The organism is Candidatus Poriferisocius sp. (genome assembly GCF_965204145.1).
Taxonomy (GTDB): domain Bacteria; phylum Actinomycetota; class Acidimicrobiia; order Acidimicrobiales; family Bin134; genus Poriferisocius.
Window position 1 is genome coordinate 862786 of sequence record NZ_OZ241977.1, and the last position, 57671, is coordinate 920456.

The following is a 57671-nucleotide window of genomic DNA, read 5'->3' on the forward strand; positions in this document are numbered from 1 at the left end:
CTTCAACCGGCCACGGTTCTGCTCCAGATCGCCGTCGGCGGGTTGGCATTTACCTGGATCACCACTCGACGGCGGGAGGCCGGGCTGGGCTACGGCTGGCTGATGCGGAGCACCTTTGGCCTCTTGGCCGCGGGTGGGGCTTGGCTGGGATTTGCCACCGACCCGGTGCCGGTACGGGACTGGACCGCGGCAGCCACGGCCGCGGCCGCCGCACTCGCCTTGATGGTGTCGGTCGCCCGGCGGCGGGCTGGCGTGAGCGGCCAGCGGGAACGGGTGGAGCGGCGCAGCGCGGAGATCGCCGAGATGACCGGGATCGACCGGGACGAACAGCGTTTCGACCGCAGCAGGCCGGAATTTCCCCCGATGCTGGATCTCATCGCTCCCGCGGTGGGATTGATCGGGGTCGTGGCCGGCGGGTTGGACGCGGGCGATCCGGCCGCGCTGGCCGTGGCCCGCACCGTGATCGGGGCGTTCTTCTTGGGCGCGGTGACCGATGCCATGCTGCTGGGCCACTGGTACCTGGTGCAGCCTGGGTTGGCTCGGGGTCCACTGCTGGAGCTGGTCCGCTGGACCGGGCTGTTGTGGCTGCCCGAGCTGATGGTGATGCTGTGGCCGACCGGCATGGCATCGGTGCTCAGCGGAACCATCGACGATGGCTACAACGGTCTGCTGGGCTGGTTCTGGGTGGCGTGCGTGGTGACCACGGCAGGACTCGTCGTGCTGGCTCGGGCGGCGCTGCGAGAGCGGTTCTACTCGGCGGTGATGGCCGCGACGGGGTTGTTGTATCTGGGGATACTGACGGGGTTTGGGATGGACTTAGTGGCCCGAGTGTTGCTGGACACATCCTGATTTTCGTCAGGAGGCTCCAGCCTTGGTGATGGCCACGGTGTGGACGTCGGGGGTGGCTGCTTGGAAGGTGATCGTGTAGCCGCGGACTGTGACGCTTTGGCCTGGGGTCAGGATAGGCAGGTCGTCAACCTGGCCGTCGCCGGGGTCGCCGGCCACCTTGGCCGGCAGATTCCCGGAACCGATGGCCGCGTTCACGGTATAGACGAGCACGCCTTCTATCGGCAGGGCGGGCAAGGTGGTGGTGACACCGTCGGGAGTTCGGTAGAAGCGCCCGGCGTCGTAGCCGGTCTTGCGCCTGCTTTCAACGACGATCACTTCGGTATCCGACAGCGGTATCGCAGCCATGGCTATTCCATCGCCGGGTTTGGTGGCAATGGGCCGGAGATCGACGATTACCTCGGGTGCGGTCACACAGCGGATATGAGAAGCGTTGAGCCAGCCGAGCTGCCAGCGGCTCCACGCCAGCATTTCACTCGCGGAAAAGAAGTATCTGTAGTCCGTAGAAGTGTGGCCGCTGGGAAAGTGCCAGACGTGGGCCAGGCGGCGATCGCGCGGGTTGGCCAGAAAGTAAGCCCTTAGGCCCATGATGCCGAGGGTGATTTGAGTCCAGGCCTTGCCGACCGGGGAATCGGGCAGCATGTGGCTGTCATCGTAGGGATACATGTCCAGCAGGCCCAGATTGTGAGCCAGTTCATGGGCCGCGGAACGGCCCCAGGGGGTCGGCTCTTGGGGACCATCGTCAACGTGGCTGATGTTGATGCGGGAAGTTGGCGAGACGGTTCCTTCCTGCGTGCCGACGCTGCCTCCGGCATCGGCGCTGACAAAGTGCGAGCTGGGCATGACGACCATCAACACGTCATAGCCGGTGAAGTCGAACTCGGGATCGGCCAGCCGGACAGCAACCTTGTCAACATCCCTGAGCGTTGGCTGCCCTAGGGCGGACTCACCGAGGTGGTTGGTATAGCTGTCTTCGGCTCGCAGCCATTTATGCAAGGGGACGAACTCGATGTTGAGCTGTCCGAAGCTGACCGTCTCCAGATATGTCTCAGCCCAGGGCAAGCCCAATGCGGCCTCGTCATGGGTGGAATGGGTCGCGGGGGCGTCGGGGAAGTCCAAGAACAGCACCGCTACTCGTATGGTTCCGGTAGCTGATGGGGCCCACGACGGCAATGGGAATCCCGCCGTTACTCCCCACGGCACACCGTGGGGTAGGCACATTGCCGGTTCGGCTTGGACTGCCTTTTGCGCGCCGCTTGGAAAGGGCACGACCGGAGCGAGGCTCCAGCAGGCGATGGTGGCGTCGGTTCGCAGCCCGCAGGAGTGGAAGTGGCTGGTGGCGATGGCGGTGAATTGCCTGTCGGGCGGGTTGGCCTGTCCGTGGTCGTTGTTGCCCCAGCAGGCGATGGCGGCGTCGTCGCGCAAACCGCAGGAACTCTTACCGCGGGCGGCGATGGCGGTGAATTGTCCGTTCGGTGGATTCGTTGGGTCGTTGTTGTTGCCCCAGCAGATGATGGTCTGGTCGGTTCTGAGCCCGCAGGATTGGTTGTCGTGGGCGGCGATGGCGGTGAATTGCCCAACGGGCGCTCTGGCCTGTCCGCTGTTGTTGTCACCCCAGCAGGTGATGGCGCCGTCTACTCGCAGCCCGCAAGAATGCTGGCGACCAACGGCAATTGCGGTGAAGAGTCTCGCTGGCGCATTGTTACGGTCGCTCACATCAAATCCCCAGCAAATGACTCGGGCGTCGGCACGTAGTCCGCAGGCATGCCAGACGCCGGCGGCGATGGCGGTGAATTGTCCGTCGGGCGCATCGGCTTGGCCATCTTCGTTGTTGCCCCAGCAGGTGATGCCGGCATCGGTGCGCAGTGCACACACGAACGCACTGCCGGCGGCCACGGCGGTGAATTGTCCGTCGGGCGCACGGCTCAGACTGCTGCTGTTGGTGCCCCAGCAGGTAATGGTGGCATCTGTTCGCAGCCCACAGGTTTGCCAGGGACCGGCGCTTATGGCGGTGAATTGCCCTGTGGGCGCGCTGGCTTGTTGAAAACTGTTGTCGCCCCAGCAGGTGATGGTCTGGTCGGCTCTGATCGCGCACACATGCTGTTCCCCGGCGGCGAGGGCCGTGAATTGTCCGTCCGGCGCGCTGGCTTGTCCGCTCTCGTTGTCGCCCCAGCAGGAGATGGTGCGGTCGGTGCGAATTGCGCACGCATGCTGCACTCCGGCGGCGACTGCGGTGTAGAGGCCTGATGGCGTCTGATTGGAGGGGCCGGTCGTAGCCGGTGTTCCGTCGGTGCAGCCGCCGGGGACGATGTGGGTGTCGATGTCGAATCGGCAGCGGTAGGTGTTGAGGAGTGACTCCTGTTGGGCGATGAGATCGTCCCGCACCGCGATCTCGGCTGGGGTGGGGACTCCCTCGAACGGGTCGGGTTCAGTCGGACCCTGGCTGGGTCTTGCGTCGGTGCAGCCGCCGGGGACGATGTGGGTGTCGATGTCGAATCGGCAGCGGTAGGTGTTGAGGAGTGACTCCTGTTGGGCGATGAGGTTGTCGCGCACCGCGATGTCGGCCTGGGTGGCGGGCTGCTGGGCGGCGACGGGATCGGCAATGACCGCTACCGCGGAGAAGGCCAGAACCGCGGCGATGAGAACAAGCCCGACCCGTCCTAGCACGAGAGAGCACGATAGTCCTGTGCCCGGCTCAGCGGGCGACGAAGTACTTGGCCTGGGGGTGGTGGCAGATGAGGGCGGAGGTGGTTTGCTCGGGCTGGTATTGGAAGCTGGTCTCCTCGCCCACTTGAATGCCGATGCGCTCGGCCTCGAGGAGCTCAGCCACGGTGAGGTTGTCCTCGAGGTCGGGGCAGGCGGGATAGCCCCAGGAGTAGCGGCCGCCCCGGTACTGCTGGCGGAACAGCCCGATGAGGGTGGGGCCGTCCTCGTCGACGAAGCCCCACTCGGTGCGGATGCGGTGGTGCCAGTGCTCGGCCAACGCCTCGGCCATCTCCACGCCGAGGCCGTGCAGCAGCAGGTAGTCCTGGTAGCGGTTGTCGGCGAACAGCTTGGCGGCGGCCTTGGACACCTCGGCCCCCATGGTCACGATGTGGAAGGCGGCGTAGTCCACCTCGTCGCCGTCGGCGGGCCGGAAGAAGTCGGCGATGCACAGGTACGGGTCTTTGGGCTGGCGGGGATACCGGAAGCGGCACACTTCGGCGGTTCGGTCGGGGCTGTCCCACACCACCAGGTCGTCCCCGCTCCCGTTCGCCGGGAAGTAGCCGTACACCACTTGGGGCACCAGCAGTCCCTGGGCCATGGCCGAGGTGAGCTGCTCGCGCATGGTGGGGCGGATGCGCTCTTTGAAGGCGGCGTCGTCCTCGCCGTCTATGGGGCGGAACTGCCACTGGTTGCGGAACAACGCCGTCTCGTTCACGTACTCAGCTATGTCGGCCACCGGGATGCCCTTGACCACCCGGGAGCCAACAAACGGGGGCTCGAACACAGGGTTGTCGGCGGCCACCGACGGAGCTCGTTCGGGCAGGTCGGCGGACACAGAGCCGGGCGCGTCGCGGCGGGGGCGGCGGGGCAGATCGCGGCCTCCGGGACGGCGACCGAACTCGGGGTCGTCAACTCCGGTACGGCGCAGCTCGCCCAGTCGGTCCATCACGGCGAGGCCCTCGAAGGCGTCCTTGCCGTAGAACACCCGACCCTGGTAGGTCTCCCGCATGTCCCGTTCCACGTAGGTGCGGGTCAGGGCCGCTCCCCCGAGCAACACCGGGAGGTGGTGGAGGTCGCGGGTGTTCAGCTCCTCCAGGTTGTCCCGCATGATCAGGGTGCTCTTCACCAGCAGCCCGCTCATGCCGATGGCGTGGGCGTCCACCTCCTGGGCCCGGTCGATCATCTCGGCGATGGACACCTTGATGCCCAGGTTGTGAACCTCGTAGCCGTTGTTGGTCAAGATGATGTCCACCAGGTTCTTGCCGATGTCGTGGACGTCGCCCTTCACGGTGGCCAGCACAATGCGGCCCTTGCCCCCGGTGTCGTCGGCCTTCTCCATGTGCGGCTCCAGATACGACACCGCGGTCTTCATGGTCTCGGCCGATTGGAGCACGAACGGCAGCTGCATCTCGCCAGAGGCGAACAGCTCGCCCACCACCTTCATCCCGGCCAGCAGCGTGTTGTTGACGATGTCCAGCGCCGGGGTGCCGGCCAGCGCCTCGTCCAGGTCGGCCTCCAGCCCGTCGCGTTCGCCGTCGATGATCCGCCGCTCTAGCCGCTGCTCCACCGGCCACCCGGAGCGGTCCTCTTTCACGGCCGCGGTGGCGGTCACGTTCTCGAACGCGGCCAGGAGCTCGGTCAGCGGGTCGTAGTCGCCGCGGGCCTCTGAGGCGAGGCCGTCGGGCCCCCGGCGGTCGTAGATCAGGTCGAGGCACACGTCCCGGTGGTGGGGATCGATGCGGTTCAGCGGGATGATGCGGCCGGCGTGGACGATGGCCGAGTCGAGCCCGGCTTCCAGGCACTCGTGCAGGAACATGGAGTTGAGCACGTGGCGGGCGGCGGGCTTCAGCCCGAACGACACGTTGGACACTCCCAGCGTGGTGTAGGCGCCGAGCAGCTCGGCCTTGATGCGCCGGATGGCCTCGATGGTGGCCAGGCCGTCTTTGCGCAGATCGTCGTCGCCGGTGGAAAGCGGGAACGTCAGGGCGTCGAAGATGAGATCGGAGGGGGCCAGCCCGTAGCGCTCTGTCGCCAAGCGGTAGAGGCGGTGGGCTACCCGCATCTTCCACTCCAGGTCGCGGGCCTGCCCCTCCTCGTCGATGAGCAGGCACACCACCGCGGCGCCGTACTCCCGGGCCAGCTTCAGCACCCGGTCGAGGCGGGAGCCCTCGGCCTCGCCGTCCTCCAGGTTGGCCGAGTTCAGCACCGCCCGCCCGCCGATCCACTCCAAACCGGCCTGCATCACGTCGGGCTCGGTGGAGTCGAGCACCAGCGGGGCGGTCACCCCGGTGGCGAACCGCTGGGCCAGCTCGTCCATGTCGGCGGTGCCGTCGCGCCCCACGTAGTCCACGCACAGATCCAGCAGGTGGGCGCCCTCGCCCACCTGGTCGCGGGCGATCTGGAGGCAGCCGTCCCAGTCGGCCTCCAGCATGGCGTCGCGGAACTTGCGGGATCCGTTGGCGTTGGTGCGCTCGCCCACGATCAAAAACGAGGTGTCCTGGGCGAAGGGCACCGGGCTGTAGATGGAGGTGGCCGACGGGGGCAGTGCGCCGGGCCGGGGTCCGGGCACCAGGTGGGCGCAGCGGTCGATAACCGCTTGGAGGTGCTCAGGCGTGGTGCCGCAGCACCCGCCGATCACGCTTACCCCCAGCTCGGTTACGTACCGGGCCAGGTAGTCGGCCAGTTCGTCGGGACCCATGTCGTAGTGCATCCGGCCGTCCACCACCTGGGGTAGCCCGGCGTTGGGGATGCAGGACACCGGCACCGGGCACTGCTCCGACAGCACCCGCAGGTGCTCGCCCATCTCGGCGGGGCCGGTGGCGCAATTCAGCCCGAAAACGGCGGGGTCCAGGGGAGCCAGCGCGGCCAGCGCGGCGCCGATCTCGGTGCCGGGCAGCATCCGGCCGGTCATCTCGATGGTGACCTGCACTTGCAGCGGCACCTCTCGGCCCACGGCAACCATGGCCCGGCGGCATCCGTTGATGGCCGCCTTGGCCCCCAGCAGGTCGTATTGGGTCTCGATTATCAGCAGATCGACGCCGCCGTCCAGCAGGCCCCGGGCCTGGACTTCGAAGGCGTCGCGCAGCTCGGCGTAGCGGATCTGGCCCAGCGACGCCAGCTTGGTGCCCGGTCCCACCGATCCGGCGACCCAGCGGGGCCGTCCGCCAGTTGCGTAACCGTGGGCGGCCTCTTTGGCGATGCGGGCCGCGGCAAGGTTGATCTCGTAGGCCTGATCGGCGATGCCGTATTCGGCCAAGGGCACGGCAAACGCCCCGAAAGTGGCGGTTTCCACTGCGTCCACCCCGATGCCCAGGTACCGGTCGTGCATCTCGGCGATGAGCTCGGGCCTGGTCAAGCACAAGAGCTCGTTGCAGCCCTCCAAGTCGGGGCCGCCGAAATCGTCGGCGCTCAGCGGCTGCTCTTGCACATAGGTTCCGAAAGCGCCGTCATATATGAGAACGCGCTCGCGTGCCGCCTCCGAATAAGAACCCACAACTGGTCAGGGTACCGGGCGCAGGGCCGAGGATTGGTGCCGGATATCATCGCAGGGGCTTGAACCAACCCGAGGAGATCTGGTGATCGCGTTCCGTACCGGCAGAAAAATCCCGGCCAGCGCCGAAGTACACGCCGTGGGGGTGTGCTCGGGCGGCGACGCCGAGCGGCCCGACGATCTGGATTGGGGAGTGCTCGACGGCCGGGGGTTCGAGGCCAAAGCCGGACAAGTGGAGATCGTGTCGGGGGGAGATCGGCCCATCGCGGCGGTCGGGCTAGGGCCGGCGGACAAGATCACCGCGGCGGTGATCCGCAAAGCGGCGGCCTCGTTGGCCCGGTCGGCCAAGCGAATGCGGCGCATCGCGGTGTCGGTGCTCGACGCCGTGCCCGACAGCATTGACCGTGCCGAGGCGCTGGGGGCACTGGCCGAGGGCATGACGCTGGGGGCCTATTCCTACGGCGACTTCAAGTCGCAGCCCAAGCCCAACAAGCTGGAGAACGTGCATGTCATCGGCCCGGGGGGCCGGGCGGTAACCGAGGCGCTGGAGCAAGGCCGGCGGGTGGCCGAGGCGGTGTGCTTCGTGCGCGATCTGGTGAACGAGCCCGGCGGTTCGCTTACCCCCACCCGGTTCGCTGAGCTGGCCGAGGAGATGGCCGAGCGGGAGGGCCTGGAGATCACCGTGCTCGATCTGGATGCCATCCGCGAGGCCGAGCTGGGTGGCCTCCTTGGGGTGAATCGGGGGTCGGAGCAGCCGCCCCGGTTTGTGGAGGTGTCGTATGAACCCGATCCCGAGGCCGAGTGCCGGGGGTCGGTGGCGCTGGTGGGCAAGGGCCTCACCTTCGACTCCGGTGGCCTGTCGATCAAGACCGGCACCGGGATGATGACCATGAAGTGCGACATGAGCGGGGGAGCGGCGGTGTTGGGCGTGATGGCCGCCATCGCCGCGGTGGCGCCACCGGTTAAGGTCACCGGCTATGTGCCGATGACCGACAACATGCTGGGGGGAGACGCCACTCGGCCCGGCGACGTGCTCACCATGGCCAACGGCAAGACGGTGGAGGTGCTCAACACCGACGCCGAGGGCCGCCTGGTGCTGGCCGACGCCCTGTCGCTGGCCTGCCGGGCCGAGCCCGACGCCATTGTCGATCTGGCCACCCTCACCGGGGCGTGCATGGTGGCGCTGGGCCCCAAGGTGGCCGGGCTCATGGGCAACAACGAGGTGTGGATCGACCAGCTGGCCGACGCCGCCGAGCGCACCGGCGAGCGGGTGTGGCGGCTCCCGCTGCCCGACGACTACAAGGCCCAGCTCGACTCGTCGGTGGCCGACATGAAGAACATCGGCGGCCCCCACGGCGGGGCGCTGACCGCCGGGCTGTTCTTGTCCAACTTCGTGGAAGAGGGCATCCCCTGGGCCCACCTCGACATCGCCGGCCCCGCCTTCACCGACGCCGAAGATGCCGAAACCTCCAAAGGCGGCACCGGCTTCGGCGTCCGAATGCTCCTCGACGCCCTGGTCAACTTCGAGCCGCCCTCGGCTTCGGACGACGACTGAGCCAGGCGAAAATCCCGAAGGCCCCGCCAGCCACTACTACGGCGAAGGGGGCGAGCAGCCATTGCTGGGTGTCGAACAGCTTGTCGATGGCTTCTACCGGCCAAGAGGCGGCGGTGAGTCCTACCAAGGCGGCCAGGATGTTCACCACCACATGGCGCCAGGTGGCGGGCATCTCGATGCGGCCGAAGCAGCCGCAGGGCTCTGCTGAGCCCGACCGGACCATGGCTGCGGCCACCACGGCGAATCCGGCGTAGAGCGCGGCGAGGGCAGTGGCGGGCACCACGCCGCCCAAGATGAAGGCGCTCACCGCCACCGCCAGCTCCACCAGGCCCAGCAGTCGCACCGCCCATCGGCGGTGATAGAGCTCGAGGCGGGCCAGCGCAGCCGACGCCGGTTCAGGGGTGACTGCTTTTGAGGCTCCTGCCGCGCCCAGCAGGACCGCGGCTATCAGATAGACCGCGGCTACGTACTCCATGGGCTATCTGATCTCCGTGGGCTGAGGGATCTCCATGGGCTATCTGGTGAAGCGGCGCAGGGCGTGGCGGCGGCGCTCGGCACCGGCGGCGGCGCGGTCGTCGGCGCTGAGCCGGGGGGTGTCGGGGTGGAGGCAGGCTTCGACCTCGGCGACCGCCATGAGCCTCAGTGTGGGCACCGGCGCGGTCTCCGCGTTGTTCCACCGGTAGGTGATGGCCCCTTGGGGGCAGCCGCCCAACGCAATCCAGTTTTGAATGCCGGGGTCTTGATGGGAGATCACCACCCTTAACACGCCGTCGGGGTCGAGGCGGGCTTGGGAGTCGTTCATGGTGGTGGGGAGGTTGATGTAGTCGAGACTCTGATACCAGGTGTCGCCCACCTGGATGTTCCAGTACAGGCAGTCGGGCGGGGTCACTTCGAACAGAAGGGCCTCGTCGGGGCCCACCTCATACCAGCACTGCCCGTACGACTGCTTTTCGCTTCCCCCCTGGGCGCTCTGGCTCACCTTGTGGGCGGGAACATGGTCGAAGGAGTTGATTTGACCCCGGTCGCGCTGACCCCCGGCGAAGTCGGTCCAGAACTTGGGCACGGTGTCCACTTCCCGGGCCAACTCGTCGAACAGCTCGCAAGTCCGCACCGGATCGAGCCGGGCGGGCGGACCTGACGGGTCGAGGCATTCGAAATAGAGCTCGGCTTGGCTCTCGGCGGCCCAGTCGGAGAAGAACTGGCGCACGAACAGCCGGCACTCGATCGGCTCGACTTGGAACCAGTCGCCTGTGTGGTCGCCGGGGTCGGGGTCGGGGCTGAAGACCACGTTTATGCGTCCATCGCCGATGTCGGTCAGATCGGGGCTGCCGACGTCGACGAGCTGGGTGATGCGCCCTCGGCCGAAGCGGTGGTCCATCAGCGACAGTCCCAGGTAGCGCACCGTGTCGATGCGGCCGGTGAGGCGGTAGGTGTGGCTCAGGTCCACCGGTGCGGTCATGTACATCGCATCGGGATTGTCCTGGCCCACCTTGAAGGGGTACACCCAGCCCAGCTCGGGATGGTTGGGATCGTTGTTCTCCACGATCCGGTCATAGGCCCAAAACAGCATCCTCAGGTGGTGGCGCAAGCCCTCGGCCTGCTCGGAGGGATCTGCCCCCCGTGCCGGGTCGAACACGTAGTCGGCCGACTGCTTGAGGCCGTCGCACAGCCGGTCCCAGGAGGCCCTCAGGTCATTGTCCATGCGCTATGTCTAGCGGCTCCGTGGGTCTGCGACCGCCTCAGGCTGCAGGCTCGGGAAGGGCGTAATAGGAGGAGTGGGATCTCCGGAGGTGCTCGGGCAGTCGGCGGAGCTGGGCGTTGTTGAGCGGGGGGAGCCGGCGGCGGATGGCATAGCCGGCGTGGCTCTCCGAGGCCAGGCGGAACATCACCAAGCGGTGCATGGTCCGATGAAGGCCGCCGCGGGGACCGGCCTTGGGGCTGATCCCCAGTTGCAGGGCGATGGGGGCCACGGGGAGTTCGAAGCCGTCAGGGGAGCTGTCGAACTCGTGGGCCACATGACGCATCAGCCATGCGGCGGTGGGGCCGATGACCCCGAGCCAGAACTCCTCCACGTACCTCGATCGGGGATCGTGCCCGTTCTCTTCGGTGATGAGATCTCGCCACGGTTCAATCCACAGAGAAGAATGCAAGAAGGGGGATGTCATGAGAGGATCATTTCTGCCAGCTAGTGCTTTGCCAGGTACAAAGGGGAAGATTTAAGTGTATTTTGCCTATTTTCATATAATTCTGTCAAGGCTTAGTTAGGGCATTCATGCAGCCGATCGAAGAGTTGGGCGGGGAGATGGAGGCGGCCCGAGCAGTGTTGGGTCCCGCGACGAGGGTGGTCGTGCTCACCGGGGCGGGAATCTCCACCGATAGCGGCATTCCCGATTTCCGCGGCCCGGAGGGGCTGTGGACCAAGAACCCCGAGGCGGAGAAGACGGCCACGCTGTCGTCGTATGTGTCTGATCCCGAGCTGCGCAAGCGCAACTGGCAGCGGCTGGCCGAGGGGTCGATGTGGGAGGGCAAGGCACCCAACCCAGGCCACCGGGCGCTGGTGGAGCTGGAGCGGCAAGGCAAGCTGCACACGCTGATCACCCAGAACGTCGACGGCCTTCATCGGGCGGCGGGCACCTCGGAGGATCGGTTGGTGGAGATCCATGGCACTACGTCCAAGGTCCGCTGCCTCGACTGCGGGGACACTGCCCCGATGGAGTACGCCTTGGAGCGGGTGAGAGCGGGGGAGGCCGACCCACCGTGCCGGATCTGCGGCGGAATCCTGAAGTCGGCCACCATCTCCTTCGGCCAAAACCTGGTGATGGCCGACCTGCACCGGTCGGAGCAGGCTGCCATGGCTTGCGACGTGTTGCTGGCGGTGGGTTCCACGCTCACGGTGTACCCGATTGCCAACGTGGTCCCCATTGCCCATCAGGCCGGCGCTCAGGTGGTGATCCTGAACGCCGAGCCCACTCCGTTTGACGGCCTCGCCGCCGTGGTCGTGCCGGCCTCGATCAGCGAGGCGCTGCCATTGATCGTGGCGGCGTGACTTTGGGGATTGGTAAAATCGGACTAACTCGGTAGGATTTGTGGGGAATTCCCCTCTATAACGCCTGACCCGATGTCCCGCCACGATCGAGGTGACCGTCGCCATGTCCACGTTCAGAAATCTGTTGAGAGAGGCCAAGGCCGTGATCCGGGAGACCGACCCGGCCGGCGCCGAAAAGATGCTGGCGGCCGGAGCCGTGCTCCTGGATGTGCGAGAGCCCGACGAGTTTGAGCAAGGGGCGATACCCGGCTCCGTACACATACCCCGGGGCAATCTCGAACCCAACGTGGAGAACCGCCTGCCCGACAAGGACACACCGGTGGTGGCCATGTGCGCGGGCGGCGTGCGCTCGGCGTTCGCCGCTCAGACCCTTCAGGAAATGGGCTACGCCGACGTGGTGTCCATGGACGGCGGGTTCAACCGCTGGAAGGACGAAGGTCGGGATTGGGCCCTGCCGGTGGCGCTGACCCCGGACCAGCGCAATCGCTACCACCGCCACCTGCTGCTGCCTGAGGTGGGCACAGAGGGGCAGATCAAGCTGCTGGAGGCCAAGGTCCTGTGTCTGGGCGCGGGCGGGCTGGGCTCGCCTGCGGCCCTGTACCTGGCCGCCGCGGGCGTGGGCACCGTGGGGATCGTGGACATGGACGTGGTGGACGCCTCCAACCTCCAGCGTCAGATCCTCCACAACCTCGACCGGGTGGGGGATCGCAAGGTGGACTCGGCCAAGAAGACCCTCAATGCCTTGAACCCGGATGTGAACGTGGTGACCTACGACGTGCGGCTGGGGGCCGACAACATCGTCGACATCATCAAGGACTACGACGTGATCGTGGACGGCGCCGACAACTTCCCGGTTCGCTACATGCTCAACGACGCCTCGGTGAAGCTGGGCATTCCCGTGGTCCACGGGTCGATCTTCCGGTTCGAGGGCCAGGTCACGGTGTTCGACCCCCGCAGCGGTCCCACGTACCGCGACATGATTCCCGAGCCGCCTCCCGCCGAGATGGCCCCGAGCTGCGCGGAAGCCGGGGTGCTGGGCGTGCTGCCCGGCATCGTGGGGTCGATTCAGGCGTTGGAGGCCATCAAGCTGATCCTGGGCCACGGCGACACCCTGGTGGGACGGCTGCTGGCATTCGACGCCAGCGAGATGTCGTTCCGGGAGTACAAGCTGCGTCCCGACCCGGATCAGCCCATCACCTGGGAGAATCGCGACAAGATCCAGGTGGTAGAACTCGACGGCCTCTGCGCCCCCGCTCCAGTGGTCTAGCCGTCGCCCAAATCGGCCACCCCCGCGCCGGTCAACTAGCCCTCAGACTCGGCTTCTTCTCTCTGGTCCTCAAGTTCTCGGCGCAGCAGCGCCACCTCCTCCATCAGCACTTGGACTCGCTGCTCGACCCGGCTGAGCTCCCACGAGTACTGCACCAGAACGATCAGCACAAAGCCCAGGGCAGCCATGAACACCAGCGACGGCGTGTACTCCACACCGAGCCAGCTGCCGACCGTGTCGACCACGTCGGGGGCCGCCGCCATCACCAGCATCACCGCCGAGGTGGCCATCCACAGCAGCCCGTACTTGGAGACCATGCCTCCCCGCCGCTGGAGCTTGAGAATGATGGCCACCACCACTGCGGCCAGCAGGGCGGAAACGATTCGAGCGGTAAGGCTCATGATCGACCTCCGATTGAGAGGGCAAGAAGGGTTCGGGCGTAGTGGTAGACCAAGGTCAATCCCCTGGTAGAGGGCCGACCACCCTGGCGGACGACCATGGCGGAGGGCACCTCGGTGATTTCCAGACCGGCCCGGACGGCCAAGGACAGCCCGATCAGCGTGTCATCGAGGAACCTCGACGGGAGCTGGCGGGAGAACATCTCCACACACGGTCGTGACAATGCCCAGAATCCCGATGTTGGGTCGGTGAGAGAAATGCCGTGGCGATGCCGGAGAATCCTGCTGGCCAGCCTCATGGCTGCCCGCCGAAGCCGGGATACCGGGTACGACGCGGTGGAATCCGGGTGGAATCGGCTGCCGACCACCAGATCGGCGCCATCAGCTCGGGCGGCGAGAAGGGCAGGGACTTCCGCGGCGATGTGCTGTCCGTCTGCCGCGATCACCAGAGCAGTGTCCCATTCCCTCTGGGTGGCATAGCGGAAGCCCAAGCGCAGCGCCGCTCCCGCCCCCAAGTTGACCGGTTGGCGCAGGACCACCGCACCAGCAGTCGCGGCGAGCGATCCGGTGTCGTCGGAAGAACCGTCGTCGACGACCACCACCGCAATCTCGTCGCCATACGCGGTGCCGAGGTCGGCTACCACGTCCTGGATGGTCTCGGCCTCGTTGTATGCCGGGATCACCGCGATTAGCCTGGGCACAGGCGAAGCATAGATGATGCAAATGATCACATATGCCTGATGTCAAGCCCGAAGCCGTTGTCGAACAAGGAGCAATTGTTGGCGAAGGAACGGTGATTTGGCCAGGAACAGTTGTCAGATCAGGGGCGACAATCGGCGAGAATTGTGTGGTTGGCCGTTTGGTTTATGTTGATTCAGATGTGTTGATTGGGGACAACTGCAAGATTCAGGATGCGGCAAGACTGTATGGCCCTTCAGCAATCGGCGATGGGGTATTCATTGGACCAAATGCCCTAATCATTAATGATCGAAATCCGCGTGCCATAAGCCCAGACGATTCAATTGTCGCCAGAGGCTCGTGGAATCGGCAAGGGGCGAATGTTGCGAGAGGGGCGTCCATCGGAGCGGGGGCAATCGTTCAAGCGGGAGTCTCCATCGGGATGTGGGCCATGATCGGTGCCGGCGCAGTGGTGGCTGGTGACGTGGAGCCGTATGCGCTGGTAGTCGGCATTCCGGCCAAGAGGGTGGGATGGGTCGGGGAAGCGGGCCATCGGTTGATTAGCGAGGCGGACGGCGTGTGGTGCTGTCCCGTCAGCGGCAATGCCTATCGTGAAGGAGCAGACGGCCTCGAAGGGACAGTCGGTTGATTCCGATATCACAGCCATCTCTTACCGAAGCGGAGATTGCCGCAGCCGTCTCCGCTCTCTCTTCGGGCATGCTGACCGGGGGTGAGGAAGTAGAGCGGTTCGAACAGGAATTCAGCGAAATAATTGACGGCCGTCTCTGTATTGCTGTCAATTCAGGCACTTCGGCGTTGATCACCTGCTTGGCTGCCCTGGGAATCGGCGAGGGAGACGAGGTCATTGTCCCCGGTTTCACATTCGGGGGAACCGCGAACGCAGTCCTTCTTGTCGGAGCGTCACCGGTCTTGGCCGACGTTGATCCGGTTACGTTCTGCCTTTGCCCGAATTCAGTTCGCGAACGCCTGACGAGTCGAACGGCGGCGATAATGCCAGTGCATCTTTACGGACACCCCGCGCCCATGGCGGAATTGCTCGTGCTCGCCGAACGACACGGACTGGCAGTGATCGAAGACGCGGCCCAAGCCCATGGGGCGAGCAGCGGCGACATACCCTGCGGTGCCTTCGGAGATGCAGCTGCCTTCAGCTTCCACGCCACCAAGAACATGACAACCGGCGAGGGGGGAATGGCGGTGTTCAGAGACTCGCAGGCGGCTGAGAAGGCCGCCATCATTCGAAATCAGGGAATGGACGCTGCCTATCGGTATGAGATGACCGGATTCAATTTCCGAATGACCGCAGTGGCGGCCGCGATAGGCCGAGTCCAGCTCACGAGGCTGACAGAGTTGACAGAACAACGCCTAAAGAATGCTCGAACATACGACAATATGATCACCAAGCACCGAATTCCGACTGTTGTGGCTGATGCTCGGCACGTCTACCACCAGTACACGCTGTCAAGCTCAAATCGCGATGCTGTGCTGGCCCGCCTGAGGGAGTCGGGGATTGATGCCCGGGTCTATTACCCCAATCCGCTGAGCGATTTCCCGATCTATCGCCACGACGGCTACCCACTCCCCAACGCGGAGGAGGCCGCCTCGGCGGTGGTGTCGATCCCCGTGGGCCCCCATATGAGCGAAGCCGACATTGCCAGAGTCGTCGAGGTTGTCGAGTCGTGACCGCTTCGCCCCTCCGCGCCGGCTTGCTGGGATTGGGGGCGATGGGAGCGCGCCACGCCCGGGTGTTGGGAAGTCTGGAAGGTGTCGAGCTCGTCGGAGCTGCCGACCCGTTCGGAAATCCCCGAGACTGTCCGAGGGGAGTCCCGCTGCTCCCCTCGTTGGAGGCCCTGCTTGAGCTGGGCATCCAGATGTGCATCGTGGCCGTCCCCACCGAGGAACACGAGAAAGCCGGTTTGCGTCTCGCCGACGCCGGTGTGCCCACCCTGATTGAGAAACCCTTGGCGGTGAACTGCGCCGAAGGGTCGAATCTTGTCGATGCCTTTGAGGCTGCCGGCGTGGTGGCCGCCACCGGTTTCGTCGAACGGTTCAATCCCGCGCTGATGAACCTGAAGCAGCGCCTGGGCGAGGGCGAGATCGGCGATGTCTTTCAGATTGCCACCAGTCGACAGGGTCCGCTTCCCGACAACGTGCCCAACGTGGGAGTGGTCAGGGACCTTGCCAGCCACGACGTCGATCTGACGCAATGGGTGATGGAGTCGGACTATCAGACGGTGAGCGCCCACACTGGCGCTCGGCCAGGGCACGGTCGAGAGGACTTCGTCGCTGCCGTGGGGCGTCTTCGCAACGGGGTGATCGTCAACCACCTGGTCAATTGGATGACTCCCCAGAAGGAGCGAAGGGTCGTCGTGAACGGCGAGCGAGGGGTCTTGGCCGCTGACCTGTTGACCGCCGATCTGGCGCTCTATGCCCATGGCCACGCCACGATGTGGGATGAGCTCGCCACGTTCCGGGGAACAACGGAGGGCGAGATCAAAAGGTATGCCTTGGAGAAACACGAACCCCTGTGGGCGGAACTGTGCGCATTCCGAGATGCCGTGCTGGGGGTTCCCACCGAGATCGCCTCGCTTGCCGAGGGGCTGAAGGCCATCAAGCTGACCGACGCGCTCCTTCACGCCGCGGACACCCGCTCAACGGTCAACCTGAGCGAGTGAGGGACAGCCGGCGAGTCTCCGAAACGCCGGTGACGATCATGGCCGCGGCGGCGGCAGCGCCGGGTCGCGGCGCTTTGCTCAGGAGACGACTCCGGCAAGCACGGCTCCTGCGGTGGCAAGGACGACTGCGGTCAACAACCCGCGGATGACCCGATTGTCGAGCACCGGCGCAAGGGATGCGATGGCGATCGGCAGCAATGACAGGCCGTATCGGGGATTGGTGTCGAAATAGACGCTGACCGAGAGATACGACGTGACCATCGTCACCACGCCGGTGGCGATCATGGCCGCGGCGGCGGCCGCGGCGAGGGCCCGGTGCTTCGAACCCCTGGCTGAGAAGAGCGCCACCGAGCCCAGCCCGGCGAGGAGGAGCAGGTTGATGAGGTCGCCCAGCGGCTCCAATAGGTTCCGGGGGAGGGTTTCGGGGACAAAGGGATCTCGCAGGGGAGTGAGCGCCGAGAACAGCTCGTCTCCGAGATTGTCCCATTGGAAGCTGTCCACCTGGTAGATGGCGTTGGTCGGCAGCTGCTCGGGGGGGATCAGACCTCGTGCCTCCTGGACGGCCGTCCAGGAGATCACCGACGCCAGCGTCAGGATGACTGCTGTTCCGGCGACCGCCAGCCATCTCTGCATTTGCCCGCGGGTGAAGCTGTCGCGCTGTTGCCAGGCCCGGACTCCCAGGTACAGGACTGCCGCGCCGACCGCGAACGCGTTGGTGAACTTGAGCCAGATGGCCGCCATGGCAGCCAGCGGCACGAGCCATCCTGGTGCCCGACCGGCCTCCCAGCGCAGCGTGGCGGCGAGCACGAGCGCCCCGCCCAGCAGGGCGGTGGTGTCGGGGTTGATGATGGAGGACTCGTGCAGCAGCCGAGGTGAGACGGCCAGGAAGCCGATCAAGAGGGCCTTCGACCAAATCGACGCTCCAAGGCTGCCCAGGACGTACCAAAGCACCACCGCCGCGGCCCCAAGCCACAGAATTCCCACCAGCCGGGCGCCCGTTGCCTTGCTGTCGACTCCGGGAACCGCATCGAAAGCCTCGGCGGCCAGCGCGGTGGTGGTGTAGTACACCGGAGGGTGGGTGGATGCGGTGTTGAGCCCCCAGTTCGGGAATCGGTCGGGAGTCAGCTCCTGCGACTCGCAGGGGGGTAACTGCACCCGGGGGATGCTGCCGGGGTTGAGGGTTTCGATTCCCCGTTCGCCGGTCAGATGCAGCCAGTCGTTCAGGGCATCGATCGACAGCCTCAGGGGATAGTCAATACCCCGGCAGGCGGCTTCCTCCATGGCCTCCTGTCCGATGGTGTCTCCGTGGCGGGGCACATGGAATGGCGATTTGAGGGCGTAGTCCATGTGCTGGAGCTCGTCGATGTGGGACAGGGCCGGGTGATCCCGCACGTGCAGCCCCACCAGCACTGCCAACGCCAAGAGCAGTGCTGCCAGGGCAACGCGGTCCCGATTCCCGGCAAACACCCCCCAAGCGTAGACACAGGTTCTCGTGCATTAGTTTGCCGGGCGTGAATCGAGTATCGCTGGCCAGCCGCATGTCGGCGAGAATTGCCTCGATACCGAAGATCAATGTTGCCGTGCTCATCGGGGTGCTGGCCGTGGTTGTGGCCATCGTGGTGTTGCAGGTGCGCGACCATCCGAAGCTGTCTCGGGTCGATGAGCTTCAGCACTTTGACTACGCGTTGAAAGCCCCATCGGCTGGTGTGCGCATCGGCGAGCAGTATGGGCTGGAGGCCATGAGGGAGGTGGCCTGCCGGGGAATCGATTTTCCGGGATGGGAGCCGGGCACGCCCCGGCTGTCGGAATGCGGTGACCCGCTGCCCGATCCCACTCGATCCCACTCCAACGGATACAACACGGCGCACCTGCACACCCCGGTGTACTACTCGGCGACTGCGCTGGCCGGGGAGGTGGTGCTCCGACTGCCCGGGGTTGACAGCTCCTTGGTGGCCTATCGGCTGGTGGGCGCGGTGTGGCTGGCCGCCGGCTTGGCGCTGTTGTGGTATGCGCTGGGCCTGGTGAATGTGGGTGTGTGGGGCCGGGCCGCGGTGGTGGGATTGTTCGGGGTGTCGCCCATCGTGGTTCACGCATCGGCGATGTTGAACCCCGACGCCACCGCCCTGTTGGGGGGCGGTCTGGTTCTGGTGGCGCTGTTGAAGTGGGAGTCGGGCCGGTGGCCGTGGTGGTGGGTGACCGTCGCCTCGGCGATCGCGGTGTGGTTGAAGTTGACCAACTCGCTGGCGGTGGGAGTGCTGATCGTGTATCTGGCATTCCGCATATGGCAACAGCGCGACCAGCGAAACCCTGCCCGGCTGCAAGAGCGGGTGTGGGTGCTGTGTACCTCGGTGGCGGTCACCCTTGCCTCGGTGCTGGTTTGGCGACTGTGGCAGGACTACCGGCAACTGCACGAAGAGGAAGATCTTCCGGTGCTCACCTGGCTGCGTCACCATTCGTTCCAGTGGACCTCGGTGGACGACCAGTTCCGCGCGGTGCTCACCCCGTTTCGGGATCAGTGGATCCCCGAAGGCCTTCCGGCCAGTGTGCTCGCGCCGCTGGGCGGGATCATGGATGTGGGCCTCATCGGGATCCTGGGCATCGCAGTGGCGCTCACAGCGGCCAAATCGGCCTATCGGGCCCTCGTGGCCGGGGTGTTCGCCGCCATGGTGGGCATGGGCATCGTCACCATGCTCTCGTTCTACTCCGCCCTGGGCCTCGACGTCGTTGCCCCGTCCCGCTACGGCCTGGCCATCCTGCCGTTTGCCGCCGCTGCGTTCGCCCCGGTGCTGCGCCGCCACATCCTCGCCCCGGTGCTGGTCGGGATCCTGGCCTGTGTGACCGCGGTCGCCATGCTGGCCGGCGTGCTGTGGTACGGCCCGAACATTGCCATTGCCGTGTCTCCCGACAGTGAGACCACCATGGGGGTGTGGTGTTCCACCACGTCGACGTCCTATTTCTGGCGGTGGAACGAGGTGGACGACGAATCGACGTATCACGTCAGCTTCGACGGGCGGTCGTGGGAGGAGCACGAGGGCACAACCTTGACCTTGTCCGACCAGCCGGCCAACGCCCGAGCAGTGCTGTATGTCCAGGCGGGAAGCGCTGAAGCCTGGGACAGCGGCCCTTCCGGCAGCAAGGCCTGTCGCACCGCTCCGCCAGGCAAGCCGAATGTGACCTGCACTGCCACCTCCACGTCGTACACCTGGCAATGGGATCCGGTGGACGACGCCACCTGGTACCGGGTCAGATGGGACCCGGCCCACCCGTGGTTCGAGATCGACCGGCTCACCACGACCATCGACAGGACCAGGCCCCTCGCCAGCGAGGTGCTCTACGTGCATGCGGGCAATCCCGACAGCTGGAACGTGGAGGGAACGGTGGAGTCTGATTGCCGGGCCAAGCCCTAGCTAAGCGGGTTGATCGAGTTGTCTGAGATGGAACGAGCGCACACCCTGAAACGGGTGGTGGCCATTCTGAGAGCGCCTTGGGCTGTTCTCGTCGGCGTTCTGGCGGTGGTGATGGGAATTGTGGTGTTGCAGGCTTCAGACCACCCGGCTCTTTCTCCGGTGGATGAACTTCAACACCTCGACTATGTGCTGAAGGCACCGTCTGCGTTTCGTCTGCTAGGTGCAGCATGGCTGGCGGCGGGCTTGGCGCTGGTGTGGTATGCGCTGGGCCTGGTTGGCGGGGGGGGGGGGGTGTGGCTCAAGCCGACCAACGTGTCGGCGATAGGGGTGCTGGTTGTCTATCTGGCTTTTCGGGCTTGGCAAATGCGGGACCGCTCAGTCGAATGGGGTCAGCCGGGGCGCGCCGAACTCGGCGGCCCATTTTCTGATGGCGCGGTCTTGGGTAGCGAGGGCGGCGTTCTCTGAGATCGCAGTAGCGGTTATGAACTGGTCCATCGGATCCTTGTGGAAGCCCTCGTTGAGCAGGCATACCGCGTGGACAGCAATCTCGGGAGTAACGGGGACAGTAGCCACCCCCTTCGACCTGAGAGACCAGATCAGGGCATCAGTCGCAGGAAGCGCGCTCAGATCGTTTCTGGGGCTGCGGCGGATCAACTCGATTTCCCAGAAGGTGGCGGCCGACACAACCAAGCCGCGGTTCTCCTCTGCCTCTCGCAAGGCGTCGAACAAGGATCCAGCCTTGCCGCCATCTCCAAGGGTCCCGCGCACATACGCAATGAGAATGTGCGTATCGAGCACGACTAGTTTTCTCATCTCGCGACCGTTGCCGTTGTGGCCAACTCCAGTCGCCCGCTTCTATTCGATGTTGGCATCCCACGCATCAACGACCTCATCCCACTCATCATCGGAGTAGACAGGCGAGGCAGGTTCTGGATAGACGATTTCGCCGTCGCCATAGAGCCCGTAGATGCTGTCGGACCTGCTCTGGGGGATCGGTGAGACGACCGCCAAGGGCTTGCCGCGCCGGGTGACGATGATCTCGCCGCCTCCCTCCGACACGGCAGGAAGCAGCGAGAGGCACTTCTGGCGGAACTCGCTGATCGGGATCATCTTGACTTCGGGAACTTCCCCCACAAAGCAACTGTACATGTCCGACACGAATTGCACAACTACTTTTCCGGCGTTTGTCAGCAGGCCCTAGTCCTCTGGCACTTCAGTGCCGGCCATCCACCATGGGATGGGGATGCCAGTTGCTAGTACGGCACTGACAGAGGGGCCGTACACTGTGCAGCCAATGAAGGGGTTGATCCTGTCGGGAGGCGAGGGGACGAGGCTGCGTCCGCTGACCCACACCCGGGCCAAACAGCTGGTGCCCATCGCCAACAAGCCGGTGCTGTACTACGGCATCGAAGACATGGCTGCCGCGGGAATCACCGATATCGCCATCGTGGTGGGCGACACCCACCAGGAGATCCAGGAAGCGGTGGGCGACGGCTCGCGCTTCGGGGTGAGCGTGTCCTACATCCGCCAGGAGGCGCCGCTCGGTCTGGCCCACTGTGTGCTCATTGCCCGGGACTTTCTGGGCGACGACTGCTTCGTCATGTACCTGGGCGACAACATGCTGGAGCAGGGGCTGGCCGAGTTCGTCGAGGGGTTCGAGCAGGGACAAGGAGAGGGAGCAAGCCAGAGCCAGGCGCAGATCCTGCTGACCCCGGTGGACAACCCGTCGTCGTTCGGCGTAGCAGAGCTGGGCCCCGATGGCGATGTGGTCAACCTGGTGGAAAAGCCCGCCGACCCACCCTCCAATCTGGCCTTGGTGGGGGTGTACATTTTCGACCCCTCCATCCACGACGCGGTAGCAGCCATCGAGCCGTCGGCCCGGGGCGAACTGGAGATCACCGATGCCATCGACTGGCTCATCCGAAACGGCTACCGGGTGAGCCACCAGATGCTGGACGGATGGTGGATTGACACCGGCAAGAAGGACCCCCTGCTGGAGTGCAATCGACTGGTGCTCGACACTGTGGTCCGCCAGGTGGACGGAGCCGTGGACGACGCCTCAAAGGTTGAAGGGCGCGTGGTGGTGTCGGAGGGGGCCAAAATCGTGAATTCCACCGTGCGAGGCCCGGCGGTGATCGGAGCGAACACCCGAGTTGAGAACACGTTTATAGGCCCTTACACCTCCATTGGCGACGAATGTGTGATCACCGACGCCGAACTGGACCACTCGGTGGTGCTCGAAGGCTGCCGCATCGATGGCACGAGCCGGATCACCGACTCTTTGATCGGCCAACACGTTCATGTGACCCGGTCGCCAGAGCGCCGCCAGGCTTCCCGGCTCATGTTGGGCGACCACTCTCATCTGGAACTGGGATAGGGGATAGTTGTAGTGGCCGAAGTAAGCCCCTGTGAGGCGATTTCGGGCGTGTTCATCGTGTCCCCCGAGATCCATGGAGACGAGCGGGGCGTGTTTGTGGAGACCTACCGGCGGGAGTGGATTCCAGGGGTCCGAGAAATGGTCCAGGCCAACCGGGGCGACCGGAGGGCGGGCTCGGTGGTGGGTTTGCACTACCACCTCCACCAGGCCGACTACTGGTATGTGCCAGTGGGACAGGCCCGAGTGGTGCTTCACGATCTTCGATCAGGCTCGCCCACCGACGGGCGCACCGTGGCGCTGCCCTTGGGCACCGAACCCGATGGCGTCAACCACCACCGGGGGGTGTACATACCGCCGGGGGTGGCCCACGGGTTTGCCGCGTTGTCGGACATGACCATCAGCTACCTCGTGGACGGCTACTACAACCCCGCCGACGAACTCGGGGTGGCCTGGGATGACCCGGAGGTCGGGGCTGATTGGGGGGTGGACAGCCCCGTCTTGTCGGTGCGGGACCAGTCCAATCCCCGCCGCTCGGACATCCCCGATCACCTGATTCCCCGGTTCGGGCGCTCGGACGCAACGTGAGGCTCTTCGTTACCGGTGGCGCCGGGTTCATCGGCTCCAACTATGTGCGCTGGGTGCTGGCCCACACCGACGACGATGTCGTGGTGTACGACGCCCTCACCTATGCCGGCAACCGCGACAACCTGCGAGACCTGGAAGACGACCCCCGGATGGCCTTCATCCAGGGCGATGTGTGCGACCGGGACGGGGTGGCCGAAGCCATGGCGGGCTGCGATGCGGTGGTCCACTTTGCGGCCGAGAGCCACGTGGACCGCTCCATCGTCGGCCCCGACGCCTTCGTGCGCACCAACTGCGACGGCACCAATGTGGTGTGCGACACCGCCCGGCTGTTGGAGATGGGCATGGTGGTGCAGGTGTCCACCGACGAGGTGTACGGGTCGATCGACGAGGGGTCGTTCGCCGAGACCAACCGGCTGGAGCCCCGCTCGCCCTACTCGGCGTCCAAAGCCGGGGCGGACTTGATCGCGCTCGCCTATCGGGAGACGTTCGGCCTGCCGGTGGCGGTCACCCGGTCGTCCAACAACTTCGGCCCCTATCAGCATCCCGAGAAGCTCATCCCCCTGTTCACCACCAACCTGCTCGACGGGCTGACCGTGCCCCTGTACGGCGATGGCCTGAACGTGCGGGACTGGTGCCATGTGGACGACAACTGCGCGGCCATCGACCTGGTGTTGCGCCAAGGACAGCACGGGGAGATCTACAACGTCGCAGGGGGAAACGAGCTCACCAACCGGGAGCTGACCCGCCGGTTGCTGGCGCTGTGCGGTCGAGACGAATCGTTCATCCACTACGTGGACGACCGGCTGGGCCACGACCGGCGCTATTCGGTGGACGCGGCCAAGATCAGCAAGCTGGGGTGGTCGCCATCGCGCGATCTGGAGGAAGCCCTGGCTGTCACCGTGGACTGGTATCGGGAGAACCGCTGGTGGTGGGAACCGCTCAAGAAGGCGGCAACATGAGGGCCGCAGGGCCGTGAAGGTCTTGGTCACCGGGGCAGCCGGGCAACTGGGCCGCGACGTGGCGGAGCGGTTCGCCGCCTCAGGCCACGAGATCGTCGCCGCCAGCCGCCAAGATCTGGACATCTCCCAACGCGGCCAAGTGCTCGGAGTCGTGGGCGCCGTCCAGCCCGACACGGTGGTCAACTGCGCGGCGTATACCGCAGTGGACGCCTGCGAAACCGACGCGGAGCGGGCCTATGGGGTCAACGCCTGGGCGGTGCGCCACCTGGCCGAGGCCACTCGCCGGTTCGGCGGCCACCTCTGCCACGTTTCCACCGACTATGTGTTCTCCGGCGAGAAGGCCGAGCCCTATCACGAGTGGGACCGGCCCGATCCCCGGTCGGTGTACGGGGCCAGCAAGCGGGCCGGCGAGCAGGAGGCCGGCCATGACGCCACCGTGGTGCGAACCTCATGGCTGTGCGGCCGGCACGGAACCAACATGGTGGGCACCGTGCTGCGACTGGCGGCCGAGGGCGGATCGCTGCGATTCGTGAGCGACCAGCGGGGCTCGCCGTCGTTCACGCCCGATGTGGCCACGGTGATCGAGCGGCTGTGTGTGGACCGACGACCGGGGCTGTACCACGTGACCAACCAGGGGGAGGCCTCTTGGTATGAGTTTGCCCGTGAGGTGATGGTTGCGGCGGGCCTCGACCCTGAACGGGTGGAGCCCATCACAACCGCCGAGCTTGTTCCGCCCCGGGCCGCCCCTCGACCAGCCAATTCGGTGCTGGAGAATCGGGCGCTGGCTTTGGCCGACATTGCCCGCCCTGGCGACTACCGGGCGCCCTTGGCCCGACTGGTGAGCGAGCTGATCAACTAGACGGCCCTACACCGCTCCCAACCGGATGTGGGGCTCGCAGGCGTCATCGGCTTCCTTGTCACGCTCGCCCAGCGTTTTGGGCCCCTCGTGGCAGTGCACGATGAAGAAGGCGCTGTAGAGGGTTTCCAGTTCGGCGGAGGCATCGGCCAGGTGCTCTAGAGCCTTCTGGCGGGCTACTGCTTCCCGGCGGGTTCGGGGCAGGGCGCAGACATCGGCCACGCCGTCGGTGTCGCTGTCGAAGGCATAGGTGGTCGGACCCCCGAGGCTGAAGTTGAGGCAGAAGTTCGGGTCGTCGATGATGCCGGAATAGAACATCCGCTCGTCGGCGTCATAGGAATCGGGGTTATCTTCGGTCGTCTGTGTCTGGGTGCCCGTTCCGCCGTTCGACTGGGAGAGCTCGCCGGGCGCATTGCCGGCGAACTCCCGGAACTGCTGGCACTCGTCGGCGGATTCTTTGTCGGGCTCGCCGAATGTCTCGGCCACCGACCGGCACTCTTCGGCGAAGCGGGCGGTGAATATCTCTCGCTCCACCAACGCCAGACGCTCCAGAGTCCGCTGGTGGGCCACCGCCTCTCGGCGGGTGCGGGGCAGCGAGCACACATCGGCGATCCCGTCGCTGTCGCTGTCGAAGGCGTAGGTGATCGGCCCGCCCAGACTCCGGTTCAAACAGAAATCGGGGCCGTCAATGACGCCCGAGTAGAACTTCTCGTCGGCCGGAATCTGTTCTATAGGGGGGGTTTCCCCCGGATCTAGCGGCTCCACGCGCTCGACGTCGACCGTCGCCGGGGGAACCGAGAAGGTGAACAGGGTGGAGAGGAGTTGGTTTTTCCCGCTCTCGCGGGCTGCGGTGTTCATCCGGCTCTGAAGCCGGTTCCCGGTGATGGTGACTGAGCGGGAGGTTCCGGTGATCTTGATTCTCGCCTTGTCGAGCCGTCCCGAGTTCCCGACGTTGTCCAATATCTCCATGCTGATCAGGCGGCCTACCGCGGTGTCGGAGTGGTCGTTCAACCACCGGTTGAGGTCGGCCACGGTGTAGGACCGCGACCACGAGGCATAGGGATTGCCGCCTTGGGTGTCAAAGGGATCGGGTTTGGACGGCAGGTAGGGGAGGTCAGCGGAGAACACGTACCCGCTCCGCTCGGTGTGGCCGCCGTTGGAGGCCGAATAGAACGCTCGAATGGGGGCGCCGCCGTGTTGAAGGATCTGGCCCGCGGTGTTCTCCACCGCTCGGAGCCAGGTGGCGGCGTCGGCGTGCTTTTCCCGGAGGTCTCCCACAAATGCCTGGTCCCACACGGTGGCGTAGAGGTCGAAGGGCCGGTTCCACGAGCTCGAGGCCCGCCGTTCTCGGAGCGTGGCGCTGGCGTAGCTGCGGGCGGCAATGGCCTGAGCCTCGTGGATGGGCAGCGGCCAGTTCATGGGCGTCTCGGCGATGCCCCGCAGATACTTCTCCATGGGAAGGGAATCGAGGATCACATAGAAGGTTCCGGGGTCTCCCCCCGCGGGCACCAGGTTGATGCGGCCGTGGGAGTAGGAGTGGCCGGTGTTGGACACCCTTATCGAGGTGCCGGTGGCGAAGTGGAGCTGGGCGGTCTGCCCGGAACAGCCGTTGCCGCACACGTCGGTGCCGTTGATGGTGAAATGCCAGTGGCCGACGTGGCGAGCGACCGTGACCGAACTCCCCGCGGGCACTCGGATATCGCCTTGGCCGTCGACCGTGATGCGATTTGCCCCTGAGGGGGTCAGCCGGGTGCTGGTGGTGGTGCTCAGATGGATGCGGATGGCGTCTTCAGGATGCACCGGCTGAGGCGGAGTTTGGATCACCGGCTCTGGTGTTGCGGGGGGTGTGCCCGCCGATGTGGGAAGCGCGCTGTGGGGATCGCTGAAGAACTTCTCGATGGTCAAGGAGTCCAGTGCAATCCGGAAGCGGTTCGGGTCTCCGGCAACGGCGATGAGGTTGATGCGGCCGTGGGAGTAGGAGCGGCCGGTAGTGGACACGGCCACGGCGGTGCCGGTGCCGAAGTGGAGTTGGACGGTCTGCCCCGAGCAGCCGTTGCCGCATATGTCGACATTGCCGTACCGGATGCGCCAAAGGCCACCGACTCGGGTGATGACGACAGGGGTTCCGGCTGGTGCCCGGACCGCGTCGAGACCGCTGTGAGTGATGTTCTCATCGTCGATGGTGATCCGATTCAGGCCCTCAGGGGTGAGCGTGGTCGCCTCGGCAGTGGCCAGCACGAACCGCACCGAGTCCTCGGGCAGTTCGCCGTTGGACACGGGAGCAGCGGGGTCGTTGTGGGGGTCGTCGAGGAACTTCTCGACGGTGAGGGAGTCGATGGTGATGTGGAAGCGGTTCGGGTCTGCCGCAGTAGTGATGAGGTTGATGCGGCCGTGGGAGTAGGAGCGGCCGGTGGTGGACACGGCCACGGCAGTGTCGGTGGCGAAGTGGAGTTGGGCGGTCTGTCCGATGCAGCCATTGGGACAGATGTCGATGCCGTTGTAGCTGATATGCCAGTGATCGTCGTGGTGGGTGAAGGTGATGGGGGTTCCAGGTGCGGGCCGGGCCGCGTCCTGGCCGCCGACCGGGATGTTCTGGTTGTCGACGGTGATCCGGTTGATCCCTTCGGGGGTGAGGGTGGTGGTGTCGGTGGTGGCCAACAACACCTGGGCGGTGTCCCCGGGAGAAGTCGGTATCGCGGCCGTGCCCGTTGCGGGAGTCGATACTTCGGGGGTGGGCGCTGGCCCCGATTCGCCGGGCGGGCGGCCGTAGTTGTCCACCAACGCGGTGTTCTCGTAATAGAAGCCCAGTATCTGGGCGGCGCTGTGCCCGGCCTGAGCACGAGCCAGGCCTCCCCACTGGCTCATCCCCACGCCATGGCCCCAGCCGCTTCCGGTGAATGTGGCGGTGGCCGACGGGTCGGCGACGAGAACTGGCTGGGAGCTGGCACTTTTCTGGGCAGTGAACGGGGCTGCGACCAGCAATGACGCCGCGACAAGGAGAGTTGACGTGGCGGCGAATAGCTGGGATAAGCGAGGGCGGTTCAGCACCGTCAACCGCTGCCTAGGCATAGAACGTCCAAAACCGGTTGGCCGCCCGCTGGCCAAGTCTCCCAGCTTCGGCCCTTGCCATCAAGTACACCTTGAAACCAGCCGTGGTTTTCGGGGCCGTTCAAGGCGCCTCGGGTGAAGGCGAAACCGGGAGTACAGGTAGGGTGTCGTAGTGGTTCGTCGTCTTCTTGAGCGAGCTCTGCCCCGGGATACCCGCCGCCGACGACTGGTCAGCGGGATGATGGCGATTGTCCGGGATGCCCGCCGCGCGGCCAGCCGCACTCGGGCAGCAGAGCCGCCCGCCGAGCCTGCGGAGCCCCATGCCGAGGCGTCAGCGGACGAAGCCGAGCCTGAGCCGGAACCAGTACCGCCGCGCCAGCCGGCCGGTGTGACCTATCGAGAGTGGTTCTGCCGGCTGCCGGCCGATCCCAGTGTCCTGGCCATTCAGCGGCAGTGGTTTGACGAGTGGATCCGACCGCTCAAGGTGTGGGGGCTGGTGGTGGACGACGGCGGCGACGTGGCCGCCACCGAGACGTCGCTGCACAACCAGTCGTGGGGCCTGGTCGAGGTGGTCAAAGTCGAGGTTGGCGGGCTGGCCGAGGAGTTCGACCGGCTGTCGCAGGACTGTCCCCGGGATCTGGTGGTGCTGCTGCGGTCTGGCGACCGGCTTCGGCCCGATGCTGTGTTCCAAATCGCACAGGCCGCGTGGCGCGACCCATGGCTGGAGTTGCTGTATTGGGACGATGACCTGGCCGATCTGGCCGAGGTATGGGAGTGGTACCTCGCGGGGATGCCGGAGGGCGTGTATTTCGAAGATGACCTGGACCGCCTGAGCCGGCCCCGTTTCAAACCGGGCTGGTCGCCCGATCTCCTGGTGTGCGCCAACTACATCGGACGGGCCTTTGCCGTTCGGGCCCGATGTCTTCGAGCCGAAGCCGCCCTGCGCTACCGCGATGCCGGGGCCACCGACGACTCCCTTTGGTGGGATCTGCTGTTGGGGCTGGAAGTCGCCGACCAGCAAGTATGCCGCCTGCCTGCGGTGCTTCAGACCATCGACCGCCGCGACGACCGCATCGAATCCCACCACCTGGAGCTGGTGAACCGCTGGCTGTCTCAGCAGGGCTGGCCGGCCCGGGCCGAGGCGGGGGCCAGCGGCGTCAACCTGGCGTGGGAGCCCGCTCGGGATGCGCCGGTCAGCGCCATTATCGCCACCCGCCACAATCGAGACTTGCTGGAGGGCGCATTCGACTTGGTGCGCTCAGCCAAACACCCTGCCGTTGAGCTCATCATCGTGGACAACGGCGGCCGCAGCGACGACAACGAAGCCTGGTACCGGGCTCGAGCCGCTGATCTGAACCCCGAGGTCATCTGGTGGGAGGAGCCGTTCAACTACTCCGCGGTCAACAATCGGGCGGCGGGCCAAGCCACCGGAGAAGTACTGGTCTTCTTGAACGACGACACCTCGCCCGGTCATCCCGGATGGCTGGACAACCTCAGCGGCTGGGCTCAGCGACCCGAGGTCGGCGTCGTCGGCCTCCAGCTCATCGACGACGAGGGCCTGATTCAGCACGGCGGGGCGGTCATCGGCATGACCGGGCTGGCCGGCCACCTGTTCCAGGGCATGCCCCCGCATTCCGACAGCCTTTTGGGATCCACTGATTGGACCCGCAACGCAGTAGCGGTGACCGGCGCCTGTCTGGCCGTGCGCCGTTCGGTGTTCGAGGAGGTCGGCGGGTTCGACGAGCGTTTGGAGCTCTGCGGCAGCGATGTGGTGCTCGGATTGCGGGCTCGGCAGGCCGGATACCGCAACGTGGTGTCGGCGGCCACCCCGATCACCCACAAGGAGTCGGCCACCCGGGGCGCGGAGATCCCCGACGGCGATGTGTTCGCCAGCTACTGGGCCTATCAGCGCTGGCTGATGGGCGGCGACCCCTACTTCTCCCCGAACCTCAGTGCCGCCCACCCCGAGCCGATGGTGCACTGCGAGGAGAAACCGGGAGTGCTGAACCAGCTCACCGAGATGCTGGGTCGGCCGATGGACATCTTCTACCAGCGCAACGAGGCCGGGGAGGCCCACGCGCTGGCCTTCGCCTCCGAGGCCGATCGGGAGTTGGCCGAGTCGGTCCGCCAAGGACATCGAGCAGTGCAGGGCCGACGCGAGGTGAGAACCGTCAACTGGTTTGTGCCCGAGTTCCAGAACCCCTTCTACGGCGGCATCCACACCGTGTTCCGGCTGGCCGACCATCTGGCTCGCAACCACGGGGTGGAGAACCGGTTCATGGTGATGACCGGTCCCATCGACCACGACGAGCGGTGGTACCGGTCGGGAATCTCCGCGGCCTTCCGGTCGCTGGCCGACAGCCCCATCGCCTACCACGACTCCTTCGCCTTCGATCCCGGCGACGTTCCCCCGGCCGATGCGGCCATCGCCACCATGTGGACCACCGCCTATTTCGCGGCTCGTACGCCTGATCAGACTCGCCGCTTCTACTTGATCCAGGATTTCGAGCCCATGTTCTACCCGGCGGGCACGCTCTACGCCCTGGCCGAGCACAGCTACCGGCTGGGGCTCTACGGGCTGTGCAACACCGGCCACCTCGCCGACATCTACCGGGATCGCTACGGGGGAGTGGCCGATCATTTCTGGCCCGCGGTGGACGACTCGGTTTTCCATGCCCGCAACCGCATCGACCCTGATCCCGACCGCTCGGTGACCGTGTTCATCTATGCCCGCCCCGGCCATCTGCGCAACTGCTGGGAGTTGGCCGCCCGGGCGGTGCGCCTGGTGAAAGACGAGCTCGCCGACGACGTGCGCATTGTGACCGCGGGATCGTGGGCCTTCCCCGAGCACATGGACTCCCTCATCACCCATATGGGCCAACTCGACTACCGGGAGACCGGCCCGCTGTACCGAACCTGCGACATCGGCGTGGCCCTCACCACCTCCGAGCACCCCTCCTATCTGCCGCTGGAGCTGATGGCGTGCGGCACCGCGGTGGTGGCGTTCGAGAACCCGGCGGGTGATTGGCTGCTGCGCCACGACCACAACTGCATGCAGTCGCCCCAGACTGCCGACGGGCTGGCGACTGAGATTGTTGCTTTGGTGGGGGACCAGCACCGTCGCCAACGGTTGGCCAAACAGGGCCTGGCCGACATTGCCGCCCGCCACGCCCGCTGGGAGCAGAACCTGGGCGGCGTGTACGACTACTTGTGCAACCCCGAGTCCGGGCTATGAACCTGGCGACGAGCCGGGGCGGCGTCCTTGAGATCTGGGGCTACCGGGAGCTGATCGGCCGCCTGGTGCAGCGGGAGCTGGGCTCGCGCTACAAGCGATCGGTGCTGGGGTGGCTGTGGTCGATGCTCAACCCGGCGGCCACCTTGGCCATCTACGCCCTGGTGTTCGGCGTGCTGTTGAAGTTCGACCCCCCTCGGGCCGGCAACGGCCGCTTCGACAACTTCGCCCTCTACCTGTTTTGCGCGCTGGTCATGTGGAACGCCTTCTACGGGGTGATCACCGGGGCCATGAGCGCGTTGTTGGATCTGGGCTCGCTGCTGGGCAAGGTGTACTTCCCCCCGGAGGCTCCGGCCGTCGCCGCCCTTTTCACCGTGCTGTTCCAAGCGGCCATCGAGGCGTCCATCTTGATGCTTATCCTCATCTGTCTGGTCAATGTGAGCTGGACCTTCTTGCTGTGGCCCGTTCTCCTGGTGTTCTTGTCGATCTTCGCCTTGGGGATCGGTCTGATGCTCAGCGTGTGGAACGTGCGCTATCGGGACGTGGGCTACCTGTCCACCATTGCTCTGCAGTTTCTCTTCTACGTGACGCCGATCGTCTATCCGCTGTCGTTGATCCCCGAGCGGGCCATGGGGCTGCCGGTGCGGGACATCATCCGGTTGAATCCGTTGTCGCAGTTCACCGAGGCCTCCCGGGAGCTGTTGTACGGGCTGGACTGGCCCGGTGTGCTTCGATTGGGGCTCATGGCGCTGATCTCGCTGGCGGTGGGCGCGGGCGGCTGGCTGATGTTCAAGGTCCGAACCCGCGATATCGCCGAGGAGCTGTAGTAGGCAATGGGTGAGAACGCAGTGGTCGTGGAGGGAGTGTCCAAGCGCTTCCGGCTGACCTTGGACCGGCCCCTCAGCCTGAAGGAAGCGTGGACTGGGCTGCGCCCCGGATCGGGCCGCCCGTTCCGCCGGGTGCGCAGCGAGCCGTTCTGGGCGCTTCAAGACATCAGCTTGGAGGTGCCCCGAGGTTCTATGTACGGGCTGGTGGGACGCAACGGCTCGGGAAAGTCCACCCTGTTGCGGGTTATGGCTGGGATCTACCGGCCCACCGAGGGCCGCGTGGAGATCAAGGGCCGGACGTCGGCCCTCTTGGAGCTGGGGGCTGGCTTCCACCCCGCACTGAGCGGCCGGGAGAACATCTACCTCAACGCCTCGGTGCTGGGCGTGCCCAAGGCCCAAATCGACGACCGTGTCGAGCAGATCGTGGAGTTTGCCGGGTTGGAGGAGTTCATCGACAGCCCGGTGAAGATCTACTCCAGCGGCATGTACGTGAGGCTGGGCTTCGCGGTTGCCGTCCACGTGGACCCTGAGATCCTCATCGTCGACGAGGTGGTGGCGGTGGGCGACGAGGAGTTCCAGCTTCGCTGCTTCAGCCACTTGGAATCGCTGCGGTCCCAGGGGGTGACCATCGTGCTGGTGAGCCACGACCTGGGGATGCTGCGGGCCAACTGCGATCAGATGGCCTGGCTCAACCGCGGGCTATTGGCTGCCGTCGGCGACCCCCAGGATGTGGTCAACGCCTACCTCGACACCATCGACACCGAGGGGGCCACCTCGGTGGGCCACCGTCCCCGCTCCGACGCCGAGGGGGACACACCACTGCGCATCACAAACCTGGAGTTCTTCGATGAGGCCGGGCATCGGCCCAAGTCGTTCGCGTCGGGAGACCCGCTGGTCGTGCGCATCCACTACTCCGCCTCCGAGCCGGTTGAAGACCCGGTGTTCTCACTGGGGTTCTACGACCACAACAACCTCCATCTGGCCGGACCCCGCTCCCATGTCGGCGGGTTCCGACCCGGCAAGGTGGACGGTGAGGGGTGGGTTGAGTTTCGCCTCAACCGCATCCCGTTCCGCTCGGGGGCGTTTCACGTCAACGCCGCCGTGCAGGACTCCGACGCCTCGTTTCTCTATGACCGCCGAGCCCGGGAGTTCTGGCTCCAGATTTCCGGTGAGCCCGACCCGCAGGCCAACGGGCTGTTGAACCTGGAGGGCGACTGGCGGGCTGGAGCCTGAGCCGGCCTGGGATGTGCTGATGAGCGCTGAGCCTCTGCCAATCACCATGATCGGCGACTCGCTTCCCTATGCCGACGGGGCTGAGGACGAACTGCTGGCACTGTTCCGAACGGTCGACGATCGCCGAGTGGGATCAGATGAACTGGCCTCGGCGATACACGATTGGCCCACCGCCTATCACCTGGCGCCGGAGCGGGCCGTGCTGTTGACGCCGGTGGCCATCGGCCCCGGCGACCAGGTGCTGGACGTGGGGGCGGGCTCGGGGGTCAACACCCGAATCTGCGCCGACCGGGGGGCGGCGGTGACCGCGGTGGAGGGCAGCGCAGCCCGAGCGGAGCTGATCGCTCACCGCTGCGCCGGGCTTGAAAACGTCCGTGTCCTGTGCGGGCCGCTGGAGGGGCTGGGAGACGACGGGCGCGAGGGCTACGACGTCGTTCTGTTGGTGGGAGTGCTGGAATATGCCGGCACCACCCCCGGCGGGGGACACGGGCCTGCGGCCCTCCTCAGCCAGGCGGTGGAGGTCCTTGCCCCGGGCGGTGTGGTGGTGTTGGCCATTGAGAACCGCTTTGGACTCAAGTACCTGCTGGGCTTTCCCGAAGATCACCTGGGGCTGCCGTGGGTGGGCTGGGAGGGCTACCGCGACGGGGAGCCGACCACCTGGTCGCGACGGGAGCTGGCCCAGATGCTGGCCGACGCCGGATTGGGAGCCCAGAAGTGGCTGTACCCGTTTCCCGACTACAAGCTGCCGACTGCGGTGCTGGCCGAGGAGATTTATGGTCAGCCCGGTGGTGTCGACATGGTTGACCAAATTGTGGGCCACCCCACGAGCCGCGAGTATTCCCGTCCAGTGGTGGTCGCCGATGAGCGGGCCGCCCACCGAGCGCTGCTGACGGCGGGCTTGGGGCCTGATACAGCCAATTCGTTTCTGGTTGTCGCTGGCCGGAATCCAGAAGCGGTGGCAGAGCGGGTTGACCGGCGGTCGCTAGCCTGGCGGGTGGCTCCTGATCGACGTCGACGCTGGAGACAGCAGGCTGTGGTGGTCGATTCAGACCAGGGTCTGGCCATGAGACGCCGTCTGGTGGCTGAAGACAGAGCCAGTGATTTTGACGGGTGGCTCGGGCAGGTAGAGGTGTCCGAAGAGCCCTATTACACCGGCCGGAATCTCGAGCAGTGTCTGTTGGACTGCGCCCGGGAAGGCGATGTGGACGGGTTCGCCGAGCTGTTGCGGGCATGGCGGGCAGCGCTGTCGGCTCGGGAGACCCCGATCGACTCGGTTGCCGCGCCCCATCCCTATCTGCCGGCCGATACCGAGCAGGCACTGCCCCCGGTGTGGCTGGATTCGGGACCCGACAACTTCGTGATGACTGCTGACAGCCTCAAGTTCGTAGACCGGGAATGGGTGGCCGCCGGGGGAGTGGATGTTCGGCTGGCGGTGGTCAGAGGGCTTTGGAAGACCGTCTCCGCCATGCTGAGCGCCCGCTGCCATTTGCCCTGGCCGGTCACCTGGAGCAACGACCGCCTCGTGGCCCATCTCGGCAGTTTGATCGGCCATGACATCCACGGCGACCTGCTCAAGCAGTGGAGGCAAGCTGAAGATGAACTGATGCGCCTGGTATACCGCCAGCCGGCAGTGAGGTTGGCTGAACTGCACGATGCCGGGAGCCGGTCCCGGATGGACCTCTTGGGATCACCTCTGGCCCCCTACCGTCGCATGGAGCACTTGGTCCATCAGCAACAGGAGTTGCTAGCCCAGCTATCTGGGCAACACGAGATGGCAGTGGACTTGGAGCAGGCCCAGGCCCAACTTGCTCAAGCCGACGCTCAGTTGGCGCAGATTCAGTCTGAGCTCGCCGAGGCCCAAGCCCGATTGGCCCGGGTGGCTTGGCGGGAGCGAATCCACAACAAGATTGCCAGGCTGATACGGGGCATCCGCGGGCGCTGAGGCTGCTCGCCGGGGTCAGTCTCCGACTTCCACCAAGTCTTTGAGCGCGATCCACATCTGCTGGCGCGTGACAGAAATATCAAACCGCTGGGCCGACTTGATGCCGCATTCGCGAAGGCTCTTCCGCAGCTGCTCGTCACCCAGCACTCGGTCGAGGGCGAGGGCCATGGTCAGGGGCCGCTTGTCGCTGAGCACGATGCCCGCATCCTGGACCGTCTCGGCCACGGCAGCCGCGTCGTAGGCCACCACCGGCAAACCGTTGGCCATGGCCTCCACCAGAGGCACGCCGAATCCCTCGTGCTCCGAAGTGCAGGCGAGCACATCCGACAGCTGATACCACTGGAGAAGGTTCTTGTCGGACACCTTGCCGGCGAACACCACCCGACTGTGCACGTCGAGCCGCCGAGCGAGGCTCTTCAAAGAGTGCAGGTACTGGGGAGGAGAGGCGTCGCCCACCAGCACAAGTCTTGATTGGGGCCGGAATCGCGACAGAACCGCGAAGGCGGCGATGAGATCGTGCTGGCACTTGTTGGGGGCCAGCCGGCCGACGAACAGCACGGTCCCCGCGCCGTCGATGTCCGTCGTGTTCAGCACGGTCCCCGCGCCGTCGATGTCCGTGCTGTCGCCCAGGCCAGCCTGTGGCATGCCGCTGCCCAGCTGCCACAACACGGGAGCGACCACTACGTCGTCGATGCCCAAGTCCCTCAGTTCCTGGGCGTTGAACTCCGAGTCGGCGATCCCTCGACGGGTCAGTCGGGCTAGTTGGCCGAGTTGCTGGCGTCCTCGCTGAGCGCTCTTGGCCAGTTCTGGCTGCCACGATTGGAAGTAACTGGCGGGGGTGATGTTGTGGTAGTTCAGCACGATCGGCGTCTTTTTCCGGATCACGAACTGAGCGACCTCCGACCCGATGGAGTGCTGGAGAATCGAGACGCGGGCATCGCCCTTCCACTTCTCGACAGAGAGATCGCTGCCATCAGACCGGCTCTTGCGCTCGACCACCACACGAGTCTCGAACCCCTTCTCCTCGAGCAGCTGCTGAATCAGCCGGGTGTGGTTGCTGGTGGCGTCTCCTGTGGCCATCTGCGGGACCAACAGGTCGACAATGGGGCTCATGACTGGCCCCGCGTGGCTGTGCGCTGGGCGACGACGATCTCGGTGATGCGGGAGTCGGGGCAGGGCTCCAGGCTGGCGTCGAAGCCGGCCTGCTCCAACAGGTGCCGCCAGGTGATCGGCGAGATGCCCAGCCCTGAACCCAACTCTGCGTCAACCCGGGCCCTGAGTGCGGGGTCGGCCACTGCTACCACGATTCGGCCGGTTTTCTTCAGCTTCAGGCTGGCTTGGTTGACCATTCCGATCAGGTCTTTGAGCGGGAGGGTTTCCACTATCCCGGTGAGCACAATCGTGCCGAATTCCCCGTCCTCGGCGCTCACCAGATGGGCGAGCACGCCACCAGTTCGAATGTCTATGCGACGGCGGAGCCCTGCGAGAACCCGGTCGGGATCTTGCTCCACGCCGTGGGTGCTGATGCCCCGCTCGCTAATGGCCTCGACGATGGCGCCTTCCCCGCCGGACAGCACCAGACACGGCCCCGAGCCCGCCAATCCGGCGACCTGAGACACCAGGCTGGCCGATGGCTCAGGAGGATTGTCGAGAACTCCGAAGCCGGCCGGAACAGCGCTGTCAGCCAGGGGACCGGCCGCGCCTTCCAGGCGGTTCAGTCGGGTTTCGACGTTGCGCAAGTGCCGGATCAGCACTCCGGCGAACACGTTGAACTGGTCGGTTAAAAAGCGGGCATACCAGTAGGACAGTTTGCGGATCAGCCACTTGACACCGCGGAGTCCCCGGCGCGATCCGATCGGGACGTGGGGATCGAGAGCGGCCAGATTCGCGGCCTGGTCCAAGAGGTCGCCGTCTTCGTCGACGGCTTGAGGAGAGGCCTTGGACTCTGCGATGTCGGCCCAGGCCTGCTCGATGTCGTGCTCAAGTCGGGCGATTTCCCGGTCCTGGCGGCGGCGCGTCTCGGCCTCGGCTTCGATTTCCGCGCTGACCTGTTTGAGGTCAAGTTCGCTCATGTCGGCGCGATCTTGGGACTAGCCGCCGGGCAAGCCGGATGATGGCCGGTCGAGCCAGGTCCTCGTGCAGGCGGAGGTTCTCGGCCTCCAGCTCGGCGATGCGGGTGTTCTGCTCGGCGATATGGGTGTCCTTTTCGGCCATGCGTATGTCCCGTTCGGCGATGCGGACATTTTGCTCGGCGATGCGGGCATCTCGTTCGGCCACGCGGGTGTTCCGCTCGGCCACGCGGTCTTTCCACTCCTCGATGCGGGTGTCCCGCTCAGCCACTCGGCTTTCCAGTTCGGTGATCTGGTCGTCTTGGTTGGCGGTGCGGTTCGTGAGGAACTGGTTGCGCGCTTCGGCCCCGAGGGCCCGATCGCGCAAATTGAGGATTTCGTGGCGGAGCTGATCGCGATCCTCGCCATCCACCTGATCGGCGGTCATGGGTGAATCGTAGTTGTGGTCCGACTCAGAGTTTACAGGGGGATGCCCCCAGTCGGCTGCCTCGCCCCAGCGGAAGGTGAACCTGTCCCATTCCCACGGCTCGATCACCGGCGGCCGGCTGGCGCTCTCGTGGTGGACGAGGGTGGCGGCGGGCTCCACCACCACCCGCAGCCCCGACTGGTTCAGGCGTAGGCACAGGTCGATGTCGCCGTAGGAGGCAGGGAATTCGAGCGACATCCCGCCCAGCGCCAACAGGTCCCTGCGCCGGGCCAGCAGGCAGGCGCCGGTGACGCTGCTCACATCGCGAGCCGCGTCGCCTCCCGCCGCGGCGGCTTCGGACAACTGGCATCCCCGGAACGAGTGGATGGGTTGGGCGTCTTCGAACTCAATGCCGATGTGCTGTATCGACCGGTCGGGGTACAGCAGGGTCGCCCCCACTGCACCGATGGCGGGATCGTCGAGGTGCGCGGCCATCTGCCCGAGCCAGTCGGAGGATTCTGCTTCGATGTCGTCGTTGAGCATCAGAACCAGTTCGCCGCGGCTGGCCAGCACGCCGCAGTTCACGGCTCGGGAGAAATCAAACGGTCCGGCGCCTCGATGAATGACCTGCACCGCCAGGCTGTTCGCCTGTCGGGGCGCCTCGCCCTGGAATTCGTCGCCCACCACCACGATCACCTCGGTGGGCGGGGGCTCGAGCAGGGCGAGCGTGGTCAGGCAGCGCTCCAGCATGGAGGTTTCAGCGTCGGGGAGGGCATGGCCAGCACTGGGAATGATGATCGAGGTGGTGGCCTGCGAAAGCGTTTGGGCATCGTCCATGGGGGTTGATCGATGCTACCGGGGGGCAGTCCGGGCGAACAGCCGACGAGAAGTGCCCTCTATTCGATCACCGCGACGACGTCGCCGCCGCCCACCGAGTCGCCCTCGGCCACTTTGATCTCTGCCACCGTGCCCGACTTCTCGGCGCACACATTGTTCTCCATCTTCATGGCCTCGAGCACCACGATGGGATCGCCGATCTCCACCGTGTCGCCCACGGCCACCATCACCTTCACGATGGTGCCTTGCATGGGCACGGTCACGTCGCCGCTGCCGCTGCTGCTGCTCTTGCTGGCCGCGGCGCGTTTGGGGCGCTTGGCCCCTCCGGACGCGGGGGCGGATGGGGCAGAAGCGGCCTCTGGCACCCACATCTTCACCGCATAGCGCTGGCCGTTGACCTCGACGTCGATTTCTCGCGACACGAGGGGCTCGGTGTCGGGGGGCGGGCTGTCTGAGGCGGGCGAGCTCTTGACACCGGTGAGATCCAGGGTTTCCTCCACCCACTTGGTGGAGTGGGCCAGCGCGGCAAAGTCGGAGTGTGAGAGGATGGCCACATCCGCGTTGATGGTGGTGGCCACGCCGTCAACCTCCATCTCGTCGAGGGCTCGCAGAGTGCGGGCGATGGCCGTGGGCCGGTCCCGTCCCCAGCAGATCAGCTTGCCCACCAGGTTGTCGTAGAATTGGCTGATTTCGTCGCCGGCCTCATAGCCCCCGTCCCAGCGGGTTCCGTATCCGCTGGGCGCCCGCAGCCCGGTGATCGGTCCTGGCGACGGTAGAAAGGCGCCTTCGGCGGGGTCTTCGGCGTTGATGCGCACCTCAATGGCGTGTCCGGAGATCTCGATGTCTTCTTGGGCAAACGGCAGGGGCTCGCCAGAGGCAATCCTGATCTGCTGCTCCACCAGGTCGATTCCGGTGACCAGCTCAGTGGCCGGGTGTTCCACCTGGAGCCGGGTGTTCATCTCCAAGTAGTAGAACTCGCCTTCCTCATAGAGGAACTCCACCGTGCCGGCGTTCACGTAGTCGCAGCCCTGGGCCACCTTCACCGCGGCCTCGCCCATGGCGGCCAGCACATCGGGGTCGATGCCCGCGGCGGGGGCCTCTTCGATGAGCTTCTGATGGCGTCGCTGGGCTGAGCAGTCGCGTGTGCCCAAGTAGACGCAGTTTCCTTGGCTGTCGGCCAACACCTGGACTTCCACGTGGCGGGGCTTCTCCAGGTAGCGCTCCATGTAGATCTCGTCGCGGCCGAAATAGCTGAGGGCCTCCCGCTGGGCCGACTCGATGGCCTCCTCCACCACATTCTCGTCGGCCACCACCTTCATGCCCCGGCCGCCGCCGCCGTAGGCCGCCTTGATGGCGACCGGGTAGCCGTGCTCGGCTCCGAACTCCCGCACCTGCGCGGGGTCGGTGATGAGGTCGGTGGTGCCGGGAACACCGCTTACTCCAACCCGCTCGGCAGCCTGGCGAGCGGAGATCTTGTCGCCCATGATCTCGATGGCCTCGGGATTGGGGCCGATGAACGCCACATCCCGCGCGGTGATTGCCCGGGCGAAGTCGGCGTTTTCGGAGAAGAACCCATAGCCGGGGTGGACGCCATCAGCCCCGGAGCGCTCGATGATGTCGAGAATGGCCTCGGTGTTGAGGTAGCTCTCGGCCGCGGTCTGTCCGCCCAACGCGTGGGCCTCGTCGGCCATCCGCACGTGGAGGGCATTGCGGTCGAGCTCGGAGTACACCGCCACCGTGGCGATGCCCATCTCCTGGCAGGCCCGGATCACCCTAACGGCGATCTCCCCCCGGTTTGCGACCAACACCTTGGACAACACGGCAATATGGTGGCAGACAGCCTGCTGACCACGCGAATAATGGCAGGGCGAGATAGGACGGAGCCAAGTGGCCGATTTTCGGATTGAGTGGGTGGATGAGACCGGCTCGACCAATGCCGACCTACTGGCTGCGGCCCGCGGAGGGGCGGAGGCCAACACGGTGTTGGCGGCCGACTATCAGAGCGCGGGGCGAGGGAGGCGGGGACGCACTTGGGGTGCGTCCCCCGGGTCGAGCCTGCTGTTCTCGGTGCTCACCAGGCCTCAGATTGACGTTGAGCAGGCCCACCTGGTGACCACCGCGCTGGCATTGGGGGCGGTGGAGGCCTGCGATTCGCTGGCCGGGGTGCGGCCAGGATTGAAGTGGCCCAACGACTTGGTGGCTGGTGATCGCAAACTGGCCGGAGTGCTGGCCGAATCGGTGGTGGCCGGGGAACGGCTGGAGGCCGTGGTGGTGGGCATGGGCCTCAACGCGCGCTCGGGTGCCGCTCCCTCTGAGACCGCTGGCAGCGCGGTGGCGCTTGAAGACGTGTGCGGTTCGGTGATCGACCGCCGAGAGCTGCTGGCGGAGATTCTGACCGGTTTCGCCCACTGGATGGAGAGAATCGAGGAGGCCGGTGGCCGGGCTGAGTTGATGGCTTCAGCGCGCCACGAGTCGGCCACTCTGGGCTGCCAAGTAACGGTGGAACTCGGCGACGGAACGGTGTTGGAGGGATTGGCCGAGGATTTGGACGATCGGGGCGCGTTGCTTCTAGAGGGTGGGACAAGGGTTGTGGTTGGAGATGTCGTACACCTCAGGGGTCAATCTGGGTCGCCTTGAGATGGGCGAAGGCTTGGGCGGCGGCTTGGGTGTGGGGGCCGGGGGCGGCAGGAAGGGGATGGCCGTCGACCGCGTGGATGGGGTGAACGTCGCGGGTGGTGGAGGTGAGAAACGCCTCCTCGGCTTCGGTCAGCGCTTCGAGGGGCACGTCTCGCTCGACCGCACCGGTCAGCTCGATCACGAGCTGGCGGGTGACCCCGGCCAAACATCCTGAGGCCAGGGTGGGGGTGATGAGCTGGCCATTGTGGGCCAGGAAGACGTTGCTTCCGGTGCCCTCGCAGAGCTGTCCCTGCGTGTTGGCGAAGATGGCCTCGCTGGCGCCGGCCGTCTTCGCGTCGGCCAGTGCCCGCACGTTGGCCCCGTAGGACACGGTTTTGAGGCCGGCCAGAGGGCTGCGCTCGTTGATAGTCCAGTCCACGGTTGCCACTGCGACGGTGGCGGGCCAGGGGGCTTGGGGAGTGGCGGCCACGGTAGCGGTCGGCGGGCTGTCGCCCCGGCTGCTGCCCAAAGGCCCGGTGCCGCTGCTGATGGTGACCCGCAGCCGACCCTCTTGGAGACCGTTGGCGGCGGCCACTGCGACCATGGCCTCCCGCAGCACGTCGGCATCGGGAACAGTGACGCCCAAGTGTTCAGCCGAGTAGGCCAGCCGTTCCAGGTGGCGGCGAGCGGCGAACGGCATCCCCCGGACGATGACCAGGGTTTCGAACACGGCGTCGCCCACCAGCCACCCGTGGTCGAACGGGGAGATCCGGGCCTCGTCCTCGGGTACCAGCGCACCGTTGATCCATACGATGCGCGCCTTTGGCGAAGCCTCAGCAGGCGTCTGCGTCATATCGCGATGTACTCGCCGGTGGCCACGGCCAGCAGCCGCCTGGCTTTCAGTTCGGTTTCCTGCCACTCGTCTTCGAGGTCACTGTCATAGGTGATGCCGCCGCCGGTGCCGAGGTGGAGGTGTCCGTCTTCGATCCACAGTGTGCGGATGGCCACGTTCAAGTCGCCCCGCCGGCGGTCGGCGTCCACCCAGCCCACCGCCCCGCAGTACGCTCCGCGAGGTTGCGGTTCCAGAGCATCGATGGCATCGAGGGCGGCCAGCTTGGGAGCGCCGGTGACCGACCCCGGGGGGAAGGTGGCGTCGATCAGCTCCGGCCATCCATAGCCGCGGATTAGTCGTCCTCGAACGGTGCTCACCAGGTGCACCAAACCGGGATGGTGCTCCAGGGAGAACAGGGCGGGCACGCTCACCGTGCCGTAGTCGCAGACCCGCCCCAAATCGTTGCGCACCAAATCGACGATCATGAGGTTCTCAGCCTGGTCTTTGGGGGTCAGCCCCGTCGGGTCGGCGGCGGTGCCTTTGATGGGAGACGATTCCACCCATCGACCGGTGCGTTCCAAGAAGCGCTCGGGCGAGGCTGAGGCGATGTGCACGCCGTGGTCGGGCAGACGGAGAACGGCGGCATAGGGTGCGGGGTTTCCATCGGCCAGTGCTGCCCCCAACGCGGCGATGTCGGTGTCGGGATCGATGAGCGGTGCGCTCAGCCGGCGAGTGAGGTTGACCTGGTAGACCTCGCCGGCGGCGATCATCTCCCGAATAGCCGAAACCCCGGCGGTGAAGCCGGTTTGGTCGAGCGAACTCGTCCAGGTGTCGGCCGGGATCCCCTTCCAGGGGCGGCCCTTCCAGGGGCGGGCCGGACGGACCGAGTCGAATCGGGCGCAGACTGCCTTGCCGTGGAAATCGATGGCCACCGCCCAGAAGCCCGTGGACTCCAAGGCGCCCAAGTCGTCGGTGACATCGACCAGCCCGGAACACAGGTGGTGTCCCACCACGGCAACAGCCGCCACCTCCATCGGGTGCAGTGTACTTACACTGGCGGGCAATGAGGCGCGGGCGTCGGCGCGGAGCACGCAAGAGAACTTGGGGGCAGCTTTTGGTGGTGCTGGCCGGTTTGGTGGTGTTCGCCGCCGCAGTGGGCGGGGCGGCTGGGCTGGGCATGGTGAAGTCGCAGGTCAGTCAGATTCCCCGAGTGTCGGTGGGGCTGTCGCTGGACTTGGTGGGAACCTCGGTGGACCCCGAGAGAAGGGGCAGTACCGAAGCCTTGAATTTCCTTTTGGTGGGGATCGACAACGCCGCGGGAATCGACCCCGACAGTCCCATCCACATCGATCGCGACGTCAACACGCTGCTGACCGACTCGGTGATCTTGGTGCGCATCGACCCCGATGCCGACCGAGTGGCCATGCTGTCGATCCCCCGCGACCTTTGGGTTCCGATTGCAGGCAAGGGGTGGAGCGAGCGGGTGAACGCCGCTCGGGGAATCGGCGGGGCGGCAACCCTGATCGAGACGGTGTCGGAGTATCTGGGTGTGCCCATCCACCACTACGTAGAGATCAACTTCGCGGGGTTTCTGCGGATCGTGAACGCAGTAGACGGGGTACCGGTGGAGATCGCCCAGCCCATCCGGGATGACTCGCTGGGATTGCGTATCGAGCAGTCGGGCGTGATCACCCTCGATCCCGATACTGCGCTGGCCTATGTCCGCACCCGCCGGCCGCTGACGGTGGCGGAGGGGGGCGATCCGGCGAACGACGGCGACTGGGTACGGCTCGGCGTGTGGAATGACCTGGAGCGCAACCAGCGGCAGCAGGAATTCATGGTGGCCACGCTCAAACGGGCAGTTGAGAAGGGCATCCGCAATCCGCTCACCCTGCGGCGGGTGGCCAACGAGCTTCTGGACGACGACAACCCGAGCATCACGCTGGACGACCGCATCACGGTGGGCCAGCTCGTGGACCTGGGCGACGAGTTCCGGTCATTCCCTGTCGACCAGATCGAGCGGTACAAGCTGCCGGTGGTGGACGCGGCCATCGATGGCAAGCAAGTGCTCCTGTTGCAGGAGGAAGAGGCCCAGTCGGTGCTGGAGTTCTTTAAGGCCCTGAGCTTGGCCGGAGTGCGGGTGCGGATATTGAACGGCACCCGGTCGGGCACCGTGGCCGGAGTGGAGGCGGAGTTGGAGCGGGCCGGGTTCTCGGTGGTGGATCGGGGCAACGCCGACCGATTCGATGTCGCCAGAACCGTGGTCCGCCATACGGAGGCCGCCGAGGACAAGGCGACGACTCTGGCCCGTTACCTTGAGCCCGCGCCACTCCGGGAGCTAGTGGCTGAGATCGATGGCGCCGACGTGGAACTGGTGGTGGGATCCGACTATGGCGCGGTGTCCGATACGCCCCGGGATTCGGCCTCTTGACGGTTGGCCATATACCACTGGTAGGTACGGCGTAATCCTTCGGTGAACGGCGTGGAAGCCACGAATCCGAACAGCTTTTTGGCTCGGCTGGGGTCGACGCAGCGCCGGGGCTGGCCGTCAGGACGGGAGGAATCCCATTCGATCCGGCCGGTGAATCCGGTGATCTCGGCTATGTCCTCCACCAGCTCTTTGACGGCGACCTCGCGGTTCGCTCCCAGGTTGACCGGCTCTGCCCCTCGGTAGTGCTCGGCGGCCAGCAGGATGCCCTTGGCCGCGTCGTCCACGTAGAGAAACTCCCGGCTGGCGGTGCCGGTGCCCCACACTTGCACGCAGTCTTGGCCAGCCTCCACGGCGTCAACGCACTTCTTGATGAGGGCGGGGATGACATGGGAGACCGACGGGTGGAACTTGTCGCCGGGGCCGTACAGGTTGGTGGGCATCAAGTAGATGCCCTCTTGGCCGTATTGGTCGCGGTTGGCCTGGAGCTGTACGAGCTGGGCCAGCTTGGCCACCCCGTAAGGTGCGTTGGTCTCCTCGGGGTAACCGGACCAGAGGGAGTCCTCAGAAAACGGAACCTTGGTGTATTTGGGGTACGAGCAGATGGTGCCCACCACCACGAGCCGGTCGGTTCCCGCCAGCCGGCACTGCTCAATGATGTTGGTACCCATGAGCAGGTTGTCGAGGTACAGGTCGGCGGGCCGCTCCTGGTTGGCGCCGATCCCCCCTACTCGAGCGGCCAGGTGGATGACGGCATCAGGCTGGGTATCGACGAGCAGCCTCTGGGTGTCGTCGGCTCTGCGCAGGTCGTAGTCGGCGCTGGACGGAACGGCTAGCAATGCGGGTTCTGCCTGGTTGAGCTGTCGGCAAACCGCTCGGCCGAGGAATCCGGTGCCTCCGGTGACCAGAACCCGCTTTCCCGCCCAGAAGACGCTCATCGGGCTACAGACTACGGGATGCTGGACAGTTGTGGGAGGTCATGGGTCGAGAGATTTGCCTGGCGACCTCAGGAGGCTCTGGGCTGGCAGAATCGGGGCAATGCGAGTGGCGATCACGCTGGAGCAGTGCTGGCACCGGGTGCCGGGCGGGACGGCAACGGCCGCTCTGGGATGCGTGGACGCATTGGGGCGCCTCTCAGCCCCGCTGGAGTTGGTGGGCATTTCGGCCTGGCACCGGAATCCCCCAGAAGAGCCGTTTGCTCCCAGTGTTCCCGTGGCCGCCCTGCGCATGCCCCGGACCAGCCTGTATTGGAGCTGGCACAAGATGCGGTGGCCCTCCGTGCAGCGGGTTGTCGGTCCGGTGGATGCGATCCACGCCACTGGCATGGCGGTGCCGCCCCGGACTGCACCGCTGGCGGTCACGGTCAATGACCTGGCGTTTCTGCGTCATCCTGACCACTTCACACCTCGGGGCGTGCAGTTCTTCATCCGGTCGCTGGAGCTGACCCGCAATGAAGCCGACGTTGTGGTGTGCCCATCGCAGCACACTGCGGACGATTGTGTGCGGGCGGGGATTGATGCCGAGCGGGTGCGGTTTGTGCCGTATGGGGTTGAGGACTGTCTTGTTCCGCCAGACGAGGCCGATGAGGTGCGACAGCGGTTCGAATTGGCCGAGCGGTTCGTATTGTGGGTGGGAACTGCTGAGCCCCGGAAGAACTTGGACGGGCTGTTGGCCGCGTGGCAGATGCTGGACCGAACTGACGAAGAACTCGTGCTGGTGGGTCCGGCCGGCTGGAAGTCCAACCTGGACGATGATCTGCCCGCCCCGATCCGGCGACTGGGCTTCGTGAACGAGGCCGACAAGCGGTCGCTGATGCGGGCCGCAGCGGCGTTCTGCTATCCGAGTTTGACCGAGGGTTTCGGCCTGCCCGTTTTGGAGGCCATGGTGCAGGGCACTCCCGTGGTGACATCGGCGACCGGGGCCACCGCAGAGGTTGTCGGAGCGGCCGGCGAGGTGGTGGATCCCACCCGGCCGGAGGAGATTGCCGACGCCTTGGGGGGATTGCTCGGCGACACTGATGCGGCCGACCGCCTGGGCAAGCAGGGACGGGAGCGGGCGCTATCCGAGTTCACCTGGCAGCGCACTGCCGAGGGGCTCATGCAGGTCTATCGGGAGCTGGCGGGTTGACCGCTCAAACGATCTCTGTGGGAGTGAACCTGCTGTGGCTGAGATCGGGCCGAGTGGGAGGCACCGAGGACTACGCGGTCAGGCTCCTGTCGGCCATTCCGCCGGATGGGTCAGTGCGGCTGACCTTGTTTGCGCCGCGGGGGTTTGCCGAGGCCCATCCGTCGCTGGCCGAGCGCTGGGAGGTTGTCACGTCGCCGGTGGGGAAGCGGCGGCCGCTGCGAGTGCTCGTCGAGAACACCTGGTTGGCCGCCCAATGCCGTCGCCGCGGCCTTGACCTGGTCCACCACTTTGGAGGCACCGTTCCCCTTGTGGGCGTCAGGCCGGCCGTCGTGACCATCCACGACTTGCAGCCCTTGGATCATCCCCGGCGCTTCGGCTTGGTCAAGCGGCTGTACTTGCGGGTGATGCTGCCATGGTCGGCGCGCCGGGCTGAGGTGATTGTGACTGTGAGCGAGTTCTGCCGCAACCGCCTTGTGGAGCGTTTGAAGGTGGATCCCCAGCGAGTAGCGGTTGTACCCGCGCCGGTAGACGTCTCCTCGAACGAGTCAGACATGCCGCTGGCCGCGGCAGCGCCGGACCTGGCCAGCCCGTTCGTGCTGTATCCGGCGGTGACCTACTCCCACAAGAACCATGAAGTGCTGCTGCGGGCACTGGCCCGATTGGCCGACGACGGCGTGGATGTGGCGTTGGTGATCTCGGGGGGCCCCGGACCACTGGACATCAAGCTGGACCATTTGGCCGAACGGCTCGGAGTGGGAGGCCGTTGGCACCGGCTGGGCCGCATCCCCCGGGCCGTGCTCGACGGCCTGTATCGACAGGCGGTGGCCATGGTGTTCCCGTCGAAGTATGAGGGGTACGGCCTCCCGGCGGTGGAGGCCATGGTTCGGGGCTGTCCGGTGGTGGCTGCCAATGCCGGGGCGCTGCCCGATGTGGTGGGTTCGGGCGGGCGTTTGGTGGAACCCGACGACGATGCCCAGTGGGCTGACGCCATCGGCAAATTGGTGGGCGACGCCGACGCTCGGCGGGAGTTGAGCGAGGCGGGAGCATCCAGGGCGCGCGAGCTGGCCGAGTTCGACCCGGGAGCGGGGCTGTACAGCCTGTACACCAAGGTGGCCGAATGATGAGACCGCTCTCGATCCTGGTGCTTTGCCCCCACTATGCGCCCGACACCGCTCCCACCGGGGAGGTGATGACCGCCATTTGCCAGCAGTGGACGGCCCGCGGCCACCGGGTGGAAATCGTGACCAGCCTTCCGTGGTACCGGGACCACGCGGTGGCCAACGGTTGGACCGGACGACTGGTGCGCACCCAGCAGGAGCCGTGGGGCCGGATCCGGCGCTGGCATCCGTTTCCCTCCAACAAGGGGCGGCTGGTGGCCCGGGCGGCGGGATTCGCCGGGTTCACCGCGCTGGCCGGCACCGATGCCGTGGTCGCGGCGGGCCGCTGCGATGTGGTGTTCGCCATGTCGCCGCCCATCACCCTGGGTGCTGCTGGGTGGGCGGCCGCCTGGCGAGGACGGGCGCCGTTGGTGTTCAACGTGCAGGACGTGTTCCCCGACGCGGCGGTGGAGGCCGGCGTGATGCGCAATGCCCGGGTGGCGGCTGCGGCCTCGCGACTGGAGCGCTGGATGTACCGGCGGGCTGCGGCGGTGACCGTGCTGTCGGAGGGCATGGCCGTGAACGTGAGAGCCAAGCTGGACTCTGGCGTTGACCCGGCCAAGGTGGTGGTGATCCCCAACACAGCCGACGCGAGCCGCATCAGCCCGGCCGATCGTCGCAACCCCTATCGCGCCCAACTGGGGCTGGACAGCGCCGACAGCACGGTGGTGATGTACGCCGGCAACCTGGGCCATTCCCAGCCCTTGGAGCTGGTGGTGGCCGCGGCGGAGCGGTTCGCCGACCAGGGTCGAGCTGACGTGCAGTTCGTGGTCAACGGCGATGGGGTGGCCCGATCAACGGTGGCTGCCGCAGCCGAGCGGCTGAACAACTTGCATTTGGTTGGCTGGCAGCCGCCGGAGCGGCTCGAAGAGGTTCTGGCGGCCGCTGATCTGCACCTGGTATTGCTGCGAGCTGGGCTGGGCGCGTCCAGCGTGCCCTCCAAGGTGTACTCGGTGATGGCCGCGGGGCGCCCGGTGCTGGCCAGCGTTGACCGCGGCAGCGAAGTCGAACGGCTGCTGGCGGTGTCCGGGGCAGGCCGGACGGTGGATCCCGATGACGCCGACGCCTTCTGTTCTGCGCTGGCCGAAATGGTCGCCGACCCCGAAGCCCTCGTGGAGATGGGGCGGCGGGGCCGGGCCTTTGCCGAGCAAGCCGCGGGGCCCCGAGAAGTGGCCGACCGGTATCTGGACCTGTTTCTTGATCTGGTGGATTAGCGGTGGGCAGCCTGCTGCTACAGGTGTGGGTTGTCAGTTCGGGTCGGGTAGCGTGGTAAGCCGTGGCAAGAGCCTCTGGTTCTCGAAAGGTGGCGCGGGCCGCATCGATGGGCGGGGTCGGGCAGCAGCGCCGGCTCATCGGTTTTCCCGCTGTCGTGGTGCTCATCATCCTGATCGGCATCGCGGTGGTGGCCATTGCCCGCACCCAGCGCGACGCTGAGGCCCGTCCCGGCCTCAGCGACCACTGGCACTCGGCCTACACGGTGTGGGACTGCACCTCCGGTGACGGCGGGGCCCACCAGCCCATCTTCGAGGGCCGGCGAAACGCCCAGGGCTATCCCTACGATCCCTATGGCATTCACTCCCACGCCGACGGGTTGATCCACATCCACCCGTTCACCGCCAACGCCACCGGCAATGACGCCGTCATGGCCAAGTTCTTTGACGCGATGTTCGTGAAGATGGATGTGAACGGCATCACCGCCACCGAGTTCGGGGTGATCAGCGCGGTGGACGCCGTGTGCGACGGGCAGCCGGCGGTGATGCAGATCGTGCGCTGGTCAAACGCCCTCACTGCGGTGGCCGCGGAGCCCGACGAACGGATCTACGAGAATTTCGGCGATGTCCGCTTCAAGAAGGATGGCGAGGCCTTTACCATCGCCCTGGCGCCCCGCGACGCCGTGGTGCCGCTTCCCCCCACCGTGAACGACCTTCTCGGGGTGTCGCCGTCGCTGGTGGCCGACCTCACCCAGCCCGAGGGGCCGGTTGAGTTCGATGAGACGCTCGACGAGGACATTCCGGGCGTCCAGTTGCCAGATGGCGGCTGAGCCGGTGTGGATGCGGTAGTTCTGGTCGGCGGCTTCGGCACCCGGCTCCGGCCACTGACCCTTACCCGTCCCAAGCAGATGCTGCCGGTGGTGGACCGGCCCATGATCGAGCATGTAGTGGGGCGTTTGGGGGAGCAGGGGATTACCCGAGCGGTACTGTCACTCGGATATCGGCCGGACGCCTTTGAGGCCGCCTACCCCGAGCGCCGCTGCGCCGGGGTGGAGTTGTTCTACGCAGTGGAGCCCCAGCCGCTGGACACCGCAGGGGCCATCGCCTTCGCGGCCCGCATGGCCGATGTCCAGGACACGTTCGTTGCCGTGAACGGTGATGTGATCAGCGACTTTCCGCTGATCGATCTGCTTGACGCCCACCGCGGCAGCGGCGCGGCGGCCACTATCGCCTTGACCCCGGTGGAGGACCCTTCCCGCTACGGAGTAGTGGTGTGCGACCCCGATGGCCGGGTCCAGGCCTTCGTCGAGAAGCCGCCCGCCGACGAGGCGCCCAGCCAGTGGATCAATGCCGGGATATACGTCATCGACCCCTCAGTGCTCGAATTGATCCCCGAGGACCGCCCCGCGTCAATCGAGAGAGAGACCTTCCCAGCCCTCGTGCAGAAGGGGTTGCTGTACGCCGTAGCCCATGACGGCTTTTGGATCGACGCCGGTACTCCTGCCGCCTATCTGGAGGCCCAGATCGCCCTCGCGGGTGGCACTCACATCCACTCCACCGCCGAAATCGATCCCAATGCCCGGATAACCAATTCAGTGATAATGGCCCACGTCACCGTTTCCGCCGACGCCCGAATAGCTGACTCCGTCCTGCTTCCCTACAGCACGGTCCCGGCGAACGCTGAAATCAGGAGGGCCATCGTGACCCCCGACCACCACATCGCCACTGAGTGACCACTAGCGGAACAGGTCCTCGGCAGGGGGTCGGATCAAGTCCGCTTGAATGCTGCCGGGGCCGAGCCAGCCTGGGTCGACGCCTCGGATGACGGCGACAGGGACGTTTTCAGCCTTGCCCATCACGAGCTCGGCAGCCGCGGCCAGTTCATCGACGATGGCCACCTCGGTTACCTGGAGCTCTCTGCCCGTCGTGTCGGGAGTGCCCCGAAGATCGAGAATGGGGCGGACCCCGGCCACGCCGATGGCCACGTCGGCCACCCCCCGCCGCCAGGGCCTCCCGAAGGTATCGGAGACGATCACCCCCACCTCCACGCCGGCTCGGGCCCTGATGCCCTCTCGGATTCGCCGGGCCGAGCGGTCGGGATCGTCAGGCAAGAGCGCGGCTGTGTCCGCAGCCACATTGGACCGGTCGACTCCGGCGTTGGCGCATACGAATCCGTGTTTGGTCTCGCTGATGACGAGGTCGCCCCGCCGCCGCAGCACCCGCACCGATTCCTGCTCCACCACCGGTTTGTGGGACATGGGGTCGTCAGGGTCGACTGCGACCATGGCGTTCTCGGCTTTGGAGACGATCTTCTGGGTGACCACCACCACATCGCCGTCGGCCAAATCGGTCGCCTCGGCGATGAGCCCGGCCAAATCATCTCCGGCCTTGATCTCCGGCAGCCCGTCCACTCCGAGGATCTCGAGCTTCAAGCTTGGACTCCCTCTGGGAAACAGCCCAGGACGGTTCGGGCCAGCGCGGCAGCGGTGTCGATGCTGTCCATGATCGTCGAGGCAACCACGCAGGACACCCCGACGGCTTCCACATCGTCGGCTAGGTGGGCGTCGGCCTCGTCGATCACCAAAGTGGCGGCCACGTCCTGGTAGAGGCGGGCCACTCCCACCACCGAGCTCTCATGGCCCAACTCTCGCATTAGCCGATCGGCGGGGCCCTTGAGAGCGGCGCCGCCCACAATGGGCGACACGGCCACCACAGCATCCCGGCGGGCGGCCACCGACTTCCGCACGCCGGGAACTTCCAGCACGGGGCCAATGGACACGATGGGGTTGGAGGGAGCGATGATGATCGACTGGGCTGTCTCCAAGGCCTCGATCAGACCTGGCGTGGGCTGGGCGCATTCCGACCCCGCCACCCTGACTGCGGTCACGGCCACGTCATGGCGGCGGCGCACGAAATAGTCCTGGAACCCGATCTCGCCCTCATCGACGGTGGTGACCTTGGTTTCGATCCGGTCGTTGGTCACCGGCAGCACGGTCAGCTCCAAGCCCCAGGCCGCGGCGATCTCAGCGGTTGCCGCGGCCAGATCGGCACCCTGGTCCATCCGGTGAGTGCGGTAGAGGTGGGTGGCCAGGTCGCGGTCGCCGAGACGGAACCAAGTGATCCCGCCGTAGCGGTCCAAGGCGTCCATGGCCTGCCAGGTCTCACCGGCCAAGCCCCAGCCGGTGTCGGGGTTGACCGCGCCGGCCAGCGTGTAGACCACGGTGTCCAAATCGGGGCTGACATGGAGACCGTGCAGCACAGTGTCGTCGGCCGTGTTCACCACCGCGAGCAGGTCTTCTGGCGGATGCACCCGTATGAGGCCGGTGAGCAGCTTGGCTGCTCCCACCCCTCCGGCCAGCGTGACCACGCTTTGGGTCAAGAGGCCTCCACAAGCCTGCCGGGAGGGGGACCAATCAAGAAATCCCCTTCAGCTTGCCCTGGAGCAGGTCCAAATCGGCGTCCACCATCATGGCCACCAGATCTTGAAACCCGACCTCTCGGTGCCAGCCCAGCACCGAGGTGGCCCGGCCGGGGTCGCCCACCAGCATGTCGACTTCGGCGGGGCGGAAGAAGGCCTCGTCGATCACCACGAAGTCGCGGTAGTCCATGCCCAAGTGGGCGAAGGCCAGCTCGCAGAACTCCCGCACTGAGTGTGTCTCCCCAGAGCACACCACATAGTCGCCCGGCTCGTCTTGCTGAAGCATCAGCCACATGGCCTTCACGTAGTCGCCGGCATATCCCCAGTCGCGCTTGGAGTCGAGGTTGCCCAGGCGCAGTTCGTCTTGACGGCCCAGAAAGATCGAGGCCACCGCGTGCGTGATCTTTCGGGTGACGAATTCCAGGCCCCGCCGGGGGGACTCGTGGTTGAACAAGATGCCCGAACTGGCGTGCAGGCCGTAGCTCTCCCGGTAGTTCACCGTGATCCAGTGGCCGTAGACCTTGGCCACTCCGTACGGGCTGCGGGGGTAGAAGGGGGTCGACTCGGTTTGGGGTACCTCTCGGACCTTGCCGAACATCTCGCTGCTGGATGCCTGGTAGAAGCGGATGGATCGGTCGACGATGCGGATGGCGTCGAGCAGGCGAGTGACCCCCAAGGCGGTGGTCTCGCCGGTGAGCACTGGCTGGCCGAACGAGGTCTGCACGAACGACTGGGCTGCCAGGTTGTACACCTCGGCAGGTCGGTGCATTTGCAAGGCCTCGATCAGAGAGGCCTCGTCGAGCAGGTCGCCGCTCACGATGGTGATCTGGTTCTGGAGATGGGCGATGCGCTCGAAGCTGACCATGCTGGACCGTCGGACCAGGCCCACCACCTCGTAGCCCCTGTCGAGCAGGAACTCGGCCAGATAGGAGCCATCTTGGCCCGTGATCCCGGTGATCAGCGCTCGTCGCTCAGCCATCAGAGTCACCAGTTTGGCCGGTTTGTCGGCTGCGGGCATCTTCGAGTGTGACAGCCAGGGTGTCGACCAGCGCGATCTCAGGGCCCCAGCCGGTGGCGGCCCGGAGCTTGCCGTTGTCCCCCCGCTGGACCGGCAAGTCGACCGGGCGGAACAGGCGATCGTCTTGTTCAAGGGTCATGGGGATCGTGGCCAGGTCCAGCAGGATTTCGGCAATCTCAGACACAGCCACATCCCGGCCCGAACACACGTTGTAGGCCTCGCCCGGCTCGCCCTCGATCGCGAGCAAGCGGTAAGCCCGGACCACGTCGCGCACATCGGTGAAATCGCGGCGGGCCGAGAGGTTCCCCACCGGGACTGCGGTGTTTCCGGATCGCTCGTTGCGGGCGATCCGGGCGGCCAGCGCCGGGGCCAGGAAACGCTCGCTTTGGCCCGGGCCCAGGTGATTGAAGGCTCGGGCCCGGATCACCCCGAGGCCGTGGCCCAAGAATCCCTGGATGCACACCATTTCGGCGGCGGCTTTGCTGGCGGCGTAGGGGTTGACCGGTCGGAGGGGGGCGTGCTCGGTAATGGGCAGATCGTCGGGGTCGACCATGCCGTAGATGTCGCTGCTGGTTACCGACAGCAAGCGGTCGACCCCGGCGTCGATGCAGGCCCGCACCACATGCAGGGTTCCATCGGCGTTGACCTGGAACGTTCCCATCGGGTCGCCCCAGGAGGCGGCCACATCGCTCTGTCCCGCGAGGTGGTAAACCACATCGGGCTTGATCTCGGCGATCAGCTCGCCGATGGCGCTGGCATCCTCGATGGGAGGGCTGCCGATGACGCGATCCACCTCGATGACATCGTCGGCGCAGGCGTTCAGGTGAGCGACGAGATGGGTGCCAACAAAACCCCGCGACCCGGTAACCAGGGCTCGCATCGCAACGAGTGTGCCACTTGGAGCACACAATTGCCGTGCCAAGGGATTCTGGGCCCGGGCGCGGCGAGCCAGATCCGGTTTCCAGTCGTGAGCCATGCCTCTTCTGCTGCGGGGCGGGCCGGTACGGTGTTGAGGTGGTCGAGCCGCAGCCGCCTCAGGAGCCGGGCCCGGAAGAAGATCCGCTGGTCGAGTGCATTCGCAATGGCATCTACACCGCGGTGGGACTCGGGCTGTTGTTCATCAATCGCGTGCAAACCGCCCGGCGGGATTTGGTCGGGCAAATGCCCGACGATCTGCGGGACGCGTTCTCCGACCTCGCCGATCAAATGCCTGAAGACGTTCGCAACGCGGTGGTTGACCTGGCCCGACAACTTCCCGATTCAGTGCTGGCTGTGCTGTCGGATGCGGTTGAACAGGCCCCGGCCCTGGCCGATGCCCTGCGGGAATTCGTCGGACGCCACTCCGAACAAACCTGATGGAGGCCAAGGCCGACTTCGGAATTCATGTGGTAATCGTGAGCCACGACCCGGGTCTGTGGTTCGACGAGATGCTGGAGTCGATTGCCGCGCAGGATCATCCATTTGTAGATGTGACCGTGGTGGATGCGGGCAGCGAGTCGGATCCCACCGCCCGGGTGCAGCGTTTTTTGCCCGAGGCGTCGGTGCATCGGATGGATTCCAATCTGGGATTCGGCCCCGCGGCCAACCAAGTGCTGCTTGATGCCGACTCGGTTCCCGATTTCTTTGTCTTCTGCCACGACGATGTGGCGCTGGCGCCCGATGCCCTTCGCGTGCTGGCCCAAGAGGCGGTGCGCTCCAACGCGGGAATTGTGGGCCCCAAATATGTGGACTGGGACGACCCCGACCGCATCCTCCAGGTCGGCTTCATGGTGGACAAGACCGGGGTTGCGGTTCCCACGGTGGAAAGCGGCGAGCTCGACCAGGAGCAGCACGATGTGGTCCAGGACATGTTCGCGGTGCCCGGAGGTTGCGTTCTCGTGCGCGGGGACCTTTTTCGAGCCGTCGGCGGATTCGATCCCGACATGTCGTTCTGTTTTGAGCACGTCGATCTTTGTTGGCGGGCCCGCACTGTGGGGGCCAGGGTCATGGTGGCGCCAGCAGCAGCGGTCCGCCATCGCCAGCGTCTGACCGAGCGCATTTCGGGGGCCCAAGTCGAAAGGCTGAGCCGCCGCCACCGGATTCGCACCCTTCTGTCGGTGTATGGCGTTTGGCATTCGGTGCGAGTGATTCCCCAGGCGATGTTGCTGTCGGCTATCGAGGTGCTGGCCGCGCTGGCTACCGGGCACCTCACCCGGGCTCGCCACATAGGGGCGGCCTGGGGGCACAACCTGGTTCGGTTGGGGTCGATACGCCGGCGACGGCATGCCGTGGGTCAATCCCGTCATGTGGGGGACACCCATATCCGCCTTTCACAGGCTCGGGGCTTTGCCCCGATGGCCAAACTCTTGGCCAACCTGAGGAGCGGCGTCGGTGACGGGGATTCACCTGGGAGTGCCCTGTTGGCCCGGTTGAGCCGATCGCGGGCATCGGTGATGGTGGGGCTTGCCACCGTGCTCTTGGTTCTGCTCGGGGCTCGCGAGTTGGTTGCCGGAGGCATTCCTGCGGTGGGCGATCTGGCCCGGCTTGGGTCGAGTTCCGACCTCTTGAGCGGCTGGTGGAGCGATTTCCGACCAGTGGGACTGGGTCAGGAGGGGTTTGCCCCCACCGGCCTGGGGGTGCTCACCCTGCTGAGCTGGCTGTTCTTGGGGGAGACCGACCTGCTGCGCACGGTGTTGATCGTGGGCATGGTTCCACTGGGGGCACTGGGGGTGTGGCGGCTTATGCGCCCCTTCGACTCCCTGTGGATTCAAGGGGTGGCGCTGGCTGTCTATCTCGCCAATCCGTTGCCTTACAACGCGCTGGCCAACGGCGTATGGAGCGCCCTGCTGATGTACGGAGCGGTGCCTTGGCTGATGCGGGCCGTGTTGGCCGGAGCGAGACTGGCCCCCTACGGCTCGGTGGGGGGCAGTCGTGGGTCAGGCTCGCACCGGTTGTCGTTTCTGCGGGAAGCCCTTGCGGTGGGGCTGCTGTTCGGCTTGGCCGGTGCATTGGCCTCGGACGCACTGATCGTCATGGGCCTGCTGCTGGGCGGTCTGATTCTGGGGTCGTTCATCGCCGGTACCGCCGAGGGAATGGCCCGCATGGTGGCGGTAGCGGTAGCCGGAGCGGCCGTCGCTGCGGTGTTGAATCTTCCTTGGCTCGCCGACAGCCTGCCGTCGTTGCTTGGGGATCGGCCCGGTGGGAATGGCGGAAACTCTTGGGCGGAGATCCTGCGGTTCGATACCGGGCCGTTTGGCGACAACCGGCTTGGCTGGGCCCTGCCAGCGGCGGCGGTGCTCCCACTCGCTTTGGCCCATGACTCCCGGCTGGCATGGGCAGTGCGGGGGTGGACGCTCTACCTGGGCACCGCGGCGGTGGCTCTCGTGGCCGAACAGGATTGGTCGACAGTGCCTTTGCCCCGGCCCGAGGTAATACAGATTCCCGGCGCAGTGGGCTTGGCCATGGCGGTGTCCATGGGTGTGGCCGCCTTCTTGGTGGACATCCGCCGCCACCGGTTCGGGTGGCGGCAGTTGGTGCCCTTTACCGCAGTTGCTGCTTTGGTGGCGGGAATGCTGCCCGCCCTCGCGGTGGTTTCCGAGGGCGACTGGAACGCGACCCGAGACGACTACACCGATGTGGCACCGTTCTCCGAGGATGGGGGCGAAGCTGATCATCTGGTTCTATGGCTCGGCCACCCTGACGTATTGCCGCTGGCCAGTTGGAAGCTGGACGGGCACCTGTCATTCTCAGTCTCCAGCGGCCGGGACTATCCCAGCGTGGCCCAGCGCTGGGCCGGCCGACTGGATGACCGCACCGGCCAAGTGCCCGACGCGGTGCTGAAAGCTCCGGAGTCAGGCACCAATCGATTGGGTGCCGAACTGTCCCAGTGGGGAATAGGCACGATTTTGGTGGCGGAGCGCTTGGCCCCCGCTCCCTACGGCGAGCTGACGCAGCCTGCTCCCGAATGGCTGTTCGACACGCTCGACAGCCAGCTCGATCTGGCACCGGGAGGGCTGACTGCGGGCATCGCCACGTACCACAACACGGCGGCAAGTCCCGAGGCTCTGCGAACAGCCATCGGCTCCTCGCCCGATGACGGAGCCTCGGCATTGACCCGGTTGCTGCTGGCGGTGCAGATCGTGTTGTGGGTGGTGGGGCTTGTGGGGATGGCCCGTCTCAGTACCGGTGACTGGCGTCGTCGGCAGGGGGCGATCCGGTGAGCAGCCAGGTAATGCGCTGGCCGCTGGTAGTGGTGGCCCTTGCCACCGTGATCGGGTTGGCAGTGGCCGACCGGGGCGATGATGAGCAGGAGTTTGGGTTGGCCCGAACCACCCAGGCGGTCGTCAGCGCGGCGCCCGGGCCAAACGCACGAGCGGGTGTCTGGTACTGCTCCGAGGGAACATCGCTGCCGGGCGAGTTCGCCGACCA

The 57671-nt window shown here is 66.0% G+C and carries 48 protein-coding genes (2 of these 48 only partly in view); 26 read left to right on the plus strand and 22 right to left on the minus strand.

Annotated elements, in window-relative coordinates:
- Positions 1–849, plus strand: partial view of a hypothetical protein gene (locus ACOGI7_RS03820; protein WP_419850598.1) — the 3' portion only. It extends 9 nt beyond the left edge of the window; 849 of the gene's 858 nt are visible here — the last part of the coding sequence; its start codon lies off the left edge, out of view; it ends in the stop codon at positions 847–849.
- A 6-nt stretch (positions 850–855) separates the two neighbouring features.
- Here ACOGI7_RS03820 and ACOGI7_RS03825 read toward each other — a convergent pair whose 3' ends face one another.
- Both ACOGI7_RS03825 and metH read right to left on the minus strand, forming a co-directional pair.
- Positions 856–3513: a hypothetical protein gene (locus ACOGI7_RS03825; RefSeq protein ID WP_419850599.1), complete on the minus strand. Its 2658-nt coding sequence runs from the start codon at positions 3511–3513 to the stop codon at positions 856–858.
- Positions 3514–3541: 28 nt separating this feature from the next.
- The gene (metH, locus tag ACOGI7_RS03830) at positions 3542–7045 is read right to left on the minus strand and encodes a methionine synthase (protein WP_419850600.1); all 3504 of its coding nucleotides are present in this window, start codon (positions 7043–7045) and stop codon (positions 3542–3544) included.
- 82 nt (positions 7046–7127) lie between these two features.
- On the opposite strand from metH, the gene ACOGI7_RS03835 reads away from it, so the two are divergent.
- Positions 7128–8597, plus strand: coding sequence for a leucyl aminopeptidase (locus ACOGI7_RS03835; RefSeq protein WP_419850601.1), 1470 nt, complete (start codon positions 7128–7130; stop codon positions 8595–8597).
- Here the strand turns inward: ACOGI7_RS03835 and ACOGI7_RS03840 are convergent.
- The 3 genes from ACOGI7_RS03840 to ACOGI7_RS03850 are packed head-to-tail and all read right to left on the minus strand — an operon-like array spanning position 8560 to position 10762.
- Complete coding sequence (locus ACOGI7_RS03840; protein WP_419850602.1) at positions 8560–9072, minus strand: MauE/DoxX family redox-associated membrane protein; 513 nt, start codon at positions 9070–9072, stop codon at positions 8560–8562. The genes ACOGI7_RS03835 and ACOGI7_RS03840 overlap by 38 nt on opposite strands.
- A gap of 39 nt (positions 9073–9111) precedes the next feature.
- Positions 9112–10299: a hypothetical protein gene (locus ACOGI7_RS03845; RefSeq protein ID WP_419850603.1), complete on the minus strand. Its 1188-nt coding sequence runs from the start codon at positions 10297–10299 to the stop codon at positions 9112–9114.
- Positions 10300–10336: 37 nt separating this feature from the next.
- On the minus strand, positions 10337–10762 hold the full coding sequence (locus ACOGI7_RS03850; RefSeq protein ID WP_419850604.1) for a hypothetical protein: 426 nt from the start codon (positions 10760–10762) through the stop codon (positions 10337–10339).
- 107 nt (positions 10763–10869) lie between these two features.
- On the opposite strand from ACOGI7_RS03850, the gene ACOGI7_RS03855 reads away from it, so the two are divergent.
- Positions 10870–11643, plus strand: coding sequence for an SIR2 family NAD-dependent protein deacylase (locus tag ACOGI7_RS03855; RefSeq protein WP_419850605.1), 774 nt, complete (start codon positions 10870–10872; stop codon positions 11641–11643).
- A gap of 103 nt (positions 11644–11746) precedes the next feature.
- A complete protein-coding gene (gene moeB, locus ACOGI7_RS03860; RefSeq protein WP_419850606.1) occupies positions 11747–12910 on the plus strand; it encodes a molybdopterin-synthase adenylyltransferase MoeB in 1164 nt (387 codons plus the stop codon).
- Positions 12911–12945: 35 nt separating this feature from the next.
- Here moeB and ACOGI7_RS03865 read toward each other — a convergent pair whose 3' ends face one another.
- Both ACOGI7_RS03865 and ACOGI7_RS03870 read right to left on the minus strand, forming a co-directional pair.
- Positions 12946–13311 (minus strand): DUF2304 domain-containing protein, encoded by a 366-nt coding sequence (locus ACOGI7_RS03865; RefSeq protein ID WP_419850607.1) that lies wholly within the window; start codon positions 13309–13311, stop codon positions 12946–12948.
- Positions 13308–14009 carry a glycosyltransferase family 2 protein gene (locus ACOGI7_RS03870; RefSeq protein WP_419850608.1) on the minus strand — a complete coding sequence of 234 codons (702 nt, stop codon included), beginning with the start codon at positions 14007–14009 and terminating at the stop codon, positions 13308–13310. Before ACOGI7_RS03870 ends, ACOGI7_RS03865 begins: the two co-directional genes overlap by 4 nt.
- Before the next feature lie 32 nt (positions 14010–14041).
- On the opposite strand from ACOGI7_RS03870, the gene ACOGI7_RS03875 reads away from it, so the two are divergent.
- Genes ACOGI7_RS03875 through ACOGI7_RS03885 form a run of 3 tightly spaced genes read left to right on the plus strand, consistent with a single transcriptional unit; the run spans position 14042 to position 16679 of the window.
- Positions 14042–14635, plus strand: a complete 594-nt coding sequence (locus ACOGI7_RS03875) for an acyltransferase (RefSeq protein WP_419850609.1) — start codon at positions 14042–14044, stop codon at positions 14633–14635.
- Complete coding sequence (locus ACOGI7_RS03880; RefSeq protein ID WP_419850610.1) at positions 14632–15687, plus strand: DegT/DnrJ/EryC1/StrS family aminotransferase; 1056 nt, start codon at positions 14632–14634, stop codon at positions 15685–15687. The genes ACOGI7_RS03875 and ACOGI7_RS03880 overlap by 4 nt, the downstream gene beginning before the upstream one ends.
- Entirely contained in the window at positions 15684–16679 is a 996-nt protein-coding gene (locus ACOGI7_RS03885) for a Gfo/Idh/MocA family protein (RefSeq protein ID WP_419850611.1), read from the plus strand. The genes ACOGI7_RS03880 and ACOGI7_RS03885 overlap by 4 nt, the downstream gene beginning before the upstream one ends.
- A gap of 78 nt (positions 16680–16757) precedes the next feature.
- Here the strand turns inward: ACOGI7_RS03885 and ACOGI7_RS03890 are convergent, their stop codons facing one another.
- On the minus strand, positions 16758–18146 hold the full coding sequence (locus ACOGI7_RS03890) for a hypothetical protein (protein ID WP_419850612.1): 1389 nt from the start codon (positions 18144–18146) through the stop codon (positions 16758–16760).
- 44 nt (positions 18147–18190) lie between these two features.
- Here ACOGI7_RS03890 and ACOGI7_RS03895 point away from each other — a divergent pair, with 44 nt between their 5' ends.
- Positions 18191–20086, plus strand: coding sequence for a hypothetical protein (locus ACOGI7_RS03895; RefSeq protein WP_419850613.1), 1896 nt, complete (start codon positions 18191–18193; stop codon positions 20084–20086).
- Between the two features lie 375 nt (positions 20087–20461).
- Here the strand turns inward: ACOGI7_RS03895 and ACOGI7_RS03900 are convergent, their stop codons facing one another.
- Positions 20462–20899: a type II toxin-antitoxin system VapC family toxin gene (locus tag ACOGI7_RS03900; RefSeq protein WP_419850614.1), complete on the minus strand. Its 438-nt coding sequence runs from the start codon at positions 20897–20899 to the stop codon at positions 20462–20464.
- 42 nt (positions 20900–20941) lie between these two features.
- Complete coding sequence (locus ACOGI7_RS03905) at positions 20942–21220, minus strand: type II toxin-antitoxin system Phd/YefM family antitoxin (protein WP_419850615.1); 279 nt, start codon at positions 21218–21220, stop codon at positions 20942–20944.
- A 160-nt stretch (positions 21221–21380) separates the two neighbouring features.
- Here ACOGI7_RS03905 and ACOGI7_RS03910 point away from each other — a divergent pair, with 160 nt between their 5' ends.
- Genes ACOGI7_RS03910 through rfbD form a run of 4 tightly spaced genes read left to right on the plus strand, consistent with a single transcriptional unit; the run spans position 21381 to position 24866 of the window.
- Entirely contained in the window at positions 21381–22463 is a 1083-nt protein-coding gene (locus ACOGI7_RS03910; RefSeq protein WP_419850616.1) for a glucose-1-phosphate thymidylyltransferase, read from the plus strand.
- Positions 22464–22475: 12 nt separating this feature from the next.
- Positions 22476–23048 (plus strand): dTDP-4-dehydrorhamnose 3,5-epimerase family protein, encoded by a 573-nt coding sequence (locus ACOGI7_RS03915; RefSeq protein ID WP_419850617.1) that lies wholly within the window; start codon positions 22476–22478, stop codon positions 23046–23048.
- Positions 23045–24007, plus strand: coding sequence for a dTDP-glucose 4,6-dehydratase (gene rfbB, locus ACOGI7_RS03920; protein ID WP_419850618.1), 963 nt, complete (start codon positions 23045–23047; stop codon positions 24005–24007). The genes ACOGI7_RS03915 and rfbB overlap by 4 nt, the downstream gene beginning before the upstream one ends.
- A gap of 13 nt (positions 24008–24020) precedes the next feature.
- Entirely contained in the window at positions 24021–24866 is an 846-nt protein-coding gene (rfbD, locus tag ACOGI7_RS03925; protein WP_419850619.1) for a dTDP-4-dehydrorhamnose reductase, read from the plus strand.
- Between the two features lie 6 nt (positions 24867–24872).
- On the opposite strand, the gene ACOGI7_RS03930 is transcribed toward rfbD, so the two are convergent.
- The gene (locus tag ACOGI7_RS03930) at positions 24873–27845 is read right to left on the minus strand and encodes a SpoIID/LytB domain-containing protein (RefSeq protein ID WP_419850620.1); all 2973 of its coding nucleotides are present in this window, start codon (positions 27843–27845) and stop codon (positions 24873–24875) included.
- A 238-nt stretch (positions 27846–28083) separates the two neighbouring features.
- On the opposite strand from ACOGI7_RS03930, the gene ACOGI7_RS03935 reads away from it, so the two are divergent.
- Genes ACOGI7_RS03935 through ACOGI7_RS03950 form a run of 4 tightly spaced genes read left to right on the plus strand, consistent with a single transcriptional unit; the run spans position 28084 to position 35145 of the window.
- On the plus strand, positions 28084–31146 hold the full coding sequence (locus ACOGI7_RS03935) for a glycosyltransferase (protein ID WP_419850621.1): 3063 nt from the start codon (positions 28084–28086) through the stop codon (positions 31144–31146).
- Positions 31143–31970 (plus strand): ABC transporter permease, encoded by an 828-nt coding sequence (locus ACOGI7_RS03940; RefSeq protein ID WP_419850622.1) that lies wholly within the window; start codon positions 31143–31145, stop codon positions 31968–31970. The genes ACOGI7_RS03935 and ACOGI7_RS03940 overlap by 4 nt, the downstream gene beginning before the upstream one ends.
- Positions 31971–31976: 6 nt before the next feature.
- Positions 31977–33203, plus strand: a complete 1227-nt coding sequence (locus tag ACOGI7_RS03945) for an ABC transporter ATP-binding protein (protein WP_419850623.1) — start codon at positions 31977–31979, stop codon at positions 33201–33203.
- A gap of 19 nt (positions 33204–33222) precedes the next feature.
- Entirely contained in the window at positions 33223–35145 is a 1923-nt protein-coding gene (locus ACOGI7_RS03950; RefSeq protein ID WP_419850624.1) for a methyltransferase domain-containing protein, read from the plus strand.
- Positions 35146–35160: 15 nt separating this feature from the next.
- On the opposite strand, the gene ACOGI7_RS03955 is transcribed toward ACOGI7_RS03950, so the two are convergent.
- Genes ACOGI7_RS03955 through ACOGI7_RS03970 form a run of 4 tightly spaced genes read right to left on the minus strand, consistent with a single transcriptional unit; the run spans position 35161 to position 40277 of the window.
- Positions 35161–36258 carry a glycosyltransferase gene (locus ACOGI7_RS03955; protein ID WP_419850625.1) on the minus strand — a complete coding sequence of 366 codons (1098 nt, stop codon included), beginning with the start codon at positions 36256–36258 and terminating at the stop codon, positions 35161–35163.
- Positions 36255–37217 (minus strand): hypothetical protein, encoded by a 963-nt coding sequence (locus ACOGI7_RS03960; protein ID WP_419850626.1) that lies wholly within the window; start codon positions 37215–37217, stop codon positions 36255–36257. The genes ACOGI7_RS03955 and ACOGI7_RS03960 overlap by 4 nt, the downstream gene beginning before the upstream one ends.
- Entirely contained in the window at positions 37204–38457 is a 1254-nt protein-coding gene (locus ACOGI7_RS03965) for a glycosyltransferase (protein ID WP_419850627.1), read from the minus strand. Before ACOGI7_RS03965 ends, ACOGI7_RS03960 begins: the two co-directional genes overlap by 14 nt.
- 59 nt (positions 38458–38516) lie before the next feature.
- Complete coding sequence (locus tag ACOGI7_RS03970; RefSeq protein WP_419850628.1) at positions 38517–40277, minus strand: acetyl/propionyl/methylcrotonyl-CoA carboxylase subunit alpha; 1761 nt, start codon at positions 40275–40277, stop codon at positions 38517–38519.
- 67 nt (positions 40278–40344) lie between these two features.
- Here ACOGI7_RS03970 and ACOGI7_RS03975 point away from each other — a divergent pair, with 67 nt between their 5' ends.
- Positions 40345–41094 carry a biotin--[acetyl-CoA-carboxylase] ligase gene (locus ACOGI7_RS03975; RefSeq protein ID WP_419850629.1) on the plus strand — a complete coding sequence of 250 codons (750 nt, stop codon included), beginning with the start codon at positions 40345–40347 and terminating at the stop codon, positions 41092–41094.
- Here the strand turns inward: ACOGI7_RS03975 and ACOGI7_RS03980 are convergent.
- Both ACOGI7_RS03980 and ACOGI7_RS03985 read right to left on the minus strand, forming a co-directional pair.
- Positions 41069–41926 carry an aminotransferase class IV gene (locus tag ACOGI7_RS03980; protein WP_419850630.1) on the minus strand — a complete coding sequence of 286 codons (858 nt, stop codon included), beginning with the start codon at positions 41924–41926 and terminating at the stop codon, positions 41069–41071. The two genes, ACOGI7_RS03975 and ACOGI7_RS03980, sit on opposite strands and share 26 nt — an antisense overlap.
- Positions 41923–42939 (minus strand): chorismate-binding protein, encoded by a 1017-nt coding sequence (locus ACOGI7_RS03985; protein WP_419850631.1) that lies wholly within the window; start codon positions 42937–42939, stop codon positions 41923–41925. Before ACOGI7_RS03985 ends, ACOGI7_RS03980 begins: the two co-directional genes overlap by 4 nt.
- A gap of 29 nt (positions 42940–42968) precedes the next feature.
- On the opposite strand from ACOGI7_RS03985, the gene ACOGI7_RS03990 reads away from it, so the two are divergent.
- Positions 42969–44336 (plus strand): LCP family protein, encoded by a 1368-nt coding sequence (locus ACOGI7_RS03990; protein ID WP_419850632.1) that lies wholly within the window; start codon positions 42969–42971, stop codon positions 44334–44336.
- Here the strand turns inward: ACOGI7_RS03990 and ACOGI7_RS03995 are convergent.
- Complete coding sequence (locus ACOGI7_RS03995; protein ID WP_419850633.1) at positions 44294–45271, minus strand: GDP-L-fucose synthase family protein; 978 nt, start codon at positions 45269–45271, stop codon at positions 44294–44296. The genes ACOGI7_RS03990 and ACOGI7_RS03995 overlap by 43 nt on opposite strands.
- A 100-nt stretch (positions 45272–45371) precedes the next feature.
- On the opposite strand from ACOGI7_RS03995, the gene ACOGI7_RS04000 reads away from it, so the two are divergent.
- From ACOGI7_RS04000 to ACOGI7_RS04020, 5 genes are all read left to right on the plus strand, one after another.
- Positions 45372–46460: a glycosyltransferase family 4 protein gene (locus ACOGI7_RS04000; protein ID WP_419850634.1), complete on the plus strand. Its 1089-nt coding sequence runs from the start codon at positions 45372–45374 to the stop codon at positions 46458–46460.
- The gene (locus tag ACOGI7_RS04005) at positions 46457–47581 is read left to right on the plus strand and encodes a glycosyltransferase family 4 protein (protein WP_419850635.1); all 1125 of its coding nucleotides are present in this window, start codon (positions 46457–46459) and stop codon (positions 47579–47581) included. The genes ACOGI7_RS04000 and ACOGI7_RS04005 overlap by 4 nt, the downstream gene beginning before the upstream one ends.
- On the plus strand, positions 47578–48831 hold the full coding sequence (locus ACOGI7_RS04010; protein ID WP_419850636.1) for a glycosyltransferase family 4 protein: 1254 nt from the start codon (positions 47578–47580) through the stop codon (positions 48829–48831). Before ACOGI7_RS04005 ends, ACOGI7_RS04010 begins: the two co-directional genes overlap by 4 nt.
- 62 nt (positions 48832–48893) lie before the next feature.
- On the plus strand, positions 48894–49658 hold the full coding sequence (locus tag ACOGI7_RS04015; RefSeq protein WP_419850637.1) for a hypothetical protein: 765 nt from the start codon (positions 48894–48896) through the stop codon (positions 49656–49658).
- Positions 49659–49664: 6 nt separating this feature from the next.
- Positions 49665–50561: a sugar phosphate nucleotidyltransferase gene (locus tag ACOGI7_RS04020; RefSeq protein ID WP_419850638.1), complete on the plus strand. Its 897-nt coding sequence runs from the start codon at positions 49665–49667 to the stop codon at positions 50559–50561.
- 3 nt (positions 50562–50564) lie between these two features.
- Here the strand turns inward: ACOGI7_RS04020 and cofE are convergent, their stop codons facing one another.
- From cofE to ACOGI7_RS04040, 4 genes are read right to left on the minus strand one after another with little or no spacing between them, the layout of a single operon-like run.
- Positions 50565–51260, minus strand: coding sequence for a coenzyme F420-0:L-glutamate ligase (cofE, locus tag ACOGI7_RS04025; protein WP_419850639.1), 696 nt, complete (start codon positions 51258–51260; stop codon positions 50565–50567).
- Positions 51257–52207, minus strand: a complete 951-nt coding sequence (gene cofD / locus ACOGI7_RS04030) for a 2-phospho-L-lactate transferase (RefSeq protein WP_419850640.1) — start codon at positions 52205–52207, stop codon at positions 51257–51259. The genes cofE and cofD overlap by 4 nt, the downstream gene beginning before the upstream one ends.
- A gap of 34 nt (positions 52208–52241) precedes the next feature.
- Positions 52242–53225 carry a GDP-mannose 4,6-dehydratase gene (gene gmd / locus ACOGI7_RS04035; protein WP_419850641.1) on the minus strand — a complete coding sequence of 328 codons (984 nt, stop codon included), beginning with the start codon at positions 53223–53225 and terminating at the stop codon, positions 52242–52244.
- The gene (locus ACOGI7_RS04040) at positions 53218–54144 is read right to left on the minus strand and encodes a GDP-mannose 4,6-dehydratase (RefSeq protein ID WP_419850642.1); all 927 of its coding nucleotides are present in this window, start codon (positions 54142–54144) and stop codon (positions 53218–53220) included. The genes gmd and ACOGI7_RS04040 overlap by 8 nt, the downstream gene beginning before the upstream one ends.
- A 134-nt stretch (positions 54145–54278) precedes the next feature.
- On the opposite strand from ACOGI7_RS04040, the gene ACOGI7_RS04045 reads away from it, so the two are divergent.
- The 3 genes in view from ACOGI7_RS04045 to ACOGI7_RS04055 are tightly spaced (each overlapping or abutting the next) and all read left to right on the plus strand, a layout consistent with a single transcriptional unit that may run on beyond the window.
- The gene (locus ACOGI7_RS04045; protein WP_419850643.1) at positions 54279–54620 is read left to right on the plus strand and encodes a hypothetical protein; all 342 of its coding nucleotides are present in this window, start codon (positions 54279–54281) and stop codon (positions 54618–54620) included.
- Positions 54620–57463 (plus strand): glycosyltransferase, encoded by a 2844-nt coding sequence (locus tag ACOGI7_RS04050; protein ID WP_419850644.1) that lies wholly within the window; start codon positions 54620–54622, stop codon positions 57461–57463. Before ACOGI7_RS04045 ends, ACOGI7_RS04050 begins: the two co-directional genes overlap by 1 nt.
- Positions 57460–57671 carry the start of a DUF5719 family protein gene (locus tag ACOGI7_RS04055; protein WP_419850645.1) on the plus strand. Its footprint extends 1327 nt past the window's final position, so the window shows 212 of its 1539 coding nt (coding positions 1–212); it begins with the start codon at positions 57460–57462; its stop codon lies beyond the right edge, outside the window. The genes ACOGI7_RS04050 and ACOGI7_RS04055 overlap by 4 nt, the downstream gene beginning before the upstream one ends.

Excerpts from the sequence above, each read along its gene's own strand:
- ACOGI7_RS03840 (WP_419850602.1), bottom strand. The coding sequence starts at position 9,072 with ATGGAGTACGTAGCCGCGGTCTATCTGATAGCCGCGGTCCTGCTGGGC.
- ACOGI7_RS03845 (WP_419850603.1), bottom strand. The coding sequence starts at position 10,299 with ATGGACAATGACCTGAGGGCCTCCTGGGACCGGCTGTGCGACGGCCTC.
- ACOGI7_RS03850 (WP_419850604.1), bottom strand. The coding sequence starts at position 10,762 with ATGACATCCCCCTTCTTGCATTCTTCTCTGTGGATTGAACCGTGGCGA.
- ACOGI7_RS03855 (WP_419850605.1), top strand. The coding sequence starts at position 10,870 with ATGCAGCCGATCGAAGAGTTGGGCGGGGAGATGGAGGCGGCCCGAGCA.
- moeB (WP_419850606.1), top strand. The coding sequence starts at position 11,747 with ATGTCCACGTTCAGAAATCTGTTGAGAGAGGCCAAGGCCGTGATCCGG.
- ACOGI7_RS03865 (WP_419850607.1), bottom strand. The coding sequence starts at position 13,311 with ATGAGCCTTACCGCTCGAATCGTTTCCGCCCTGCTGGCCGCAGTGGTG.
- ACOGI7_RS03875 (WP_419850609.1), top strand. The coding sequence starts at position 14,042 with ATGCCTGATGTCAAGCCCGAAGCCGTTGTCGAACAAGGAGCAATTGTT.
- ACOGI7_RS03900 (WP_419850614.1), bottom strand. The coding sequence starts at position 20,899 with ATGAGAAAACTAGTCGTGCTCGATACGCACATTCTCATTGCGTATGTG.
- ACOGI7_RS03910 (WP_419850616.1), top strand. The coding sequence starts at position 21,381 with ATGAAGGGGTTGATCCTGTCGGGAGGCGAGGGGACGAGGCTGCGTCCG.
- ACOGI7_RS03940 (WP_419850622.1), top strand. The coding sequence starts at position 31,143 with ATGAACCTGGCGACGAGCCGGGGCGGCGTCCTTGAGATCTGGGGCTAC.
- ACOGI7_RS03945 (WP_419850623.1), top strand. The coding sequence starts at position 31,977 with ATGGGTGAGAACGCAGTGGTCGTGGAGGGAGTGTCCAAGCGCTTCCGG.
- ACOGI7_RS03950 (WP_419850624.1), top strand. The coding sequence starts at position 33,223 with ATGAGCGCTGAGCCTCTGCCAATCACCATGATCGGCGACTCGCTTCCC.
- ACOGI7_RS03955 (WP_419850625.1), bottom strand. The coding sequence starts at position 36,258 with ATGAGCCCCATTGTCGACCTGTTGGTCCCGCAGATGGCCACAGGAGAC.
- ACOGI7_RS03960 (WP_419850626.1), bottom strand. The coding sequence starts at position 37,217 with ATGAGCGAACTTGACCTCAAACAGGTCAGCGCGGAAATCGAAGCCGAG.
- ACOGI7_RS03965 (WP_419850627.1), bottom strand. The coding sequence starts at position 38,457 with ATGGACGATGCCCAAACGCTTTCGCAGGCCACCACCTCGATCATCATT.
- ACOGI7_RS03980 (WP_419850630.1), bottom strand. The coding sequence starts at position 41,926 with ATGACGCAGACGCCTGCTGAGGCTTCGCCAAAGGCGCGCATCGTATGG.
- ACOGI7_RS03985 (WP_419850631.1), bottom strand. The coding sequence starts at position 42,939 with ATGGAGGTGGCGGCTGTTGCCGTGGTGGGACACCACCTGTGTTCCGGG.
- ACOGI7_RS03990 (WP_419850632.1), top strand. The coding sequence starts at position 42,969 with ATGAGGCGCGGGCGTCGGCGCGGAGCACGCAAGAGAACTTGGGGGCAG.
- ACOGI7_RS03995 (WP_419850633.1), bottom strand. The coding sequence starts at position 45,271 with ATGAGCGTCTTCTGGGCGGGAAAGCGGGTTCTGGTCACCGGAGGCACC.
- ACOGI7_RS04000 (WP_419850634.1), top strand. The coding sequence starts at position 45,372 with ATGCGAGTGGCGATCACGCTGGAGCAGTGCTGGCACCGGGTGCCGGGC.
- ACOGI7_RS04010 (WP_419850636.1), top strand. The coding sequence starts at position 47,578 with ATGATGAGACCGCTCTCGATCCTGGTGCTTTGCCCCCACTATGCGCCC.
- gmd (WP_419850641.1), bottom strand. The coding sequence starts at position 53,225 with ATGGCTGAGCGACGAGCGCTGATCACCGGGATCACGGGCCAAGATGGC.
- ACOGI7_RS04040 (WP_419850642.1), bottom strand. The coding sequence starts at position 54,144 with ATGCGAGCCCTGGTTACCGGGTCGCGGGGTTTTGTTGGCACCCATCTC.
- ACOGI7_RS04050 (WP_419850644.1), top strand. The coding sequence starts at position 54,620 with ATGGAGGCCAAGGCCGACTTCGGAATTCATGTGGTAATCGTGAGCCAC.